Raw genomic sequence first — 57,671 nt, 5'->3', positions numbered from 1 at the left:
GTATGGCAGGGCACGGCCGCTTAGAACAAGCTTACGAAATCAGGCTCGTTTAGCCTGCCTTAATGCCAGCCACGCACACAGAATGCTGATCAGGGTAAGTCCGAAAGTGAAATTGCGTACACCATCCAGATGCTCGTAGAGAGCACTAGGCAGCCAAGGGAAAATATCATATGTATAATCCATCGTATCATTTAATAACGTCCACAGGCTGGCGATTAGCAGCGCCACCCATTTAAACCCAAAAAATCTCACATAGATCAATGCTTCAATGGCCATGGCACTGTGTGAGGCGATCAGCATCCAGTCCTGCCAATGCGGCGACCCTCCCTGCATCCAGCCCGCAAAAATAATCGATACGGCCCACACCCCATATTTCACCGATGTAACCACAGCGAGAGCTTGAATAACATGTCCGATTCGGTTGAGTACAGCCGACTTCGGTTTATATAACACCCATAAAAGTCCAAGGGTAAAAAATAAACTCGCTGTTGGACTGTCCGGAACAAATACAACCTGCCAAAGCGGCTGTTCGGCCAGTGTTAATTCCAGCTGATCTCCGTACCATATGTACCCATACACCGTACCCACTGCATTACACCAAAACAGAAGCCACAGGAAATACCGATTGGTCAGAAACTCCCGGCTCCAGAAAAACGATAAAGACACGTTCACTGCCCCTTCCTTCTTACAGTTTCTATGAACTCATTATGCATTGATTGGTAAAACACCTCAAAAAAAAACCTGACCGCAACAACAGTCAGGTTTTTGGCTTAATTCGATTTTACTGTTCTGCCTTCTGTTTCGCAAGCCATTCCGCCAGGTGATTGATATCGTCATCTGTCAAACCTTGGGCGATGGCTTGATCATACTGAGGTGGCATGCTATTGTATCCTTCTTTGATAATCGTCAAGATCTCTTCCTGGCTGTGTTTATCACCAACACCGCGAAGGGAAGGGCCACCAGCACCCTTCATATCTGCAGCATGACATGCCACACATCCCGCCTTCTTAAACGTTTCCATTGCAGGATCATCCTTCTCGACGATGGCCACTTCTTGTTGTTGACCCGGCGCATTGGAAGTCGGCAGACCTTGTTCATGCTTCTCAAGCGCCTCTTCCTCACGCTGAATGTGCTCAGGCTTCTGACCTGTCGCTTCAAGCTCGTGCTTGTAGTGCGTCCAAGCTACATTCGTGAGATAAAATACGGATAGGATCGACAGAACCATCAGGGATGATGCAATCGGACGTCTGTAAAACCGTCGCTCCTTGCCTGTATCCAGGAACGGGGCCAGCAGCAACGCTCCAAAAGCAACCCCACTGACACCCAGAACACCGAGCAGGACATAATCGCCTGAAGCGTATGGATATTTTAGATATTGGTACAGAAAAAGGAAATACCAGTCCGGCATCGGAATAACGGATGCACTTGGATTGGCCGGATAACCAAGTGGTGCAGGTTCAGAGATCGTCAGCACCAGGATGCCCACCAGCACCACAACACCAACCATCCATTCCTTTAGCAGAAAGTTAGGTATAAATGCTTCGGATTTGCCTGGATACGCCGTATAGTCCGGCGGGGTAATAAATCCTGCTCCTTTACGGACGCGTGAATCACCGACAAAGATAATCTTCTCCTGATCATCAGGCTTGTGTCCGTGAGCCATAGCGATTCCTCCCTTCTCAAATTATAGTGGTCCCGAAATGCCCTGTCTGCGGATCATGATGAAGTGTCCGACCAGAAGCACCAGAAGCACAGCGGGGAGGAAGAAGACGTGCAGGGCAAAGAATCGCGTTAGCGTCTGTGCACCTACAATGGTTCCACCTTGCAGGAATTCTTTAATGATTGGTCCCAACCAAGGGACCGTATTGGCAATTTCCAGGGTAACTTTGGTTGCAAAATAGGCTTTGTTATCCCATGGCAGCAGGTACCCTGTTAATCCCAGACCCAGCATGACGAAAAAGATCAACATGCCGACGACCCAGTTCATCTCACGGGGTGCTTTATAAGAGCCTGTAAAGAATACACGCATCGTATGTAAAAACATCATTACGATTACCAGACTGGCTCCCCAGTGGTGCATGCCGCGCACAATTTGGCCGAAGGCTACTTTGGTCTGCAGATACTCGACACTGGCATAGGCATTGATGATATCAGGCACATAATACATCGTAAGAAACATTCCTGAGAGAATCTGAATTACGGTAATAAAGAACGTCAATCCACCAAAGCAGTAGACGAATGCGGAAAAGTGGTGAGCCGGGTTTACGTGCTCTGGAACCTCATGATCCGCAACGTCCCTCCAGATTGGCGTGATATCGAGACGCTCGTCAATCCAGTCATAGACATTTTTAAACATCTGCGTTCACGCCTCCTATTTCACTCGGGTGTTCGGAACAATCTCGCCCAGATATACCCAGCCCTGATCCTCCTTGACCACATATTCATCCAGCGGTTTCGGGGCTACGGCAAGATTTTTCCCTTCCTTGTCATAGTGCGCGCCATGGCAGGGGCAATGATACTCATCAGGATAATTTTTGTCACTGTTCCAGCCTACTGTACATCCCAAATGTTTACAGATTGGTGAAAGCGCATAAATTTTACCCTGTTCATCCTTTCGAATCCATGCCACGAGCGAAGCATTACTCAGGTACCAACCATCTTGCTGCTGCAGTTCAAATGTGAATTCTTGAGGTTCGTTCGTAATTTTGCTGATTTCAGCTACTTTGACAGAAGTGCCTTCTCCCTTGTGCTGCAAAATGGGGTCCACCGCAAAACGGACCATGGGAAGAATTGCACCGGCGGCCATATAGGCTGTAGCTCCACCAAGCGTGTACGTTAAAAACTGCCTGCGTGACATTTCCCTCCGGCTTGGTGGTTTGTTCGAGGCTTCATGCTGGTCATGCTCACTGCTCATACTGTCTCCACCCCCCTTTTTCAGCCAACTCTCTCATACGTTTTCATTATCAGAAATTCCACGACTTACTAGAACATACATAATCATATAGTAGCCCTAGAACACCGTCAAGAATTTGTCACACATTTTTAAGGTTCAATTGTAAGCGTTATTAAAAAACTGTTGATAAATTGTCACAATTTCAGCAAGAAGTTAATTTTTCCACATCTCGCGTACTTTTTCCCCAATATACCCTGCTATTTTCCCTTCTTCTATTTCCTCAACCAATTGGGAACGATTAAAAACAAGATCTGCAGATGAAATTTCATCCTTCTTCAAAAAACCATCGGATGTCATGATCACCACATATTTGAACCCAGACTGCTTAAGCTGCTCGCATATGGTGTTTAATGCCATTGACTTTTCCGGAAAAGCGAAATGAAATGCCGGATACGTCATGACCCGCCCTTTAAATGGAACTTCAATCAGATCCAAAAAATCTCTAAGCCTCTCTAACGCTTCCGTGGCTTCTGCCGGCGACTGATTACCCGTAAGACCGGTGAATGGAATAAGGCATGTATCCAGATAGAGTTGCAGTTCAGCCCAGCTGTCTTGAGTCATCTCACTGAATTTCAATTCCCTATTTCCCCTCTCTATCCATTTTATTCCCATATTATATACGAGCAATCGATGTAAATCCATAGAGTTATTAGTAAAACCTTTCCTAAAAAACACAAAAAGAAATGCGTAATCACGCATTTCCTTTTTTATATGTTTGATCATCATTTATCAGTTTATGGTTTTCAGTTCATCCGTCAGACTCCGGAAAGCTACTTCGTCTCCGGTAGCCAACGCCTTGTCGATTTCCATATACAGCTTCTCGCTACGCTGTTTACGAAGCGCTTCGTCCCACACCATCTCAGCAGCCAGCCCCAACATGACTTCATACGTAACTTTCATTTTATCCAATAGGATGCACCTCCAAAACGGATTTAAGAGCTCCTATATTCCTTACCTTTGGCAACATAACCAAGTGAAGTCCTCGACATCCGCTCAAGGTCGGCATCCGTCAATTCACGGATCACTTTGGCTGGTGTTCCCAGAGCCAGGGTATAGGGCGGAATTTTAGTATTTTCAGTTACAACAGAACCGGCCCCAATCAGTGCATATTCACCAATTTCGGCTCCATTCAGAAGGATGGCTCCCATACCAATCAGTGAGCCTGTTCCAATGTGACAACCATGAATAATCGCAGCATGTCCGACTGAAACGTCATCTCCCAGAATCAAAGGTTGATTCGTATTCACATGTCCTACAGCATTGTCCTGAATGTTACAACGTTGTCCTATCCATATTGGCGCCAAATCGGCCCGTAATACGGCATTGAACCAGACCGTTGAATCTGCGCCTAACTTCAGGTCGCCTATAAGTTTGGCCCCTTCAGCTACATATACCGAAGAATGAAGCTGCGGTTGTTGACCCTTGAATGGGATTATCATCAGTATCACTCCTTAATTTGGGAGTGATTTTAACAACTTGTCCCCTAAATGTCAAACACCACAGGAGTCGTATCACCAGACAACGATCGGCAGGTTGCAGCGAGGCGTAATCCCCAGGCTGTCATTTGCACGGTACTCTTACCCTCCTGCTCTCCAATGCGAAGCATCCCCAGATGCAGCATCATTTTGAGAACTCTCGTTTCATAGATGGTCTCCGGCGTGTCGTAATAAAACGGCTGTATTAACGGACCAATTTGTCGGAACAAAGACTCTGCTGTGGACCAGCCGGGTGCACATTCCCCTGTCCAGTACACGATGGAGGACAAGTTTGGAATAGCACCTTTATAAAGTCTTAACCAAAACCGAAATAGCTGTATCATCTCGGCTGTATTCTCTGCACCTAGTTTTTCTTCGCCGAATGCAGTCACTTTCAGCAGTCCCTGTTCTTCCCGAACAAGCCGGTGGTGAAATGCATAGTCGTATAGAAATGCAAAACGGTCAGGGTAATCCTTGAAGGAACGACCGTAGCCAAACCTCCATCCCGCTTTTCCAACCAATGTTTCACTGACATGAAGATGGTCCATCACCTGCTGCTGGGAACGCCGGTACATCATGCCTTCAGCGTTCAAAGTGATTTCATGCTGCTGAACAAATCGCAGGAATAACTTAAGGTCGTCTACAAGCAGATGGTATTCATCCCTGTACATCGGTGGTTCATTTGTCGTTTGAATACCTGCCTTCAGGTGAGCGGATAACACATCCCGGAATCTCATTTTCAAATCCTGAGGTACCTGATACAAATACTTCGTATGCTGTGTCGTTCCGTTAAACAACCATCCGCTCTTGGTGAACCGAACAATAAGATCGCGCGGACTGGCGCCGGACTCGCTTTCTTTTTTGTCCATCGACTGACGGGCAATGGCGACAAGTTCTTCCATGCCAAAGTATTGCCGGGGATCAAATAGCAGGTTGTTCAGAAAACGCAGATGTGCCACATTTAGTTCGCTGACCTGTTGCTCAAAAAATCGTCTACTGCCCAACGTTGTGAGAATACTCTGGATGAGTTCATGTTTGGAATTGGGTTTGCACTCACATTGGTAATAGTCTGCTATTCGATTAAGCTGGCCGATATCGGCAAAAGTTAGCATATCCGCTAGATTCATGGGTCCATCGCCTCGCCGTTAACTACTGTTTGGCTACTAATTCGGGGCCGGAGTAGTTTGGTTTTGTAAACATGTTTGACGGAATTCCCATGATCTAAACCTCATTTACCAAATCTTTTATCTTTTTATTCATCCTATGCCCCAACTTGTCTGCTCAGAAGAAAAATGAGAGGCACGGAATGATAGCAACCGACAGTTTCGCTGTTTCAAAACAAAAAAAAACAACCTGAGTCCAATTACTCAGATTGTTTAGCCGAATCCAATGATAGATGTCGTGTGCAGTTATATAACAAGGGACTCCAGTCACCCTGTTCTTTTTCCAGGATCGTAAGCGACAAGTTTCCGATTCGTTCCGTATAGCGGTCTTTGAACAAGGCAGACAACAGGTTGGCGAGAAAAGCGCCATGAGTCACAATCAATACATTTTTGTCCTGATATGCAGCCCATAAATCTTCCAGGAACGCTAAAGCGCGAGTCTGTGTATCGATAATCTGCTCCTGTCCCAGATCCAGTGTCTCCCAGTCCATCCCCCAGCGGGTGATTCGTTCATCCGAGGTCAAACCCTCGATCTGACCGAAACCTCTTTCTTTCAAACGTGCATCCGGCTCAAGCATAGGCACATCTAGCAATCCAGAGATAATCTCTCCTGTCTCCTGGGCTCGGGATAAACCACTGGTAATGATATAATCCCATTGATAATTCTCTTTCAACAGACGGTTTCCCAGACGTTCTGCCTGCTGACGCCCTTCGGCATTCAATGGTATGTCTGTCTGCCCTTGAATACGCCCTGCAGCGTTCCAATCGGTAAGACCGTGACGAATAAGCCCAATTCGCATCTCATCCCTCATTTCTCTATACAGTGAACGCTAGGTTAACTATGCACGCGCACCTTGTTTACGTTTGTTCGTCGTTCGATGCATACGCCCCAGCGAAAACAAAGCCATGCCAATGGCAAGCAGCGACAATGCCATCCAGTATCCCGGATACGCAGGTCCCATACTTACAACAAAGGGTTCGATAATGCTTCCCCTGTCCGCACCTGGCATGTTGTACTGGTACATGCTTGAAGCAGTCAGATCGCTTCCCGCAACAGCTGTTTCGAGAATCCCCGTAGAAACCACAGTTTGCTGCTCAGCTTCTGATACATCTGGCTTAAACATTGCCATGTATAAGAAACTGCATAAAAAAATCGCCAGAAACGCAGCAATCCACAACGTCATGTGCTTGCGGATCGCAGCAGAGAATCGGTTCACTTTTGCCTCTTCAGGCAAGAGCCACGGGGACTCCGCATAAATGCGGTCCATTACGTTGCGATTGACTCTCTCCGCCTGCTGCTCTGTCACTGGTTCCGGTATGCTGTGCAGCAGAACCTGGGCTTCTTCCCAAACTTCAAACTGCTGCGAGCACTCCTCACAACCATCCAGATGAGCATGAAAAGCAAGCCGCTGCGGATGATTTGCCGGCAAGTCCCAGATCAGTGCAAACAAGTCCTGGGCTTCAATGCAATTCATCGGTTCTTCATCCCTTCATATGGCTCGTACACCGGTTCGAAGAAATAAGGTTCCAATTGAGTTTTTACGCTTGATCTTGCTCTGAACAATAACGATTTTACAGAACTGACGCTCTGCCCAAGAATATTCGCAATCTCCTGGTAGTCTAGTTGGTCATATTCACGCAGTATGATGGCAGAACGCTGCTTCTCCGGTAAGTTGTTAATGGCATCTCTAACCAGCATGACCCGCTCACTGCGCAGTACAGCATGCTCTGGCGCGTTCTCGGAAGGCGCAATGGGTACAATCCCACTCTCTTCTAGAGGAACACTGCCACTGCGCTGTTTGCGCAGCTCACTCAGTACCGTATTTCTTGCAATGGTATATAACCACGTCGAGAATGAGGCATCCACCTCGCGGAATGAGTGTAAACTGCGGAACGCCTTATAGAAAGTCTCAGAACAGAGATCTTCCGCAAGCAGCTCCATATTGGAACTTTTCAACATATGATATACGAAAGCCAGTATTTTACGCTGATAACGACGCATCAGCTCGGAATATAACTCCAGGTTACCTTCCTTGATCTCTCGAATCAACTGGGAATCCGTCATTTGAGTGCGACCCCTCCTCGCCCATCCATGTGCTTCTCCCCGTTCGACTCTATCCATGTATTACCGAACAGGCACAAAAAAGTTGCGGTTCTCACCGCATAAAACAGCGTATCGCCATATCAGGCCTTTACGCCAAATTCCCCTATGTAATGGCAATTTCCCCAACGTTTCTACATTAACAGTATTTATTGTACAACGGTCAGCAGCCTCCTGGCAAATCCTCTACGATACACAAAAGCCCGACCTGTCATTCATATGCCTCTTATTTCACGAGTATGACGGCATTAGAACCCTTTTTGGCAAAAATGCACATTGCACACTCATTAGACGTAGGGAGATTCAAAAAGGTTTCAAAATTTTAATCTTTTTTTATTCCATACCCTTCGATTGAAGGATTTTATTTCATGAATATACGTAAGTTATAATTATTTTTAACAATTTTTTATAAAGTGTTGACAAAATGAAAACGTATACATATAATAAAAGTACAGTATGGTTTCTCTCCACTCCTATCCAATAACTGTATTGCTCCACGTGAGCAATGGCCGCTTATGTAAGCGGTCTTTTTTTTGCCCTTTTTTAAGGACGTATCGTAACAACTGTTTATCAACACAGAAAAAGAGGGCTTTCGCCCTCTCTTTCTATCCTCACACCCAAACCTGATATCCCAGGGAATCCAATAAAGACTTCGCACGTTCCATATCCTCTTCCTGACGGAATGACAAACGCATGATGCCTGGTACATCGACCCGGTTCTCGATAATCTCGAGGTTGCTTAAGTTAATATCATGTGTCCCGAGCTCTGTTGCAATCTTACCAATCATGCCCGGCGCATCCTGCACATCTGTATACAAATCGAACAGCGGTGAGATCATGCCTTTGCGGCGTTCAGGCAGAACGCTGCGGAAGTCACGGGCCTGACGGAATGCTTCTTCGATGCCTGGGCCGTTCTGGTTCTCCAGCATTTCCGTAAAAGCAGACATTTGGCTATTCCAGTCCTTCAATAGACCAAGGAGGACTTCACGATTGCTGAGCAGGATATCCCGCCATACAATCGCATCACTGGATGCAATACGTGTAATATCGCGGAATCCGCCTGCGGCCAGCATTTTATACAGCGGATTGGATTCATTATATTCACGCACCTGATTGACGAGCGCTACCGCAATGACATGTGGCAAATGGCTGATTGCGCCCACAATATCATCATGTAATAGAGGCTCAACCCGGACGATCTGTGCCCGCGTATGCGCAAGAAGCTCAGATAGCCTATCATATGCCTCTTCAGGCACATGTGCAGATGGAGTCAAAACGTAGTACGCATTTTCAAAAAGTACAGCCGAAGCCGCATCAACGCCAGCACGCTCAGATCCGGCCATCGGATGACCGCCAATGAAGTAGGCATCAGTCATACGCACATGCTCTGCACAGGCAGCGATCGAAGCTTTGGTGCTGCCAACATCCGTGATGATACACCCCTTTTTCAAGGGCAGCTTCGCCAATTGTTGAAAATACGTTTCAAGCAAACCTACCGGAACGCACAAAAAAATAAAGTCGGCATCCTGCACCGCTTCTTCCAGAGAGAGTGTAGCGTCATCCACTACACCACTCGCTATGTACTTGTCTTTCAGTTCAGGCAGATGTGCATAGCCCATCACAGATACTCCCGGCTTGCCTTTGAAGCAAAGCGCGAGAGATCCACCGATGAGCCCCACACCTATCATTGCAATTTTTAATTTCATGAGACCTCACTCTTTCATCGCCGGTTTTAGTGGCTTGTTGTCGCCTTCTCAGCCAGCGTGTTCTCCAATGCCGTCACAAATGTACGGTTCTGCTCTGGCGTGCCTACGGACACACGGATGTATGTTGGATAGACTTGGAATCCAGGGCGGACAATGATCCCTTTTTTGAGCAAGGATTGGAACGCATCCTTGGACGGCATATCCAAATCGACCATGATAAAGTTTCCTTGCGACGCGAAAAACGGCAATCCAAGACGCGTAAACTCGTTTTGGAGAAAATCACGTTCAGATGCATTCTGCTTCGCACATTCCTGGACAAATGGTTGGTCCAAAAGTGCAGCCGTTGCTGCCACCTGACCGAAACGCGATGTGTTGAACGGTTCGCGTACACGGTTAATCAGGTCGATGACCTCCGGACGTGCAATGCCATATCCAATTCGTAGTGAAGCAAGGCCATAGATTTTGGAGAAAGTCCGCAAAATGACCAGGTTTGGATATCGATCAAGCATTGAAATACTTTGTGGATAAGCCGCATCCGTTACAAACTCATAATAGGCCTCGTCCAGCACAACCATAACATGAGCAGGTACCCGATCCATAAATGATACGAGCTCCTGTTCAGAGATAATTGTTCCTGTTGGGTTATTCGGGTTACATACCCATACGACTTTGGTTCTATCGCTAATTTGCGCGAGCATGGAGGACAGGTCATGCGTCCCATCCTTAAGAGGAACCTCAATTGTCACAGCGCCCTCAATGTCCGCATTGCTTTTGTAGACGGAGAACGTCTGATCCGCCATGATCGTCTCATCTCCGGGAAGGAAGAACGCACGGGTAATCAGGGCAATAATCTCGTCCGATCCACAGCCAAAAATAATGTTGCTCCGTTCCACACCCAAATGCTTCGCCAGCACTCCTGTCAGCTCAACCGCGCTGCCGTCAGGATACAGACTAACATGGGCCAACTCTTTCGTAATGGCTTCCAGTACGGCAGGAGAGCTGCCGTATGGGTTTTCGTTGGAGGCCAGCTTGATCACTTGCTCAAGCCCCAGTTCACGTTTCACTTCTTCAATCGGTTTGCCCGGTTGGTACACAGGCAGATTGACAATCTGGGATTTCGGTTTCAACCCGACCGCCTCCTGTAGTTAAGTTATAAATACATGCCGAAACATGCGGGGGAAATAACGCGTCGTGATCTCCCTATCCTTTTAATTGTGCCACAAAGTTGCGAATTTGCAACAGCCCCGCCTCACGGGTATCTGGATTTTCAAGAAGAGGAATCGCCTCTTCAACCTGACGAACAATGGCGCTCCCTACAACCACTCCGTCACAGATGCGGGAAAAACGCTCTACTTGCTCATGGCTGGATATACCAAACCCTACCGCTACCGGAATATCTGTCAGACTTTTCACAGTCTCAATAAAGCTCTCTACTCCGTCAAAGAAGGAAGCTCTCTCTCCTGTTACACCGAGTGAAGATACGCAGTAGATAAAGCCTCGAGCCCCTGTAACGATACGCTCAATCCGCGCGTTGGACGTAGGAGCTACCAGCGGAACCAGATGCACGCCCGCGGCGTCAGCCCTGCGGCGCATATCTTCTGATTCCTCAATAGGAAGATCGGGAATAATCATGCCGCTAATATCGTGTTTGACAAGTTCATCAAAGAACAAATCAAGTCCCGTTTGTAGTACAGGGTTGTAATACGTAAAGAGTACAAACGGCAGCTGTACTCCAGCCTCGCGTGCTTTGGCGGCCGTTTCCATGCAGGTGCGAATGGAGATCTGGCTTTTCAGTGCACGCTCGGATGCACGCTGGATAACAGGACCATCCGCAAGCGGATCGGAATAGGGAACCCCAAGCTCCAGGATGTCTGCTCCTGCCTGTTCAAGCTCCTTGATAATATCAATTGTCGTCTCCACGTCGGGATCCCCAACGGTCAGAAACGGAATAAGTGCTGTACGATTTTGTTCCTTTAAACGCTGGAAGGTCTGGTCCATTAGATTCATGACAAGTTCCCTCCCGTATATTTCATAATGGATTCGACATCTTTGTCTCCCCGACCCGACAGGCAGATGACAACGATATCGTCTGCTGTAAGTTCAGGAGCAAGCTTAACGACCTGAGCGACGGCATGTGCAGACTCCAGTGCAGGAATGATGCCTTCCGTACGGCTGAGCAGCTGCAAAGCATCCAGCGCCTCCTGATCCGTAATCGGTACATACTTCGCACGTTCAATATCCTTCAGATAGGAATGCTCCGGACCAACGCCAGGATAATCAAGACCCGCCGAGATGGAATGTGCAGGTTGGACCTGTCCATACTCATCCTGAAGCAAATAACTCATGGAACCCTGAAAAACGCCATGTGTTCCTTTACTCATCGTGGCTGCATGGAATTCAGTGTCCACACCTTTGCCGGCAGCTTCAACACCAACAAGCTTCACATCCTGATCCCCGATAAACGGGTAAAACATGCCGATTGCATTGCTTCCGCCACCGACAGCCGCAACGATCACATCAGGAAGACGTCCTTCGATATCCTGAATCTGTCTGCGCGTCTCATCTCCAATAATTCGTTGAAAGTTACGCACCATCATGGGATATGGATGAGGACCAACGACTGATCCAAGCACATAGAATGTATCCTCCACGTTGCTGACCCAGTAACGAAGAGCCTCATTCCCTGCGTCCTTCAGTGTCCGCGTACCCGATGTCACGGGAATCACTTCCGCCCCTAGCAGTTTCATACGGAATACGTTCAGTTGTTGACGCTCTGTATCTTCCTCGCCCATGAATACTTTGCATTCAAGACCAAGCAAAGCAGCAACGGTTGCAGTTGCAACGCCATGCTGTCCTGCCCCCGTTTCGGCGATGACTTTATTTTTACCCATACGTTTGGCAAGTAAGCCTTGTCCGATCGCATTGTTAATTTTATGTGCACCCGTGTGATTCAAATCTTCACGTTTCAGATAGATCTTCGGTCCTCCCAGATGGCGAGACAACTGTTCCGCATGATACAGCGGCGTCTCCCGTCCGGAATACTCACTCAGCAAATAATTTAACTCCTTATTGAATTCCTCGTCTTGAGAATAACGATCATATGCCTCTTCCAATTCGATTAGAGCGTTCATTAGTGTCTCAGGTACAAAGCGGCCTCCGAAGGGACCGAAACGCCCATGTTGATCCGGCAATTGATGTGTCATGCCTGCTTCACCCTTTCTACAAATGCTGTGATTTTTGCAATATCTTTCACGCCATCAGACTCCACGCCACTGGATACATCGACGCCGTCTGGTGCATAGTTCTGTATTAGTTGCTCTACATTATCGGGCTGTAGTCCCCCTGCTACGAACAAAGCAATTCCATGTTGAATTGCCCATTCGGCATAAGCGGGAATACGATCCCACGCAAACGTTTTACCGGAACCTCCCCCGTATAGAGGATCATAGGTATCCAGTAATATGGCATCCACAACGTTTTGATAAGGATCAAGTATCTTAGCAGCATCATTCACTTCTGTAGCTGTTTCATCTTTTGGAAAAGAAAGAGCCTTGAACACCTCGGTGCCGAAACGCTGCTTCACCAGTCCGCAAAATTCCGGAGACTCCTGTCCATGCAGCTGAATAACATCCAGATGAGCTACTTCCATGACACTTTCGAGCTCTGTCATTGAGGGATTCACAAATACTCCCGCCAGTTTCGGACGATTAGGTGCGGTCCAGTCCATTAGAACCGCTCTTAACTCGGCAGCCTTATCAGCTTCAATTTGTCGTCGGGAATCGGCAAAGACAACACCAATGTAATCAATCGGCAAGTTTATCATCGATTTTAGCACTTCAACGTCCTGAAGTCCACATATTTTTACTGCCACTGCCGATTCCCTAAGCAGCTTGTTATCTCTTCCGCCTGTACCGTCATTCATGAGTTTATTCATCCTCTTGGCCCCATCAGTTCGTAAACGGCAGCTTCCACATCTTCCTTACGCATCAGATGTTCACCGACGAGGATACCCTGTACTCCAGCCTCTATTAAGGATTCCAAACGCTCTGGACCGTCAATGCCGCTCTCACTGATTAAAGTTACCCCATCCGGAATCAACTTCATCAGATCAAGGGTTGTGCTTAAGCTGGTCTCGAACGTCTTCAGATTACGGTTGTTGATTCCAACAAGGGTTGCCTGTGGAATCTCCAGTACTTGCTCCAGTTCCGTTCGGTCATGGACTTCAATTAAGACATCCAGTCCTATACTTTTGGCAAATGACAGATACTGACGGATCTGCTCCGGTGACAGGATGCTTGCAATCAGCAAAATGGCATCTGCACCAAGCAATCTTGCTTCAGCGATCTGGCGCTCATCGATAATAAAATCCTTACGCAAAAGCGGGATATTCACAGCCTGATGAATGGCCTGCAGATATTCTCCGCTGCCTTGAAAGTAGGAGACGTCCGTCAATACAGAAATACAATCTGCTCCTGCCCGTTCGTAGGCTAATGCAATTTCTACCGGATGAAAGTCGGGACGTATGAGCCCTTTGGACGGGGATGCTTTTTTCACTTCTGCAATAAGACCGAGGCTCCGGTTACGATCCTTCGATAATGCCCGTTCAAACCCGCGGGTAGCTGGCAATGTTTCAATCTGTTTCAACGCCTCTTCCATCTGAAAGGTTTGGGCCAATGCTTCAACCTCTTGCTGTTTCGTTGCTACGATTCGATCAAGATACATGACTGTACGCCTCCGTTGTGTGTATTAGCTGTTCCAATTTCATCGCTGCTTTTCCGGAATCCACAGCCTCCGCGGCCATGGTCACCCCTTCCGCAATGGTCTCAGCAAGACCCGAAAGGTAGATGCACGCTCCTGCATTTAACAGGACGACATCACGGTACGCGCTCCGTTCTCCGCGGAAGATTCGTTTTATAATTTCGGCATTCTGAAGAGCATCTCCTCCAAGAACCGCTTCAAGCGGATGCATTGATAAGCCCACATCACGCGGATCAATATCATACGTCTGAACTTCACCATTACGCAGTTCAGATACCTGAGTAGGTGCGGATATGCTGATTTCATCCAGTCCATCATGACTTGCGACGACGAGCGCTCTCTTTAGACCGAGACGATTGAGGACCTCGGCAATCATCGGCGTGCGACTGCGGTCATACAGACCGAGGAGCTGGCGATCCGCCCCTGCAGGATTGGTGAGAGGACCAAGCATATTGAAAATCGTACGTACACCCAGCTCTTTGCGTGGTGCAGCCGCATGTTTCATGGAAGGGTGGTACACCTGAGCAAAGCAGAAGCAGATTCCGATCTCATCCAGACATTGTCTCGCCTGTTCTCCATCGAGATGAATGTTAACCCCCAGAGCTTCAAGCACATCCGCACTGCCTGCTTTACCAGAAGCAGATCGATTGCCATGTTTCGCCACACGAACAGAGACTGCTGCCGCAATGATTGCTGAGGCTGTTGAGATATTAAACTTGTGAATTCCCGATCCGCCGGTCCCGCAAGTATCCAGCAGTCCGCTGCCATCCGTAAGAATCCGGCCGCCCTGTCCGCGCATAGCCTCGGCAAAACCGGTGATTTCGTCCACCGTTTCCCCCTTCATTCGGAGAGCCATAAGCAGCCCGCCGATCTGAGCCGGAGTCGCTTCACCTCTCATGATGGAGTACATCAAGTTACGTGCTTCCGCCTGCTCGAGGTGGTTGCCCTCCAAAATTTTGGCTAGGCCGCCCTTCATCCCTTCGTTCTGGCTAACGACAGATGTGGATTTCTTGGAATCTTCATTCATCACAGGGTTCATATTCATATTCGGTCTCTCCTCTCTCAGTTCTGTACAGCCGTGGCTGGTGTCACAAAATAATCTGCATTAGCAAGTGTCAGGTGGTTATCTTTTCCCTTAGGAGGGAACATGGCTTCCGCTGTACGGATCGCTGTAAGCAATGCTTTCGCCTTGTTGACCGTCTCCTCGTATTCACTTTCAGGTACCGAATCCCATACGATGCCTGCCCCCGCCTGCACGTACGCTTTTCCTTTTTTGAAAATGATGGTTCGAATCGTAATGCAGGCATCCATGTTACCGGAAAACCCGAGATATCCGATAGCGCCTGCGTAAGCACCGCGCGCTTCTTTTTCCAGCTCCGCAATAATCTCCATCGCGCGCAGCTTCGGTGCGCCGGATACTGTTCCAGCTGGGAGACAAGAGAGGAATGCATCGAAGAAATCCTTGTCTTCTCTGAGCTCGCCTGTCACATTCGAAACCATGTGCATGACGTGGGAATAACGCTCAATCTCCATGAACATGTCACATTTCACACTGCCAAATTTCGATACCCGGCCGAGATCATTGCGGCCCAGATCAACCAGCATGAGATGTTCCGCCCGTTCCTTCTCATCCTGCAGCAGATCGGCAGCAAGTGCACGATCTTCCGCTTCCGTCGCACCTCTTGGGCGTGTACCAGCAATTGGCCGTGTCTCCACACGATTCCCGTCCACCTTCACCAGCGCCTCTGGTGAGGTCCCGACAATAATTTCATCATCCATTTTCAGATAATACATATAGGGTGACGGATTCAGCGTCCGAAGTACACGATATACATGTAAAGGGGAAACTTCGGTATCGATGTGGAAGCGTTGTGACAGCACGACCTGAAAAATATCACCTGCACGTATATATTCTTTGGCTTGCTCCACATTGCCGATAAACTGTTCCTTTGTTAGGTTGGAACGAATATCCCCCAGATCAACGTCTCCAGGAATGGATCGCGGATTCAGGTTTTCCCCAGGTCCTTGCTGCTGCAAGCGCTCAGCGGCCTGCTCAAGCTTCTCTGACGTCACTGCATAAGCCTTCCTGATATCCTCATCCGTTGCTCCCTCTTTGACATGAACGTTTCCGACAAGCAGCATTTGCTGCTTCACATGGTCAAACACAATAATTTGGTCACAGAACATGAAGCGAATATCATCCATATTCAGATCATCCAGCGCATGAGCCGGAAGCTTCTCATAATATTGCAGCAGATCATATCCAAAAAAACCAATCGCCCCGCCTGTAAATGGCGGCAGTTCGTCATCTTTGGGACTACGATACTTGCGCAGCAGCGCTTTTAGTTCTTCAATCGGTTTGCCTGGCAGTTCACGCTTCTGTCCAGCTTCTTCCACTTCAATCCGGCCCTTTTTGGCCGAAATCATCAAAAACGGATCCGTACCAATGAAGGAATATCTTGCCCATTGAATACCGCCCTCCACACTTTCCAGCAGGAATGCCCGGTCATTGTCAGCATAACGGCGGAAAATCCGGATGGGGGTTTCCATATCAGCCAAAATCCGTTTGACTACCGGAATCAGATTATATTCATTCGACATTTTCAGTACTTGATTAACGTTTGGCGTTATCATCAGATCACGTCCTTTCAGATTAGGTAGAAGAAAGTCATGGGTTATATACAACAAAAAAAACCTCTACCATCAGGTAGAGGTTCTGGTTTATAAGCTGTAATCAACAGGTTGGTGCTTCATAAATAACAAGTCCCTATACATTCACGCCGGATCATCAGACCAGTCTCACGAATAAACGTCATACATCCACCAACCTGCACGTCTTGAATATGGGTTTACTAACTCTTCGTGCTTGCACGCTACCATCACAAATTCGTAATGGCTTTCAGCAAACAACGACGAGCATATACCAAAAACAAAACGGTGTCACTGGACACGTTTCACGATGAGGTTCTGTTCCTTCCAATCCTGTAGCACGACGTACCGCGAATCAGTTGGCCGACCTTGTTACTCCGGCTACCACCCGCTGGACTCTGCTATATACTCCACTATCTCAGCTGCTCTCAGCTCAACTCATACTCTACTCAACTGGTTCTCACTATACAGCATTCAGAATGGTTTGACAACCACTCTATTTCTTATGAATTCGAAGGTGCAGCCAAATCAGGCCGTAAGGATTGCGCCCCATTCAGGTACACATGATTAATTTCATGCTGGTCTTTGGTCGTGTTCACATGGACCATGAAACGAATGCATTGCGGCAAGGCCCCCTTAACGGGTACTTCCAGCGCACACATCAGAGGCACCAGTTCCCAGCCATCCAGTTGACGAATGGCCTTCGCTGGAAAGGCTGCATCCAAATCACCAGTCATCGTAATCCAGACGCTGCAGATATCTTCCGGCTTAATATCGTTGCGGTCCACAATCTCCTGCAGCAATACCGCTGTTTCCTTCAAAATCAGTTCTTCGTTATTTTGCGTGACTGTTGTAGCCCCGCGAATTCCTCGTGTTGCCATCGCTATTCAGCTCCCTTCTTAAGCAATTCAATGACATCCCGAACTGCCGATACGGGCACGTCTTTCACAATTCTCGCTGCTCCAATTCGATCCGGAATAATGAAGACCATATGTCCTTCACGGAATTTCTTGTCATGCATCATTGCATCCATCAAAGCATCCGTATCCAAATGTTTCGGCATTGTGACCGGTAACCGCAGGGAACGAAGCATACGCACTGTATCGTCATACAGACCTGCAGGTGCACCAAGCTTCTCACCTAGCAAAGCCGATCCGGCCATCCCGATCGAGATGGCTTCTCCATGCAAAAACTCACCGTATCCAGCAATCGCTTCAATCGCATGACCAATGGTGTGACCCAAATTCAAAAGTGCACGCTCTCCGTTTTCCCGCTCATCACGAGACACAATGTCAGCCTTGATGCCACATCCGCGTTCGAGTCCGTATCCGAGCGCTTCCGGATCAAGTGCAAGCAACTCTTCCGCATGCTCTTCACACCAATGTGCAAAAGCTTCGTCGCGAATCAGTCCGTGCTTCAGCATTTCCGATAATCCGGCTGAAACATCCCGCGGCGGCAAGGATTGAAGTGTATCCACATCATAGAGCACAAGCTCAGGCTGATGGAATGCACCAATCATATTTTTGGCCAATGGATGGTTAACGGCCACTTTGCCACCTACACTGCTGTCATGTGCAAGAATGGTTGTAGGGACTTGTACAAACTTGATTCCACGCATATATGTAGCAGCCACGAATCCAGCGAGATCTCCCACAACGCCTCCGCCTAATGCAATAATGGCGGAACTACGGTCCAGTTTACCCTCGATGGCAACTGTCATCATGTCCTGGTAAACCGAAAGGGATTTGGATGTCTCTCCCGAAGGAACCACTGCCGAGACGACTGTATAGTCGGCCGCCCGGAGTGTCTGTTCAAGACTAGCCAAATACTTGGGAGCCACGTTCTCATCCGTAATAATGAGCAGCGGACTTTTTTTTGTTAAACCATACTGTTCAAAGAACCGCGGCGCCTCAGCGAGCAGACCACTGCCGATCAAAATGGGGTACGAGCGTTCCTCCAACTGAACTGTCAGCTGACGCATATTAGTAGTTCTCCAGTTGAGCATTGTAATTGTTATAGTTCGCGCGAATTTCCTCCATGGAATCTCCGCCGAACTTCTCAAGGAATGCCTTGGCAATCTCCCATGCCACCACATGTTCCATGACTACGCTTGCTGCTGGAACAGCACATGCATCAGAACGTTCGACTTGAGCAGTAAAGGCTTCTTTGGTATCAATATCAACACTTTGAAGCGGTTTGTACAGTGTCGGAATAGGTTTCATAACCCCACGAACCACAACCGGCATGCCATTAGTCATTCCGCCTTCAAATCCACCCAAACGATTCGTTGCGCGGTGGTAACCACGTTCTTCCGTGTGAAGAATCTCATCATGCACCTGAGAACCGCGAATCGTTCCTGCTTCAAATCCGATACCGATTTCCACACCTTTAAATGCATTGATGGACATAACACCCTGAGCAATCCGTGCATCCAATTTGCGATCATACTGCACATGGCTTCCGAGACCGATAGGCACACCTTCAACAATGCATTCCACGATTCCTCCGATGGAGTCGCCTTCCTGCTTGATCTGATCAATGTAGGCTTCCATCTTCTTCTCCGTCTCTGCATCGGTTACTCGAACCGAGGAAGCTTCTGTTACTTCAATCAGCTCATCGATTGGCAGGTCTTGGTAAGGGGCCTCAATCTCTCCGATACGCAGTACACGCCCCGCCACCTTAATCCCAAACTCTGCTAGGAATTGACGAGCGATCGCTCCACAAGCTACACGTACCGTTGTTTCACGCGCACTGGAACGCTCCAAGACGTTGCGCAGATCTTTCAGGTTATATTTAAGTCCGCCATTCAGATCGGCATGTCCAGGACGAGGACGATGAACGCGGCGTTTCTCTTCATCACTGCCTTCAATAGGCTCGATATTCATAATATTCTGCCAGTGTTTCCAGTCATTATTTTGAACGACCAGAGCTACCGGAGCCCCAGTTGTATATCCATGACGGATGCCGCCCACGAAATTGGCCTGATCTTTCTCAATCTGCATCCGGCGTCCACGGCCATATCCTTTTTGTCTACGGTGGAGCTGGAAGTTCAGTTCTTCAAAATCAATATTCAGATTGCTTGGCAATCCTTCAATTATTGCGGTCAATTGGGGTCCGTGCGTTTCCCCTGCGGTTAAATAACGTAAACTCATAGTACGTTCCCCCTTTAAACTGTTAAACTGCACATTGCTAAAATCCCATAATTTCTTTGCTCATTATAGTATAGCTGACCCGCTTTGACAAGAAAGCCCGTCGTTTCCTGCCCAAAATCGAAATTTCGGTCAGCTCGTGCTGCCACAATTCAGACTTGTTAATTACGCTTTCCTGTACCCGGAAAAGCAAATAACCGTCTGGCCACATGTTCATGTGTATCCAGACGGTCATCCAATCCGTTAACCTTATTTTTTGCGATAGAAGAATGTTTCCGCTGTCTCCAGACCGTATTGTCCAGGTGAAAAGATCTGCTCTGTGCTGCCTACGAATAAAATGCCGCCTGGTCGTAAACTCGCTGCAAATTTATGATACAACACGTTTTTGGCTTCCTCGGTAAAATAGATCATTACATTCCGGCACACAATCAGATCATACCCATCATCAAATCGATCCAGCAGCAGATTCTGCTTCATAAACTTGATTGAGCTTTTGAGCTTATCATCGATTCGATAAACCAGGCCATCCTGTTTGAAATAGCGACTGGCTGTCTCTTTTGGAACATCCTTGAGCGAGCGTTCCATATAACGCCCTTCCTTGGCTTTGGCCAGTGCACCTTCGTCCAGATCACTCGCTGTAATGGAACTGTCCTTAAGAATTCCCATCGTATCCAAAATCATCGCAAGTGTATAAGGCTCTTCGCCAGTTGAACAAGCTGCACTCCATACCTTCACCCGGCGTTTAGGACCAATCAATTCAGGAAGTATCTCGTCACGGAGCACTTCCCAGCGGTTAGGATTTCGCCAAAATTCCGAAACGTTAATCGTCATCCGATCAAGAAATTCGTAAAACAGCGACTTATCCTTTTGCATGGCATCAAAAAAATTAGAAAATGTATGAAACCCGTTTTTGTTTCGAAGTGTGGTCAGCCGTCTTTTCATCTGGCCTTCCTTGTATTGAGCAAGATCAATGCCTGTGCTCTCTTTGATTTTCCGAATAAAACCGGCATAATCCGGGTCTAGTTGTTCCTGCTCCAGCATCGTATCACCCTTCTGGCTAATAAATTACAACCAGGCTGCGATGCTCTTGTCGTACGTTACCAATTCATCTGAAGTAAAGAAGTTCGCTGCTTCACGAGAAGCAGACTCCGGTGAATCGGCTCCATGAATCAGGTTATGCGGTGTGTGGCTCGCAAAGTCTCCGCGGATTGTACCCGGAGCAGCTTCCTTCACATTGGTTTTGCCGATAACGATTCGAGCAAGTGCCACAATGTCATCACCTTCCCAAACCATGGCAAATACAGGCCCGGATGTGATAAACTGCACCAGATCATCGAAGAACGGCTTCCCTTCATGTTCCGCATAATGGCGCTTGGCCTGATCCTCCGTCATCTGAACCAGTTTCCCAGCCACCATTTTAAACCCCTTGTCTTCCAGACGGCTAACGATACGCCCAATCAAACCACGCTGCACACCATCCGGCTTCACCATCAAAAATGTACGATCCATACGCTCACTCCTCACTCACGGTTCAAAGTTAGTTCATTATGTAGACGCAATCACTTTGATTGTAACATACATGTCCATTTCCTCCCAATGAGGAATCTCACATCTATGTCATTGGAGTAACCCGAGCAACATGCAGCATGATCATCTCAATGCATTTTAATGAGTGCGCTTGACAACAAAATGTGCAATATCGCGTAAATTTTTGCTGGTTTTGATATTGGGCAGCTGATCCAGAGCATCGAGCGCTTTCTTCATATATCGGTCAGCCAGTGCTTCAGCTTTAGCGATTCCTTGACTTTGGCGAATCATTCCAATTGCATCCGAAGCACTTGCCTGTCCTTCTTCACGCTGAACACGTGATATCTCGTTAAGCAATGGCTCACGCAGATCACGCTCCTGCAGAGCGTACAGGACTGGCAGCGTAATATTCCCCTGTTTCATATCGCTACCTGGGGGCTTGCCCAATTGCTTCTCCGTTCCAACCAGATCAAGGACGTCGTCCTGAATCTGAAAGGCCATACCCACGTTATATCCGTAAGTATAGAGCAGCGAAGAAACTTGTTTTGGTGCGCGTGTGGCTAGAGCTCCAAGCTGGCAGCTGACCGCAATCAGAAGCGCCGTTTTACGACGAATCCGCAGCAAGTAATTACGAACACTCTGCCCTGTATTGAAAAAGTCGCGAATCTGCTCCATCTCACCGATAGACATCTGCACCATCGCCTTAGCCAGGATACGATGGATGTCTGGCTCGGACAGGCCTGCCGTCATCTGAAGTGCCTTTCCATAGATATAATCCCCGGTGTACATGGCAATCCGGTTGTCCCATTTGGACTTCACCGTAGGTTTGCCTCTACGTGTCTCCGCATTGTCAATAACATCGTCATGTACCAGGGAAGCGGAATGAATCAATTCCAGCGGTACCGCAATCAACTTCAGGCGTTCAATGTCATATGTACCATATTTCCCGCCGAGCAATACAAATACTGGACGTAAACGTTTCCCACCAGCTTTGAGCAGATGAAGTGAAGTTTCACTTAGCAGCTTCTGATCTCCCTGCACACTGCGATACAATTCTTTTTCAATGTAATCCATGTCTTTTTTTAACAACCCGAAAATATCCAATAGTTTCATTCGTTCACCCGTGTCAGCGTATTATCAGTCCAAAAATCCATGCTTACCTTCCCCTCCAGCAAGTCGGGCCTGCAGGCATAACGAAAAACCAGGGCTTGCCGTTCCTGCTTGTGTTCTTCTATGTCGTACCACACTTCTTCGAATGTCATGGCTGACATCCGGGAATTAAACTCTTCGACTTGTTCTGAAACAAATCCAGAAGTTGCCGGAGCATGGGTCAAGGCTGTGGTTACATTAAAACTCTACCATCAGCGCTCACCAATACCCCGGGATGCCGGGGGCTAGCCGGTTATATAACCTACACATTTGAGTTTTAAAAAGTTATAGAAAACACCCCTGCTAGCCCCGTTGATCCGGTTCTCCCCATCTTGCAAACAGTTGATGTTGAATGCGCAGACTATCCAGTACTTTACCTACCAAAAACAAAATCAATTCTTCCATCGTCTGAGGTTTGTGATAAAACGCCGGCATGGCCGGAATCATCCGAACTCCCAAACGAGAGAGCTTGAGCATATTCTCCAGATGGATCGCATGCAGCGGTGTCTCCCTGGGTACCAGAATTAGCGGTCTTGCCTCCTTCATCATGACATCCGCAGCACGGGACATCAGATTATCTGAAGACCCCTGTGCAATGGAGGAGAGCGTTCCCATAGAGCATGGCATGATAATCATGCCATCAGCCAGGTAAGATCCGCTTGCAATTGAAGCGCCTATATCACTAACGGGATGATAGATCAGTGAACCGCCGAGGCCGCCGAATTTCTCTTCCAGCACGCCTTCACGATTCGTGACATCCCAATCCATTTCTTCTTTTAAAACCCGCCAGCCAGCATTAGATATCACCAGATGAACCGTGAAATCCAGGCCCAGCAGCGTTTCAATAAGTCTTATGCCATAAATACTTCCGCTGGCTCCGGTAATTCCGACCACAAGTCGTTTATTGTCCGGCTGCTGCATGTTTATTTCACCGCCAGATCAATCAGAGTAAACGTAAATACGACCAGACTCAGAACACTATTCATAGTAAAGAAAGCCGTCTGTACACGACTCATATCATTAGGCGATACAATATAGTGCTCATAGAAAAGAATACCATATGTGATCAGCATACCTGCACCATACCACCAGCTCAGATCCGTCATCAACAGAAGCGCCAAAAATCCGATGGCCGTAATAATGTGAAAGAACTTGGCTATGTTCAGCGACTTAATAAGTCCGAATCGGGAAGGAATGGAATGAAGCCCCTCTTCCTGATCAAACTCCAGATCCTGACATGCATAAATAATATCAAAGCCCGCAGTCCAGAACACAATCGTAACGTACAGCACAATGGCTGTCCAATCCATGGACCCCGTTACAGCAACCCAGCCTCCAAGTGGAGCAAGGCCAATCGTCATTCCTAGAACAACATGGCAGAGCCATGTGAATCGTTTGGTGTATGAATACAATACCAGCATAAACACTGCGATTGGCAGCAATTGCATGGATAACACATTAAGATTGGATGAAGCCCAGAATAACAATACAAACGAGACGATAATAAAGATAACGACCTCGCCGTTTTTGAGCAGGCCCGCTGGGATGGCACGCATAGCCGTCCGCGGATTTTTACCGTCGATCGCTTGGTCAATCATCCGATTAAGTCCAAATGCTGCACTGCGTGCACCAACCATGGCCAGCAGTACCCACATGATCTGCATCCAGGTTGGGAACGTATCGTTCACGACCATGGAGCCGAGAATGGCACCCATAAATGCAAAAGGTAAAGCAAAAAGCGTGTGTTCAATCTTAATCATTTCTAAAAAGATGCGAATTTTCCTAAACATGCTGATTCTCCTTGGTTCCAATATGCAGTGCCGCGATGCCTCCGGTCAGAGGATAGGCCTGCACTTGCTTCAATCCGGTTTCTTCGAAAATGGTAGCCAGTTCCTTCCTTCCCGGAAATAATGCCAGTGAATCCGGCAGCCACTTGTACTGTTCATAACGTTTGGCAAACAATTTGGCAAGCCTTGGCAGTACTTGTTCAAAATAAAAATAATAAATGCCTTTAAACGGTTGCCAGGTCGGCTTGGACAGTTCCAGACACACAACCATGCCACCTGGTTTTACTACGCGCTTCATTTCCGACAACACCTGTCTCAGATCAGGCACGTTACGAAGGCCAAACCCAATGGTTACATAATCAAATGAGTTATCTTCAAAAGGAAGTGACATGGCATTCCCCTGAACAAGCGTAATCTGCTTTTGTCTGTTTACGGCATTAACCTTGTTCTGCCCGACTTCAAGCATGTTGCTGCTAAAGTCCAGTCCATGCATGTGACCCGTTTCACTTGCTTCTGCCATCGCAAGCGTCCAGTCACAGGTGCCACAACACAAATCAAGTCCTGTATCCCCTTTGGACATGTTCATTTTCTTCATTGTGAATTTGCGCCAGGCTTTATGCCTGCGGAAACTCAGGATGTCATTCATGACATCATATTTCCCGGCTATACTCTGAAACACCGAATGTACGAACTCTTCTTTCGGTTTCGTCTCTGCGCTCCCCATTTGTCTCCCCCTCAATCTTCCCTTACTGCTGCGTGTGAAGGCTCCAGATACCCCAAATAGGTTTCCAAGATGGCATGCACCTCAACTAATCCCCGCTGGTCTTTTTCATCCTGCAGCAACAGCTTAATGCGGTTTGTACTTTCACGAAGCCTGTCCAGCAAAAGCCCATCCATTTGATACTTGATTACCATAGCGCCACATGCCCGCATATCCAGATCTGGCTGGCAAATCAAGTTCCGCTCGTCTCCGGTACCTTGTTCGTATATGTGCCAGAAAGCATAACTATGGCTGAATCTCTTCTCGTCATTCATTCGCAGCAGCTCTTCCACAACGGTCTCGCACAAGCTGAATTCAGCAAGAAGACTCTCCCATAGCTTTTGTTCCTGTAATCCAATCATGTCCGCAAAAGAAAGAAACAGCTGCATCTTCAGCTGTACCGTTTCACGCAAGTATTCTTCAGCCGAAACGAGAAGCTTTTTCATCCGATCATACAGAGTCATCTTGCGCACGTTGACTTCAGCTACGGCACCGCTGAGCTTGCCGATCATCTCAATACGACCAGCATGGGCAAGAAGCTGATAAAAGCGACTGCTCAAGTAATCACCAGCAAGAACGTTCAACTGACGTGAGCGCATCTCCTGCTCTTTCCGATCCCCGGAGATCGTATCGATTCGATCATGCGTATCCATGGCCAGCTGGACGAGCGAGGTAGCAAGAGTATAGAGCTCATCATGCTCCTTTTCATCTGTACGGCCCACAAACGCCTGCAGCAGACGAGCCCGGCTATCCGGAAACGGTGGTATTTCCGTATGTTGTCGAATCATGTCGTAATCCGTATATTTTTTTGCTAGTTGGGGTACGCGATATGAATTCATTCTCAGCCTCCGAGCCTTTGCATTGTTAAACCATTTCTGCACTACAATCTTATATATTATAGCATATGTTGAACGGTCACGCACTGAATCCTGCTATTCTATTAACCTTCGTTCAACAATTCGAATTGCTTCTTCCACAGATCAGTCTCCATAATGTGAAACCACTCTTTTATTTCACCGGATATGACAGGGCTTTTCCAATTTCGCAGCGTATCGATTGCATCTGTTGGCCACTCATTCCTTCGAATATCAGCAGCAAGCAGCAGATGCCTTTTGTGCAGCCACTCATCTTCTGCCATTATACGAAGCAGTATTTGTTCCACATTATCAAGACTGTGAAATCCTAGCTCGGCGACTGTTGCCATATTGTCATAAATTTCAGTGTAACTCGTTTTGGTACCCGTCACTTTCAGATCCAGTTTCAAAATGGACTGTTTCCACTCCACTTTTGCAATCGGTGTAGTTAGATGCATGGAGCTCAGCACGTCTACCAGATTCTCGTCCGAAAGTTCCTGTTTTTGCTCAGCTGCAGAAACCGGCTGTGCCCGCTCTCCGCCCAATGTTCGCATATGTAAGGTTTGCACAGCTACCAACAGGAAAACTGCTGCAACCGTTGCCAGCAGCGTAGCCGTCACGATCATCCGCGGTTTCATAAATGCCTCCCTGCCTTTACTTGTTAGTGTAGTCTGTCCGGTAAAGGCTCATACCTCATTGTACAATGAAAAAAAGCAGGCTATGCCTGCATTTTTCATTAATACCAAAAGTATTGGCCCTACTCGAATCCACTTCCTAAACAGGCAGGAGATTTCCGCAAGACGATGTAGTGCTCCCATGCAAGGAGTCAAAACCCGTCTTTCATTTTTTATTCCGATTCAATCTGGCCATGCTTCGTGATCATTGTAGCCTTACCGCGGATTTTGATCGCGGAGGTATGATTGGTAAACTGGGCAATCATGACTTCACCCTTGTCCAACTTCTCGGTATGATGAAAACGCGTGTCCTGACCTCGCGTCAAACCGATGACTTGAACTCCATTTTCCTCTGCTTTAATGACAATGTAATCACTGCCGGTTGGATGGTCCATTTACGTAACGTCCCCTCTCCTAATTGTTCAATAGCGTTAATGATGATTAAGATTGATTCATTTGTCAACTGAGTTTTGCTTGGCAAAGCTGCAATAATCTATGGGAACCGGGTCATACTACAGGAGACATGGCATAGAAAGGAGCCTCTACATGAAGTACACCCCTGCAACCTTGACAGACGAGCACATTCATCAGCTACAGGAAATTGAACAGCACCTTTCGGAAGCAGCAGGAGAAGATTTGATATTGATTGCTTATACCAAGCAATCGGATGCCCCTGGGGACACAAAAAATAGCGGGGCACATCGTTAGAAGACAAAAGAAAAGGCCGTGAACGAGTCACGGTCTTCTCTTTGACATATGGAATATGTAGAAATCTTATTTAATTCCGTCTTTGAGCGCTTTACCTGGTTTGAATGCAGGAATTTTGCTCGCAGGAATTTCGATTTCTTCACCTGTTTGCGGGTTACGTCCTTTGCGTGCAGAACGCTCGCGAACTTCGAAGTTCCCAAAACCAACCAATTGTACTTTGTCTCCGCTTTGAAGAGCCTCAGAGATTGCTTCGAATACGGCATCAACCGCTTTCGTTACATCCTTTTTGGACAATTCAGTCGCTTCAGACACGTGTGTAATCAAGTCTGATTTGTTCATTTGTTTTCACCTCCTGAATCAATGTCCTGAATGTTATACTGTGTTTCCGTTTTATAGCGAAATATACGTTCATACGCAAAAAATCTACGTACATCTTGAGCGTGATGAACACAATTCTCCGCCTGCGGTCAACAGTCATTTCCGGCAGAATGCCGCCTGAAACCAAGCGCGTTCCAGACGCGGAACAAATTTTATACTAATACAGACAGCACACAATTTCAAGTGCGGTTGCGGTTTAGCACGTAAAATGTCACCGCCAGAGCAAGAACGAGGACGCCACCTTTTACAATGTCATGAGTAAAATACTGGACATTCATCATGGTTAAACCGTTCACCAGTACACCAATCAGGACCGACCCAATGAAGGTTCCGATAACATTTGGTTTCCCCGCACCAAAGACAGAGAACCCTACAAACACAGCTGCTACCGATTCCATTAACAACGGAGATCCTGCATCAATCTGTCCCGATCCGACCTTGGAGGCATAGATAATCCCGCCTATTGCAGCAAACACACCAGCTGCCACATAGGCAAGCGTCCGCACTTTTTTCACCTTGATTCCGGACAAGCGCGCAGCCTCTTCATTGCCGCCTGTAACGTACATCTGGCGTCCGTATTTCGTATACGTCAAAAAGATATGAACACCGATGACTGCAATGAGAAGAAGGATAACCGATATGGGCATGCCGAGCCATTTCCCCTGACCAATCAGCAAGAACGTAGGGTCCATCTCTCCGGCTGCCTTGCTGCCATCTGGAAATTGCATATGATTATAAATGGTATAGCCTTGTGCGTACGTTTTGTGAATACCTCCGATAATGTACATGGTCGCCAGCGTGGCCAGCAGATCGGGAATCCGCAGTTTTACAATCAACAAGGCATTCAGCAGACCAATAACTGCCCCAATTACCAGCGGAACAATGATGACAACAGCGAGTGGTTGCTGATACCAGATCATTAATGAGGCAGTTACAACGGTCGTCAGTGAGACGGTAGCTCCTACCGAGAGATCAAATCCATCCACAATGAGAGATAACGTCACACCGATAGCAACAAAGGTCACGATGGATATCGACCCCAAAATGTCAGTCAGATTGCTGTAGGTAAAAAAGTAAGGCAATTTGATGCCAAAAAAAGCAATAACTCCGATGATAACGATAATCGCCCCGTAACGGAACGCAAAATCCATTGATTTGTCCTTCATCCCTGCACCTCTTGTCCACCGCTTGCGTAGTATAGCAGCTGTTCTTGGTTAGTCTCGCCACGCTTGAATTCTTTTACGATTTTCCCTTCACACATCACTGCAATCCGGTCTCCAATACCAAGTCCCTCGTCCAGCTCACATGTGAAATAGATGACCGCCTTGCCTGCCAAAGCCAGCTCGTTAATGATACGGAAGATGTCACTTTTGGCTCCAATATCCACCCCTTTGGTGGGTTCATCAAATATAAAGACATCAGCGTCCACATTCAGCCATTTGCCGATTGCTACCTTCTGCTGGTTACCTCCGCTTAGATACTTCACTTCCTGGCGTACCGAGGACATTTTAATGCCGAGCTGTTGAACCAGTGATTCCGCGTTTTCCCGCTCCTTTTTGCGACTCACGAATCCGAATGTACTAAGACGTCCGAGCAAGGGCAAACTCAGATTTCGTTCCACATTTTCCTGAATGAGAATCCCCTGTTTGCGACGTTCTTCGGGTACGGAAACAATGCCTGAAGCTGCAGCATCCGCGGGCTGTGAGAAGCGAAGCGGCCTTTCGTTTAAGCGGATATCCCCTTTCTCCAGTTGGTCTGCTCCAATCAGAAGACGAGAGCATTCCGTTTTGCCAGCACCGACCAGACCGACAACAGCCAGGACCTCACCGCGGCGTACAGACAAATCAACTCCCTTGACCTTGATTCCCCGGTGCAGTCCACGTGCTTCAAATATCACTTCGCCAATAGGTGCTTCTGTCTTCGGAAATTCCTCTTCGAATGGCTTGCCCAGCATTTGTGTGACCAGATCATTAACGGTAAGTCCACGCGCCTCACCCGTAAATACATGCTGTCCATCCCTCATGACGGTCACTCGATCACAATGCCCAGTTACCTCAGCTAGCCGGTGGGTAATAAATATGCACGCTACTCCTCGCTCTTTTAACAGATGAACGATTCGGAAAAAAGCATCGGTTTCTTCCTGGCTCAGCGGAGCAGTCGGTTCATCAAATATAATCACCTTGGCCTCCTGAATCAGGATGCGCGCCAGCAGAATCATCTGTTTCTCTGCAAGTGTAAGGTCCGCTACCTTTTGTTGAACGGCAATGTCTGCTCCCAATTCCTTAAGGGCTTCAAACGCACGCTGCTGGAGCTTACGCGGGCTCTTCCACCATCCACCGACTGGTGAAGCCAGCTGGTCCAGCATAATGTTCTCAGCTGCCGTCAGCTGCGGTACCAGTGCAGCATCGACCTCCTGATAGACACAGTGAATCCCGTTTGCCTTAGCGTCCCCCGGTGAATTTAGACGTAAATGCTGATCATTTAAACGAATCAGGCCCTGATCCAGTTGGTAGGCACCCGACAGAATTTTCATCAAGGTACTTTTTCCTGCTCCATTGGCGCCTAGCAGTGCATGAATCTCTCCACCTTTTACAGAGAAATCAACGTCTTTAAGTGCAGGAATGCCTGCAAACTGCTTATGAATATGTTCCATTTGAAGCAAAATTGGTGCGGTTGTCATGATGTAGACCTCCAATTCCTCCTCCAGGGAGTCATGCTATCCTTACAATCTGATGTTTTACTTTTCTGCCTGCAAAAAAGCGCACCTCGCGGCGCGCCTCTCTAACGCTGCTTTATTTAGCAGTGATTCCGTATTCCGCCATCCAATCCTTGATGCCCTGTGTACTTCCTCCCCAACCGTCAACATATTGGGACAATTCGGAAGTAGAGATTTGAGTCTCTGGCAGTGCTTCGCGTTGAACATAGACCGGATTGAGGACCACCTGATCTTCAGTCTCATCGCCATTCAGTTTCTGGTAGGCATAACGTACCTGAACACGTCCAATGTCTGTCGGGTCTACCGCTGCGGAAGCAACCCAAGGATTTTTCGGATCCTGAATCATTTGTAAATCCTCATCACTCATATCGATACCGTAAACTTTAATTTCGTCGCGACCCGCTTGCTGAATTGCGCGTGCAGCCCCTTTGGCAAACTCATCCCAAGCAGCCCAAACGGCTGTGATTTCGCCTTTCGGATATTGCTTCAGAATAGCCTCCATTTTGGCTTGTGTATCCAAAGCCGGGTTTTGTGCTGAGCCAAATGTGGCAATTTCCTTGATGTCTGTATTCTCTTTCATGAATTCGCCGTAAGCAATCTGGCGACGTTCCATAGGCGCGAATCCGGCCACCCATACTTTAACAATATTCCCTTGGCCATTAATATCCTTTTTCATTTGTTCCAGTGTAAGCTCCGCCATCTTCTGGTCGTCCTGAGACAATACGGTTGCTCCCGGTACTTGGATGGCTGCATCGAACACAACTACTGGAATGTTTTGTTCCACTGCTTTTTTCACACCCGGTTCCAAAAGCGAGTCCCCGTGATCCGTTAAGATCGCATCAAACTTCTGGTTAATTGCGCTGTCCAGCAGAGATACCATCTTGGCTTTATCATTATCGGCAACAAACGTCGTTAGCTCACCGCCGAATTTTTCAATTTCTTCTTTTACCCCTTGTACATATTGCTGCGAGAATGTGCCCGTGTTAAATTCCATAATTAGAGCAATACGTTTGCCACTCAGCGGGCCCGTCACCGCTTCTGTCTTGGGCTTGTCCTCTGATGCTCCGGAAGCTGGAGCTGCCGCCGGTTCTTTTTTGATCCCGCACGCGGACAGTGCCAATGTAAATACAAGCAGAACACTCAACCATACCCATTTCGTATCTTTCTTTTTCATCTCTGTCTCCCCCTATTCGTGCACTCTCTGTGACCTTGATCACAATAGTTGAGTATTAATATAACGGCTAATCCCTAGTATGTAAATGGGTTTTAACAATTTAAAGCTAAAACTCGCTAAGTTTTTTTCGAATATCATGTGGTATATATCCAGTTGTCCCATATTCAAGTAAATAATGGATAGCAAAAAGACCACAAGGAGAGCCTTGTGGTCTTTTGTTTTACAGAATGATGGCAATTAAGCCGCCTGAACCTTCGTTTATGATCCGTCCCAAAGTCTCCTGCAATTTGTACCTTGCATTGTCCGGCATCATAGCAATTTTGCCCTGAATACCTTCGCGCACGATGGAATGCAGCGAACGACCAAACATATCTGAATCCCATACTTTGATCGGATCGTTCTCGAAGTCCTGCATCAGGTACCTCACCAATTCTTCACTTTGCTTCTCCGTGCCGATAATCGGTGCAAACTCGGACTCCACATCGACCCGAATCATGTGAATAGAAGGTGCTGTTGCTTTCAGACGGACGCCGAATTTGGTACCTTGGCGAATGAGTTCCGGTTCATCCAGCGCCATCTCGGCGAGCGAAGGTGCCGCAATGCCGTAGCCGGTCGTTTTGACCATCTCCAAGGCTTCAGCGAAGCGATCATATTCCCGCTTGGCATGAGAGAATTCCTGCATCAACTGCAGCAGATGATCTTTGCCTCTGATTTCAATGCCGACCACTTCCACGAGGATCTGATCGTATAATTCATCAGGAGCGTACAGATCAATCTCAGCCACACCTTGACCCATGTTCATGCCGCTGAGTCCCGCGCGGTCGATGAACTCATACTCCATGAACTGGGAAACCACCCGGTCCACGTCACGCAGTCTACGAATGTCTTTCACCGTGTCACGCACGGAATTTTCATAGTTGTTGCGCAGCCAGTGGGTTTCATTCAAGACCATAACCCAGCTCGGCAGATTCACATTAACCTCATGTACAGGGAACTCATACAGGACTTCACGCAGCACGCCTGTCACATCATCTTCCGTCATCGTGGCCGCGCTTAATGTCATGACCGGAATATCATATTTAGCTGCCAATTCACTTCGCAATTGAAGAGCTTCTTCACTGCGAGGACGGGTAGAGTTGATGATCAGCACGAACGGTTTGCCAACCTCTTTCAGTTCGGCAATGACACGTTCTTCCGATTCCACGTAGGAACTGCGGGCAATCTCGGCAATGGTGCCATCTGTAGTAACCACAACACCCAGTGTGGAATGCTCCTGAATGACTTTGCGCGTGCCAATCTCCGCTGCTTCCTGGAACGGGATTGGCTCTTCGAACCACGGCGTGGAGATCATGCGTGGACCATTTTCATCCTCATAGCCCTTCGCACCCTCCACAGCGTACCCTACACAATCCACCAAACGTACATTTACATCGAGCCCTTCAGCCACTTTGATCTGGACTGCGTTATTCGGTACGAATTTCGGCTCGGTGGTCATAATCGTTTTGCCTGCTGCACTCTGTGGAAGTTCATCCACTGCACGGGCACGATCAGCCTCGCTTGCGATGTTTGGCAGTACGATCGTTTCCATGAATCGTTTAATAAATGTTGATTTCCCCGTCCGGACTGCGCCGACAACCCCGAGATAGATATCCCCTCCGGTCCGCTCAGCTATGTCCTTAAAAATGTCCACTTTCTCCAATGAAATCCCCTCCCTAAATTACTCCGAAGGAAAAATGCTAAAGAGCATCCGCTTCGTTTTTTCAATCAGAAGACTGAAATCCCTGCAACGGTAGAGCCGCCTTTGTGAGTGCCCGGAAGTCGTCCGCCGCCGAACGTTGCATTCTGATGAAACCGGCGAAAGCGGCGTTAACTCGTACATGCAATTGGACTAGTATCATCTTATGTATCCGTATGCAGCAATATGACGCGTTTTTTTGTTTTTTTCTCAGGTCTTCAACTCCGGGAAGTTGCCCCGCTCTCGGACTGCGCGTCATTATTTCAATCTACTTTATGAACACCGGGTCGCATTTATGCTGGTTTCATTCATTTCTATTTGGGGTATCGGTGCGTTGGAGTTATAGGTATACTATGAAGGAACCATGATTACAGAGCCGAGCTGAGATGGATTGAAAACGAGATGAGAAAGGTGAGAAGAGCATGGCACAGATTAAAATTTTCGGCATACGTGAGCAGTTAAATCCAATGAAAGAACAGCTTTCTAACGTGATTCATTCCGTTCTGATGGATGTGCTGGGACTGCCAGAGACCAAACGGTTCCATCGTTACTTCCCCATGGATGCGGAGGATTTCCAGTACCCACAAGATCGATCAGCAGCATACACCATTGTTGAAATCAGTATGTTCGAAGGAAGATCTGTTGAGACAAAGAAAGATTTAATCCAGCAATTATGTAAACAAATCAATGAGAAACTCATGTTGTCTGTCCATGATTTGGAGATTACCATTTTCGAAACACCACGCGCTCACTGGGGCATCCGCGGAATGACCGGCGATGAACTTAAGTTGAACTACAACGTTGAGGTCTGACGTGGTACTCCAAACGGTTTACTCAAGTTCCTGAGAGCTTATATGCACCCAAAAAAAGAGATACGCCTCGGTGAGGTGTATCTCTTTCTTAGGTTCATTTCATCTAAGGTTTGTCTTGTGCCACTGGAGCATTATTCTTCCAGGTATAACTGACAGATTTTACAGGAACAAAATGGGAGTGCTCCAGCAAAAACTCGCGCACATCATCAACCTCTGCTGGAGAACGATCCGATTTCTCCACCGCTTGCATGATATCGAAGGCATAATCAACATACACCTTGCCTTCACCATCCATGATAAATGGTAACTCCTGACCGGAATATACACTGTTCAGTGTAACCTCAGGAGCACCTGCCTGAGCGGCTTGTTTCATGTCTACAGCGTAGAGACCGGTGTACAATTCCTCCGCGGCAGGCAGTTTACCGTTATGTACTGATTTATACTGATTAACCATGCGCTGTACATCATTGACCTTCTGTACTGTCTGCAAGTCCATCACCTTTACAGTGGGTGCTGTCTCTTCATTTTGAATAAGGAAGTAAGCGCTCCCACCACTTTCAAAAGCAGTACCTGGAATTTCGTCCAGATAACCTTGCTGTTTCAACTTCGGTAGATCCACTCTGAATTTTTCATATTTCGGCGTCTCCATATCCGCATTAATCATGGGCAGAATGCCCTGATCCTTCTGAAATGCCTCTACAGCACTCTGTATCCGATTCACACTCTCCCTGTATGCGATTTTGGGATCATCATTACTCTGGGAGGGATACATGCAACCACTCACTGTAGCAACCATTAAAATTAACAGAAGACAGCGGACTCCCTGGATCCCGTACCTCCACCCCGAACTCATGAAGAGCCAATCTTTGTCTTCGTTCATCCGCATCCTCCTTGAATCTGAAGAGTCCAAAGGGAAACCTATCCAATGGAGCTCCATTCAGGTTAGTTTCAGAACCAATCGTCATTCTCCTGCTGCTGGCGTTCCAACTGCTTACGTATTGCAGCTTTGAGCGGATCTTCCGGAACATGAACAGACACTGATCCCCTCACCTTGGCCTGACAAGCAAGACGAGTTCCTGCTTCCAGCAGGGAACCCAGTTTCCTTTGTTCAGCATCTGTAGGAGGGTGCAGAGCCTGCAGCTGATCATCATCTACGTTGACCTTGCACATTAGACAAGCGGCTTTTCCGTCGCAACGGGTTGGAATTTTCACTCCAGCACGACGTGCGGCACTGAGCAGGTTCACTCCCGCTTTTATGCGGATGCTTTTATTTTGCGGTAAAAATGTAATCGTGTGCTCCATCCTTTTGCCTCCTCCCACCTATGAAGTCCATGCAAAACCGACCAACGCTTTTACCTCAGCTGAGAATTGGCTTGTCCACACATTATGCTTACCCAATGAAGCCAGTAAGGGTTGATGCAACTGTGGATCTTTCCGAATTGCTTCGGCAATAGGCTCATAACGGTCAGCTCGACCTCTCAGAAGATTAAAAAGCAACTCATGCGCAAGGGGCATCAATCGTAAAGTGTAAGTATCCAGTTGAGCTTGAGGGGCATGGTGAACCAGGAGCTGTTCAATCTCAATCCGGTACCAGCTCTGCCGAGACCAGACTTCAAACCCGCCCACGAGTTCAAGTGCACACTCTCCGACTTGATAATGACTCAGCAAAGAAGCATAAGGCCCCGTTCGATCTACCACCGGTTTGTCCAGTGCGATTCCTGGGGCGGACTGATGCAGCCCATGCGCAGCAGCCAGATCAGCGTACACGTCAATATCTCTGGGAGCCTGCTGCAACTCGACCTGCTGCAACAGTAATCCGCAGCTTCCCCCAAGCAGCCAAGTATAAGGTACTGTATTCCAGGTTTTTGCCGTTTCCAGCAACGCAGCGTGCAATTCCGGATAGCGCCCTGTAAGGCCCTCTGTTTCCTGCGGTCCCACCCGGCTCACCTTCCCTTCATCCGTTTTCATTGTGTCAGTTCTTATGGTGTACTTATGCGGATGTTATGCTACAGGCAAGAAAAAGATCAAGTGAGCGATGCAATTCCGCCGAAAAAACCAATCAGCATAATCAAAAACGCGATTAATGACAGAATCCCTCGTACAATGCCTTTGGTTTTGGCTCTTGCGAAGGTTATCAGGAATACAGACAATCCCATAATCAGAATCGCAACCAATGACAGCCACATCTTGTCCATTGCGCTCATAATCCAGCAGTCTCCCCTTCAATCCGTTATTCATCACTGACACGGTGACAATTGAAATTATTATAACATGAAATTCAGAGGACTTTTCCAAAAAAAAGACAAAAAGAAAGCCAGCAACAGCTGACTCATCTTTTTATCTTACATACCCACTTGCAGATGCAAAACGATCTATTATTTTTTCATCATCATTTTCATTAATGACTCCATACTGTTTGGATTCAGTCCGCTCTTTTTGACCGCACTTACAATATCCTGAACCGTATCTTCAGATACCGGAACTTTCGCCATGGCCGATACTTGTTTGATCAATTGGCGCAACTGAGCTTCATTCTGCATGGTGGACGGTTTTACTGTGCTCGCCAATTTCTTGACAGCACCTTCTGTAATTGTTTTGCCCGTTTTTTTGTTGATCGCTTTCAGTGCATCCTTAGAAATGTTGTTACCCATTCGTCTCCCCTCCTCCGGCAATACTCATGTGTATAGTATGAGTGTACCAGTGAAAAGGTGAATAAGCTTCTTGATCTCAAGTGAGTGAAGCAATCGTGAATCAGGAATGCCACTGCTCCCATGTTTCCAGTTTCATAACTTCCATTTCGGTCTTGGGATCTCGGCCCATAAGTGCCTCAACAGCATCACGCGGCTCACGATTCTGAAAGAGAACATGGTACAGTTGATCCGCAATCGGCATCTGCACCCCGTATTTTTGAGAGATAAAATAGGCTGCTTTTGTCGTACGAATTCCTTCTACCACCATTCCCATGGAATTCAGCACATCCTCAAGCTTTTGTCCCTGCCCCAGCATGGAACCCGCCCGCCAGTTACGGCTATGTTGGCTCGTCGCGGTAACGACCAAGTCACCGATTCCTGCGAGGCCCGAAAACGTAAGCGGGTTTGCTCCCATCTCCACGCCAATCCGTGTGATTTCTGCCAAACCGCGAGTCAATAGAGCTGCTTTTGCATTATCTCCGAAGTCCAGGCCATCCGACATCCCTGCCCCAAGTGCGATAATATTTTTAAAAGCACCTGCCAACTCCACGCCAAGCATATCCCGATTCGTATACACACGGAAATAGGCATTCATGAATAATGCCTGAGCGGCATCTGCTGCAGCTTTGTCCAGTGAAGCCACAACCACCGTTGTAGGACAGCGTTTGACCACTTCTTCAGCATGACTCGGACCCGAAAGTACAACGATATGCCCTTCTTCGCACTCAAGTTCCTCGGAGATCACCGTCGACATCCGTTTGAGACTTTCCGTTTCAAATCCTTTGGTTGCATGAATTATTAACATGTCGGGCGTATAATACGCCTTGAGTTGGTTGACTACCGACCGCATGGCTGAGGAAGGCGCAACAATTAAAACAGCCGAAGCACCCTGAACCGCATCCCCCATATTTGTCGTGGCCTGAATGCGGGTTGATAACTCTGCACCAGGAAGAAAACGACTGTTCCGATGCTGGTTGTTAATTTCGGCGGCCTGCTCTTCACCACGTGTCCACATCGTCACTTCCAGCCCATTGGCGGCCAGCACACTTGCGAGAGCGGTCCCCCAACTGCCTGCGACCAGGACGGCAACTTTTTTAGACAACGCGTTTTCCACCCCCAGGTTTGTTCGATCCTAATTTATTTTCCTGTCCACTGGCAAGCTTCGCAATGTTGGTGCGATGTCTCCAAAAAGCAAACAGACAAATAATCAGACTTCCCCAGAATAAATTCATGGAATATCCCGGGAACACTAGGATGAAGATCGGTGTTAAAGCCACGAAAATAAGAGAACCCAGTGAAACGTAACGTGTCAAAACGATGGACAGGATTGCAATAATTCCGGCAGATACTGCAGGAACGATGGCAAGAGTAGCGAGTACGCCAATTGCTGTTGCAATTCCTTTTCCCCCACGGAATCGGAAGTAGAGCGGCCAGTTATGTCCTGCAATCGCTGCTATACCACAAATTGCAGGGATCCACTCGGAACCGTCACTGAGCCACACTCCAATCCATACAGCTGCAATCCCTTTAAGGACATCCAGGAGCAGGACAAGAATAGCCGGGCCTTTACCCAATATTCGCAATGTATTGGTAGCACCTGCGTTTCCGCTGCCATGCTGACGAATGTCGATCCCCCGTATTGCCTTTGCAAGGAGGACACTAAAGCTGATTGAACCGAGTAAATAGCTCAGTACAATCGCTGCGATTGGTAAAATCACAAACTTCTCCCCTAACCTTCGTCGGACTTCCTCCGAGTAAATATGCGAATTGGCGTACCTTCAAAATCAAACGCTCCGCGGATTTTATTCTCCAGGTAACGCTCATAAGAGAAGTGCATCAATTCCGGATCGTTTACAAAAATAACCATGGTGGGCGGTTTAACAGCAACCTGTGTCACGTAGTTAATCCGCATTCTGCGTCCTTTGTCTGTAGGCGGCGGATTAATAGCCACTGCATCCGATACAACATCATTAAGCAAGTGCGTCTGAACACGCATTGAATGCTGCTGAGCTACACGTGTTACCACAGGAAGCAATTTTTGTAAGCGTTGTTTCGTTTTGGCTGACAAAAAGACTACGGGAGCATAAGTCATAAACAGGAAGTGATCCCGAATTTTTTTCTCAAACTCATTCATCGTTTTATCCGTTTTATCAACCACGTCCCACTTATTCACAACGAACAAGGAAGCTTTACCAGCTTCAAATGCATAACCTGCAATATGCTTGTCCTGTTCAATGATGCCTTCCTCACCGTTAATTACGATCAAAACGACATCAGCACGTTCAATGGCACGCATAGCACGCATAACACTGTATTTCTCGGTAGTTTCATACACTTTACCACGTTTACGCATACCTGCTGTATCAATCAGCACGTAACGCTGCCCATCTTTTTCGAACGGTGTATCGATGGCATCGCGCGTCGTTCCAGCCACATCACTAACGATAACACGTTCCTCACCCAAAATGGCATTCACCAATGAAGATTTACCTACGTTTGGACGTCCGATTAGAGCAACACGGATGACATCTTCATCGTATGTCTCTTCCACAAGTTCCGGCAGTTTTTCAACGATGGCATCCAGCAAATCACCTATACCTGTACCATGACTTCCGGATACACCGATGGGATCACCGAATCCAAATCCATAAAACTCATAAATGAGCTCACTGCGCCCAATATTATCCACTTTGTTAACGGCTACAACAATGGGCTTGCCTGAGCGGTACAACATCTCTGCGACTTCTTCGTCAGATTGCGTAATTCCTGCTTTTGCATCACACATGAATACAATAACATCCGCTTCTTCAATGGCGAGCTCTGCCTGCATCCGAATTGATTTAAGAATGACATCCTCGCCGTCGATTTCGATACCACCTGTATCGATAATACTGAATGGTTTACCGTTCCATTCACCGATTCCGTAGATCCGGTCACGGGTAATACCCGGCTTGTCTTCCACAATGGCCAGTCTGTCGCCGATAATCCGATTAAAAATAGTGGATTTACCCACGTTCGGTCGCCCGACAATTGCCACAACGGGTCTTGCCATACATTCCACTCCTCCTGTCCATACTTACGTTACTCATCATAGCAAAAAACACATGTCTTGGCTAACCTTTCATGCCAAGAATGCTCACAATAACAACAATCGGCGAACCCGCTGGGGCTCGCCGATCTTGCTTTTATTGTTCAGCAAAATATGCAGTATAACTAAGAACCATGCATGAATAACTTATTTGAATTTGCTGAGTTTATCACCGAAACGTTCGCCAAGTGTGATACTCATACCTTGATTGCTCAAGGAAACGTTCGGGTTGTTGATTTCTTCACGCGGAGCGTTGTTTCTAGCAGGTCTTTCAGCTTTTGGCGCTTGGGCAGGAGCTTCTTCTGTTTCTTTGATGCTCAGGCTTACACGTTGCTCAGCAGGGTTCATGTCGAGAATCTTAACTTGAACTTCCTGACCTTCTTTCAACACTTCGTGTGGAGTGCCGATGTGTTTGTGGGAGATTTGTGAGATGTGCACAAGTCCCTCAACACCAGGAGCGATTTCAACAAATGCACCGAAATCAACCAGACGTTTTACAACACCTGTTACGATATCGCTAGTGTTGAATTTCTCGCCAGCTGTTTCCCATGGTCCTGGTTGAACAGCTTTCATGCTCAGGCTGATTTTACCTTTTTCAGGGTCAACCTTCAGCACTTTAACGCTGACTTTGTCACCTTCGGAAAGGACGTCGGATGGTTTGTCCACATGAGTCCAAGCGAGCTCGGAAACGTGAACCAGACCGTCAACTCCGCCTACATCAACGAATGCACCAAATTGAGTCAAACGTTGTACTGTACCTTCGATAACTTGGCCTTCTTGCAGACCAGCCATAACCTCAGCTTTGTTAGCTTCGAATTCTTGCTCCAGAACGTCTTTTTGGGAAAGGATCACTTTGTTGTTCTCACGATCGATCTCTTTCACTTTAACGCGCAGTGTGCGTCCTTTGTAGTCACTGAAGTCTTCTACGAAATGGCGCTCAACCATGGAAGCCGGGATAAATCCGCGTACGCCCACGTCTGCTACCAGACCGCCTTTTACCACATCAGCTACAACAACTTCGAATACATCTTGGTCTTCAAAATGCTTTTGCAATTGATCCCAAGCGTTTTCGCTGTCGATTGCACGTTTGGACAAAACGAGTTTTTCTTTCTCATCGTCGATGCTAAGTACTTTAGCTTCAACTTCTTGTCCAACTTCTACTGCATCAGACGCGCTGTCAACATGCAATGAGGACAGTTCGCGAATTGGAATTACACCGTCATATTTATATCCAATGCTCACATAGGCTTGGTTATCTTCCAATTTGACGATGGTTCCTTTTACGGTATCTCCTTTTTTCAAGGAAACGAATTGATCCAACTCATCTTGGGTTGCTTCTTGATTTTTCATTTCTTCCGACATGTCAAATACCCTCCTCAATTCAAAAACCCCATTATATTCAAACCTGCCTATAGCAGAGTTCAAAACACTTTCAACGCTGAATGGCTCGGATTAGTTTCCCTCAAAAAAATGGAAACATGCATTCAGACTTTCGGCGAAGAGCAAATTATTTGCTCGGTACGCCCGTTTTCACCATTTCATTAATTTTGGACATAATCTTTTCAGTTGCTCTTTCCAGTGCATCACCGGAAGGATCTTCCTTAAACTCGTCCAAATTCACCGGTGCTCCATACACAACTTTCATCTTACGAAAAAGCTTGTAGTTGCCGATAATAGCAGTAGGGATAACGGTGGCACCACTCCGAAGAGCGAAGCTCGCTGCACCTTTTTTGCCGATGCCTCCATCGTTGTGCCGGCTCCCGGATGGGAATATGCCGAGTACTTCACCGTTACGCAAAATGTTTAGTGAAGTTTTGATGGATTCCTTGCTAACGCCCCCACGCTTAACGGGAAACGCGCCCACAGCCTTAATGATCTTGCCCAATACCGGAACATCGAACAATTCACTTTTGGCCATAAAGCGTACCTGCCGGCGAATTTTAATACCTACCGTTGGAGGATCAAAGTTACTGATATGATTGGAACATAAAAGTACGCCGCCCTCTTGCGGGATATTCTCCCGTCCAACTGCTTCCAGGCGGAAAAGAATGGTGTAAATGATCCGCAGTAATGTGCTGCAAAATGTGTAAATCATAGACCAACCTCTCCTCTGACCATTGTGCAATAAGATACGATTTTGTCAACCACTTCATGAATACTCATCTTGGTTGTATCAAGAACGGTTGCGTCCTCGGCACAGCGAAGTGGGGATATCTCCCGCTCTTCATCCAATTTGTCACGTGTGGCAATGTCTCGCTCTAATTGCATTAACGTCAGTCCTTCAGAGGGGTCCAGTTCTTTGAAGCGGCGAAGTGCGCGCTCTTCCACACTGGCAGTCATGAAGATTTTCACTTCCGCATCGGGCAATACTGTCGTTCCGATATCGCGTCCATCCATGACGACGCCCTTGCGCAAAGCCATTTGCCGCTGAGTATCCACTAATTGCGAACGCAGCCCCTCGATTTGCGCATATCGGGACACGATCCCCGTAACTTCACGGGAGCGGATTTCCGAGGTAACATCTTCCCCGTTACAGAACACTTTCTGTCCGCCCGGGTCCGGCTGTAAATCAATGACCAGTTTGTGGGCTTCTTGAAGCACCTCTGTTACATTATCCGGAGAAATCCCTTTCCGAATCATGTGTAGGGTTACCGCACGGTACATTGCGCCAGTATCGACGTAAATATACCCGAGCGCCTCTGCAACCAATCGGGCCACGGTGCTTTTCCCGGCACCAGCAGGTCCGTCAATTGCAACGTTCATCTTCCCGTTCTCTGATGTGTTCTGGCTTGCCAACGGGGCATTCCTCCTCAAACGATAAGCCTCAATAAAAAAACAGGCATTGCCTGCATCGTGAAAATTATACCACACTATACACATGGATGCAAAAACAGCCAATTCAGTAATGTTCCTTTTCCGTTGAAAGCTTCATATGAATTGGTGTTCCCTCCATTCGGTCGATCTGGGTCACATTTCGTTTGAAATAGGGAACCTGAAGCAGCAATTGGTAAACCACCAACAACAAGAACAAAACAGAAATTAGTTGAAGAAGCCTTCTTTCCATCCGTTTGGAAAACACGTAGTAAAGACGCTCGTATCTTTGGGATGTACGTCGGTGATTCATACCCAAACACCTCCGCTTTTCCCATTACGGTTCCCGCCGCATTTCCTTTTTATTCAAAAAGAGTATCCTTACCTCGTTCGATAATCCAACTGCCGCTCAAAGCAAAACTTAATGATTTTCTGACGCTCCGAATCTGTAATTTGGGTAAACTTCAACATGCAGAGCTGTCTGCCAGACTCCAGGGTTTTGATGCGAACGACTTCCGCTTCGAAAGCCACATGTTCAATCGTGGAATTCCGGTAGGGAACAAGCAGCCAGCAATTCAATTTTTGTCCTTCCGCGATCGGGAAGTTTGGTTCTCCATAGATAGATAATCCCCCGCCACCTATATCCTCGGTCAATCCCACCGCACGAGTCAGGTCTTCGGCTTGAATGGCTAATTCAAGATTTGCATGAACACGCAGGAAGCTGCGTCGCTGTATTTTAGAGATATCGTCAGGCAGCGGCTTGCGTATACGCACTAGTCTTACCACATCTTCTTCAAATCCGGTCACGTACGTGTTGAAGTAATGTCTGACGCCGTCTTCAGTGATATAAGAGATGGACAATTCTTCGCCGAAGTACAATCTTTTTAAACGACTGCTACCTTGTTGCATAGGCACTTCAATCAAAAAGCTGTGATCATCCATGTCCGCTATACGGGATTTGTACTCCTTGCTCTCTTCTTTTTCATCGGGTGAGGCAATTTGGATGTGTAAAATTTCATTAATTTTTGGATACAAGCTATTCACCGCCACCTTAGCTATTAATCATCATATGTACAAGGACTATTATACCATGACCTTTCTCATAGCGGATAACAAAAAACAGACCACGATGTGGTCTGTTCCTCTAAAATTTGTTGCGTTTTGTTTATTCCTTGGGATTCTAAGAAGTCGCATTCACGGGTTTAATTTCCTCAACTGCTTCTTCAAGCCCTGTATCGGCGTTGATATAAATTCGGTATTTCGTACCGTTGATACGTCCACCGAATTCATAACACAATACTTCCTTGCTGTAATCATTCTCAATCAATGATTTACGTGCGTAATTCTCCTCAAATTCAGGATTAAGCTTTTTGCGAGCCTGTGCTTCGGTAAGAGCCGCTTTCGGAATCTTCCGTTGTTTCTGATGCTCATAGACATAATCACTTGCCTGAAAGCCTGTAACCTCTCCGGTATCCAGACCAACACGTACAGACATTTTCTCCGGATAGATCAGAGTGTCCCCTTGTTTGCGAACATACGTTAAATTTGCTAAGTTACCGTACTCATCGTAGTTTACTGCTTTCATGTCTTTGTAGCCTTTATTGACGAGAAATTGATCCGCTTTGGCCATGGCATCGGAACGCGATACCTTTTTCGCCCCGATCGGTCTAGTATCACTGTAGGAAATCAGCATGCCCCCATTGCGGGTGAAGTCCATCATCAATTTGCTTTCTTTGCCTTGATTGATCGTAGCGGTATAGGACTCCCAATCTGTACCTTTACCATTCTCCTGAACCTGGATTTTATTGCTGTCCGCATTCGAGAATTCGGCAGCTTTGCTTTGAATTTGTTCTTTCGACACCGGAATGCCATCCAGCTTCTTGACTGAACGCTTTGCATAAATGCTGGATACCGAAGGCCCCCAGTCAAGTTCAGGATACTCCTGTACTTTTTTGTTTACCGTGCGAAATCCATCGACAATGGTGTTATCCATCGTTTCTTCTTCAGTCGCCATAGCCGTTTCGGCATCCATCCAGCGCAAGCGGTCAGAAAGTACTTTTTGCTGGACTTCCTGCAGGTTTTTAGTGATCTCGGAGGAATTCTGGTACAGCCTTTTCAGGTTGCCCACTTCCTTCTCACTTAGTGGTTCATTGGTTAGATCACGCATGGATGCCTGATAAGCAAAGTTTGAGATTCGAGAAAGAAATTCCTCCGTCTCGTTAAAAGGCAGCATCGTCAGTGGCAATTGGTTAATTTCATTTTGCGCCTCGCTGGTAAGCCGCCACACATTCATCAGACCTTTGCGGTGCATCCCTTGGGAAGTGGAGTTCACCGCCAGTGTATTGCCGATTTCGGAATGCAGCTTGTCCATATGGAAGGACAAATCATGAAACGCACGCTGATATTGATTCTCCGCTTTGATCAAGATCGCATTTTTCTCCTGGTTCTCCTGGTATCCCCAAACAAGGGCACCGATCAGCAGTACTGCAAATATCGGAAACATGACTGAACTTAAACGTTTATACATCGGTAGAGTCTCCTTTCATCTAAACCACTGTCTATATTGTGGATCGAAGAAAGTCCTCTTATGCATCGGTTTTCCAGCCGGCACAATGTTTGACTCTTTACGAGCCATTTAGTTCATTTGAATCCATGACGCACCGCCGTCTTCTTCAATTTCAAATTGATCCCGATTATCACACAGACACTGCTTAAATCCGGTCTCAATCCGCCCTCTTTCTTTTTTACCGCGCAGCGTAAACCGCTCTCCGCACTGTTTGCATCTGATTTTAATTTTTATTCTCATTACGCTGTCCCCGTTTCTGTTGTTCATTCCCCGGGGATTTTATAGGATAAAAACAAAAAAACACACCGGGGCATCAGGCGCAGTAAGCGCTCCATGTCCACCAGTGTGTCCGTATTTCTATAATTTAATCTCTTCCTCCCGTTTCACAAATCGAAAAGGAGAGCGGTTGTTAGCCCGCGTAATTTTGCCCATGGCTCCATACCACAATCCCGCCATTAACGGTGCGATGAACCACAGCCAGTAGTTTGCCATCGTGTTCATAATGACATCGTACAGCGCATGCCAGAAAAATGGAAGCAGCAAGGAGAGCATCAAGAACCAACGTTTCTTCTTGCCATCCGTAAACTTGGCCCGCCCCATGTAATACCCCATAATGACCGCAAACATGGCGTGTCCTGACACAGGGAGTAATGCACGGAGAAACATGGCTGAGACGGATGCATTCCCCGCAAAGGCATACAAAACATTCTCCACCGTAGCAAAACCAAGTGAAACCGCAACAGCGTACAGAATGCCGTCATATGGCTCATCAAACTCCGTGTGGTTATAAATGATATGGTATAATACAAACCATTTGACGAATTCCTCAACCCCGCCCGAAATCAGAATGGACTCAACATAGGGGTTATCTCCGAGCCAAAGCATCATACCTCGCTGAATAATCATTACGGGCAACACCATCAAAATACCCATGACGAAAACTCTTAGTACCATATGAAGCGGCTCAGAATCATAACGGTCTTTCAGATAAAAATATGTTAACAAGGCGAGACCCGGAGCTACTGCTGCCGCTAAAACCGAAAACAAAAGCACCGAAATTCCCTCCTCTGACTAAGACGCGTTTGCAATTGAATTTAATCCTGACGTTTGAAATGAGTGCAAATCACTTCAATGGCCTGTTCAGGGATAATGACTTTACCATACTCTTCCATTACCGCTGGCGTAACCGAAGAACCCTCACCAAATTCGGCAAGCAGCGCTATTAACGCAGCATGTTTGGTGGTATCGACATCGTCCGGCTCCAGATGCAGGAACCACTTGTCTTTATAGGAATAGAGTCTTCCCGCGTTCGTTACATGTTGACGCAACATATGTGCAGCCTCAATCAAAACTTCAAAATCCTTAAAGGCATATACGATGGAATCGCTCTGCTCCAAGGTGACTTCCATTTCGTATACTTCTTCAGGCAGATCATCCTCGTTGCCCGAACCATATTGTTGCGGATCATATTTCCCACGCGTAACAATGACAACCATTCCTTGAGCGGGAAGTGCGAATACTTCGACAGCAAGCGGACCTGTAGCATCGAACCCAAGTTCGGAATATGCCTGATCCATCATTTCAGTGAACAGTTCATGAACTTTAGGTATTTCCTGCCACATATCTTCTTTTTGTATTCCGCGCTCGCTCAGATCGTCAAAGGTCAGGAAAATCCGTATCTTATCGTGACTTAATCGTTCTATTTTCATACAGGATCTCCCCTTTATAAGCAAGTCTTATAACAGATTATGAAGCACAAAACAATATGTGCTGAAAATAAATCTATGTAGTTATGTTATCATTTTATACCTGCAAATGCACGAAGTAAAATCGACAAAAAAAGAATCAATCCACATCATACAAGACTGTGGTTGATTCTATTCCAGTAGTTTTGGTTTATAAACCGGGTACTGTTGTGTTTGTTTTAGTCAAAATTTGCTCAACTTCATGTTTAACATCCGGATTGGTGCGAATAAAATCTTTGAGCATGTTCATGTTTTCTTCTTTTTCCTGCGGGGTAATGGCTCTTTCCGTTTTTTTCAATGCACTTTTGTGGGATTCACCATGCTCATTATTTTTGGAGCTGAATCCATCCATGCCTGGAAAAGTCATTTCCATCATCTTGTGTTTGGCTTGACCCATCATGTTGCCTTGCGAGAGGGAAGACAACATGGGAATTTTGCCCTTGGACAGATATGAACTGGCTGCAACGCCAACTACAATCCCCCAAAAAAAGGATGACACCTTCATTACATCAACCTCCTCTTATGTTAAGATCACAACTAGTGTTTGCGGAAGCACGACATCTCATTCCGCATAAATACAGGAAAGTGAGTTGAAATTATGTTTAGAACGACTGCCGCAATCCTTATTGCCGCGAGTCTCCTGTTGTCAGCATGCGGAACGCAAGAAGCATCAACTACCGAAAACACAGCTCCTGAAAATGAAACTGTCTCTTCTGTACCAAGTGAAGAGAGCAACACTTCAAACATGAAAGATAATCAGACATCAACACAGGACAGCTTAGAGCAAACGGAACAACAAGAACAAGAACAAACCGAAGATAAGAAGGAACAACAGATTGAAAAAACGTATCATATGAATGAAAATTATTACATCAAGCCCAATGATGAAAATGGTAAAAAAAAGGTCGTTCTTTTGACATTCGATGACGGCCCAAAAGAAGAAGAAATGATTAATGGACTAATTGACACGCTCGACAAACATCATGCCAAGGCCATATTTTTCGTTAATGGATACCGGGTCAAAAGTCATCCTGAATTGTTAAAGCTCATTTACGAGCGAGAACAAATTATTGGGAACCACGCCTGGGACCATGAGGATCTCAAGAAAATGTCCGCTTCAGAAGCTGCCAAGCAGGTAACTGATGTTCAACACATCGTTAAAGAAACGATTGGTGTGGAACCGGAATTTTTCCGTCCTCCCTTTGGCTCAGGCAATGACGCTTTGAAAGAAGCCGTCAAAAAAAATGGCATGTTATACATGACTTGGTCCAACGGTTCGTTGGACTGGGACAAGAGCACTCAGAACAAACCGGAAAAAGTGGTTCAGAATGTGCTTGATCAGTTAAATCCCGGAAGTAATATCTTGATGCATGAACTTCCTTGGACTGTAGGGGCACTTGATGATTTGTTAACGAAGCTGGAGAACAAGGGGTATTCATTTGTAGATCCACGTTCCATAGAGCTCGAAGCCAGGTGAAAATATAAATAAAACAGCCCTGATCCATATAGATCGAGGCTGTTTTATTTATTATTTACCGATTTTAAAGTAATCTTGTGCATCTCAGCGGAGCAGCATAATCTGAGCGGCAAATGATTCGTTCCATAACCTCTGCTGACCAGCATTTTGCCATTGGGATCACCGTTCATCTTTTTCAAGGTGTACCATCCGTTCGACACATTCCGGTAAGCTTTGTTCAGAAAAAGCGGGCCAAGAAACGGGAAAACAAGTTGTCCCCCGTGAGTATGTCCACTCAAGATAAGATCAGCATAATCATGTACATGCTTCGCCTGAAGCGGATCGTGAATTAACACAATCAAGCATTCATTCCTGTCCTTTTCCGTGAGGTGATTGCTTAGCTCATGGGACCGATAATCTGCTCCGGCGAGTTTTATGCTGGAATCACTCTTTTGAAGAGACACAACCTGGTCCTGCAGAAGCCGAACGCCAGTTTCCTGAAAAATCCGTGCTAACTGAGTCGTTCCCGCAAGTTTGTCATGATTTCCATAAACCGCAAAAGTAGGGGCAATCGCTGTCAGCAATTGCATATTGCGTCTGACGATAGACCATAACATTCCTTTTTCAGCCACATCTCCGCCTATGAGAACCCAATCCACCTGACCCAATAGCGGCATAAGGTCCTCCTGCTTCAATTGTCTCTTATGAAGGTCGGATACATACAAAATGACGCTTCCATCAAATGAAAGGGGTAGGCCGTTTACTTCAACTTCATCCTCCACGACCCGATGAAGCTGCGCTTCGCGCCACATATAAACCACTAATATGAAAACCAACATTAACACTGAAGCGAACCAGACCATCATTACCAAGGCCAGGGAAGAAATGTGTTTAGTGGTGGAGCCCCTTTTATGCCCCACCAAACAAGGCTGACCGTGAGCAAAACAAAAATAATGATGAGTGAATTAACAAAGCGTTTACTTAACCGCAATCGGCGTGAAGGGTGTAGCTCAGTCCGTGTAGGAAGTGAACCTGCTTCCGTGACCGTCTCATCGGTCGCTTTTTGCGGTGATTTGGAACGTGCTGGAGCCCGGCTGGGGAGCACTGGGCTTTCCAGAGCTGATGCATACGACTTGCGTTGTGATCTTGGTATGGACACCGTGGACAATGACGTCCCCGTCCCCTCCAGTGCAGCAGCCGGTTCAGCAACCAAGTTCACTTGAGGAGCCGAAGTCCGCTCGGTTTTCTCTGTTTTGTCCGAATGACGGTGGCGCTGACTGCCATATGTCTTCATTCTACTTAATTGCTGGTTCATGATCCCCTCCGAAAACGTATCGCTAATCCGGACACCAAATCAATAATAAAGTGACATAATATCGGCGCCCACAATGTGCCGGATTGCAAATAAATCCAACCCAATCCATAGCTTGAAACAAATACCCAACCTGTAGGAATCCAGTGGCGAAGATATCGAATATGAATTACTGCAAACAAAATGCTAGTCCAGTAAGGGCCAATTGCATGCTGTATGGCTCCACGAAACAACAACTCTTCACATATAGCGACAATGGCCGCTATACATACGATATGCCAAATGGGGCGAGATCTGAACAGCATATCGTTAATTCCGCCGTCATCCATGCTCTCCTGAGGAATGACATGGGAAAGTACCAAATCCATGACCAGCATAATACCAGCAAGACCAAGCCCCCACCAAATAAAATGGACACTTTCAGGCCAAGCGAGCACGTCGAACAGATTTCGCTTCTGCATTAAAATCCATATAACTCCAATGATCAGAGTTAAACCTTGTGTAAAGTATAGATTGATCAGAAGCAAGCGCTCGGTAAGCTGCTGTGGTTCAGCCTTCTGAATCTTGAACTTGGAAAACTTTGATTTTTTCATCGCCTGCGTCTGTCCTCTTACTAGATATTTGATGGATAACCTACTTGGCTGCCCAATCGGATAGTATACTAAATGATAGCCAAAAAAACAAATTGGTTCAAGACCTGCCTCAAGTCCTGGTTTCCTATCCTTTGTTATCCGAATTTTAGCCTCATCGTGACTTCTGAAAAGATTTTTTGAATCTCTGAAATATCCACTACTTTTTATTATATGATATAGTCATCTTCCATAGTGAACCGCTGATAAATGTACGAGATCCAGCCCATTTGAATTAAAACATTTATGCCTATTGACATGGTCATGTTAGCCATGATACATTATGAAAAAATTAGTCACGTTAAACACGATGATGGAAAAAAGATGTTGCTTTGTTCTTACAGAGAGCCGATGGACGGTGCAAATCGGTGGCAGGCAATTGATCTTGAGCGTTCCTGAGTTATTGCATTGAAATTAGAGTAGGTGCAATCGGTTTAGACCCGTTATCCTCTTCGGTCTTTATTGACCGCGAAGACTGTCGTTGCGAAGCGGCAGTGAATTAGGGTGGTACCACGACAACTCTCGTCCCTTATTGCGCAAGCAGTATGTGGATTGAGAGTTTTTTGATTTATTTCTAGGAATATGACGTGGGGTCCACTCTATTATTACACCCCTCTCCTCTGCTGCGACACCGCGTTGTTGGGCGGAAGGATATACCCGGTTTTAAGGAACACCTCTTTGCAGAGGTAAGGCCTTGACGATATAGATACACATACTAAGGAGGAAGAAACCATGTACAAAGTGTTAGTATCGGACCCAATCAGTGATCTGGGTATCCAGCAGCTGGTGGATGCAAATGATGTTGTAGTTGAGAAAAATACCGGTCTTAGTGAAGATGAGCTTGTAGCCATTATCGGTAATTATGACGCCCTTCTCGTTCGAAGCCAAACTCGTGTTACAGATCGTATTATGACCGCTGGAACAAATCTCAAGGTCATTGGCCGTGCAGGGGTTGGGGTGGATAACATTGACCTCGAGGCTGCCACTCAACGCGGTATCATCGTTATTAATGCCCCTGATGGTAACACCATCACGACATGTGAGCATACATTTGCCATGATGATGGCACTGGCACGTCACATCCCACAGGCATATGCCAAAACCATTCAAGGTACATGGGATCGTAAAACCTTCCTGGGTGTGGAACTCAGAAACAAAACACTGGGCGTACTCGGGATGGGACGGATCGGCAGCGAGGTAGCTAAACGTGCCAAAGCCTTTGGTATGGATATTCTCGCATATGACCCGTTTCTGACCCAAGAACGTGCAGAGAAGCTTCAGGTTAAACTGGCCAGCGTAGATGATATCATTCGTAATGCCGACTTTATGACAGTACACACTCCATTGACACCTGAAACTCGTCACATGATCTCCCGCGCACAATTTGAAGTCATGAAAAAAGGCATGCGCATCATCAACTGTGCTCGTGGCGGAGTCATTGATGAAATGGCTCTTGTGGAAGCAATTGATGAAGGTATTGTTGCCGGTGCTGCATTTGACGTATTTGAAAGCGAGCCACCAGCACAGGATCATCCTTTCCTGAACCACCCGAGCATTATCGTAACGCCTCACCTGGGTGCATCCACCGTGGAAGCACAAGAAAATGTAGCGATTGATGTATCGGAGCAGGTACTTCATATTTTGCGGAATGAACCGTTCAAAAACGCTGTGAACATGCCAGCAGTTGCGCCAACGGTTATGAATAAACTTCAGCCGTATTTCAAGCTGGGTGAAACCCTGGGCAGCTTTGCAGCTCAAATTACACAAAATGCAGTACAAGAGATTCGAATTGACTATGCAGGTGACCTTTCAGAAGTAGATACGTCGCCACTCACTCGTTACATTGTTAAGGGCATTCTCGCCAGACATCTGGGCGGGGAGGCAAATATCGTCAACTCCATGCATCTGGCCAAAACCCGTGATCTGAATGTGGTTGTAAGCCAAACATCCGCAACCAAAGGGTTTACCAATCTCATCACAGTCACATTGGTAACGACACAGGACGGAGAGGAGCGTCGTGTAGCTGGTACGCTGCTTGCAGGTTATGGAGAACGGATCGTACGCCTGGACAAATTCCCAGTAGATATCGCTCCAGAAAGTCACCAAATTCTGATCTCCCATAACGATAAGCCAGGTATCATCGGACGGGTGGGTACTCTGCTTGGTCAAAATGATGTCAACATTGCCTCCATGCAGGTGGGACGTAAAATTATCGGTGGTGCTGCAATCATGATTCTGACTGTGGATAAAGCCGTTCCGAAAGATGTCCTTGTCCAGCTTACAGGTCTGCCTGAGCTTAATACAGCTGTTGAAATTGTTCTTGAATAGTTGCTATATCGTTCATAGTTAGTCAAAAGAGACGATCCCCAAAGGGTTCGTCTCTTTTTCTGTAATTAGCTTAACCGAATGATATTAAGTGTTGCACCCGGAGGTGACAGTACTGCTGTTGCAATCAAGCCAAACAATTGCAGTTGAATGGTTGATCCAGCTGTGACGGTTATAATAAAGTCGGTTGCTAACTGGCTAAGCGAAAGTACTGGTGAGATTACACTTGGTGGAACTACAGCACCATTAAGCAATATCCGAGATTGGACAGCGAGAGCTGCGGTAAGATTGATTTTGTAACTAATATAATAACGTCCTGCGGTAGCGAGAGTAAACGTATCACTGGTTCCATTCACTGTGATGCCTGTTCCTATATTTTGGTTATCAGGGAGTGGAACTAATGTACCTCCCAAAATAACCAGAATGGTTCCATTTGTATTCTCTGCGTATGAGGAAGCTGCTGTAACCGAAGTTCCTGTTACACCTGTGGCGCCAGTAGCCCCAGTGGATCCGACACCAGTCGCCCCCGTAATGCCAGTTGCACCGGTGGCACCTGTTATACCTGTCTCCCCAGTTGCACCTGTTGCCCCGGTTACTCCCGTACTTCCCGTTATGCCTACACCCGTTGCTCCGGTTATACCAGTCTCTCCAGTTATGCCAGTTGTACCCGTTACTCCCGTAGCACCTGTGGTTCCAGTAACCCCTGTACTTCCTGTTACTCCTACGCCAGTCGCTCCCGTTATACCCGTTTCTCCGGTGACACCAGTAGATCCTGTATTTCCGGTCACTCCCGTGATTCCAGTTGCTCCCGTATCACCAGTTACCCCTGTAACCCCAGTCACTCCAGTTATTCCTGTTGCTCCAGTATCCCCGGTGGCACCTGTTACGCCAGAGACTCCTGTTAATCCGGTTACACCAGTTGCCCCTGCACCCGCCAGTAATGTGTAATCTGGCGATGTCCCTGGTGTTCCGGTTGGCCCTGCAACATTGGCAATATACGTACTTCCATTGAACGTAACTACTTGACCTGCTGGGTACGTTGGAGCCACAGCTGGATCGAATGGTACAACTCCACTCAAACCAATACCGGTCGCACCTGTGATGCCAGTTGCTCCAGTTATACCCGTTGCTCCAGTAACACCAGTAACTCCTGTATCTCCGGTCACTCCCGTAATCCCGGTAATGCCAGTTGCTCCCGTATCACCAGTTAACCCTGTAACTCCAGTTATACCTGTTGCTCCGGTTACACCAGTTGCCCCTGCGCCCGCCAGTAATGTGTAATCTGGCGATGTCCCTGGTGTTCCGGTTGGCCCTGCAACATTGGCAATATACGTACTTCCATTGAACGTAACTACTTGACCTGCTGGGTACGTCGGAGCCACAGCTGGGTCGAATGGAACAACTCCACTCAAACCAATACCGGTCGCACCTGTAATGCCTGTTGCTCCTGTTATACCCGTTGCTCCGGTCACTCCCGTATCACCGGTTACCCCTGTAACTCCAGTCGCTCCAGTTATACCCGTGATCCCTATTGCTCCAGTATCCCCGGTGGCACCTGTTACGCCAGAGCCTCCAGTTAATCCGGTTACACCAGTTGCCCCTGCACCCGCCAGTAACGTGTAATCTGGCGATGTCCCTGGTGTTCCGGTCGGCGATGCAATATTGGCAATATACGTACTTCCATTGAACGTAACTACTTGACCTGCTGGGTACGTTGGAGCCACAGCTGGGTCGAATGGTACAACTCCGCTCAAACCAATACCGGTCGCACCTGTAATGCCTGTTGCTCCTGTTATACCCGTTGCTCCGGTCACTCCCGTATCACCAGTTACCCCTGTAACTCCAGTCGCTCCAGTTATACCTGTAATCCCTGTTGCTCCAGTTTCCCCGGTGGCACCTGTTATACCAGTGACACCAGTAAATCCTGTAACCCCGGTCACTCCCGTTATACCCGTGGTTCCCGTTGCTCCTGTTCCCCCAGTATCACCGGTGACTCCGGTTGCCCCAGTTGATCCGGTAACACCCGTTGCCCCTGCACCCGCCAGTAATGTGTAATCTGGCGATGTCCCTGGTGTTCCGGTTGGCCCTGCAACATTGGCAATATACGTACTTCCATTGAACGTAACTACTTGACCTGCTGGGTACGTTGGAGCCACAGCTGGATCGAATGGTACAACTCCACTCAAACCAATACCGGTCGCACCTGTGATGCCTGTTGCTCCAGTTTCCCCGGTGGCACCTGTTATACCAGTGACACCAGTAAATCCTGTAACCCCGGTCACTCCCGTTATACCCGTGGTTCCCGTTGCTCCTGTTCCCCCAGTATCACCGGTGACTCCGGTTGCCCCAGTTGATCCGGTAACGCCTGTTGCCCCTGCGCCCGCCAGTAATGTGTAATCCGGAGATGTTCCTGGTGTTCCCGTTGGTGCAGCAACATTCGCAATATACGTACCGCCGTTAAACGTAACTACCTGACCCGCTGGGTATGTTGGTGCAACGGCTGGATCAAATGCTAACACTCCACTCAAACCAACACCTGTCGCACCCGTGATACCTGTGATACCTGTAATCCCTGTTGCCCCTGTTGCCCCGGTTTCACCTGTAAAACCTGTGATGCCTGTAAACCCGGTCGCTCCGGTTATCCCCGTGATCCCTGTTGCTCCGGTTACTCCAGTGAATCCGGTAACGCCCGTTGCCCCTGCGCCAGCCAGTAATGTGTAATCCGGAGAGGTTCCGGGTGTCCCGGTCGGTGCCGCAACATTCGCGATATACGTACTGCCGTTGAACGTAACTACCTGACCCGCTAGATATGTTGGTGCTACGGCTGGATCGAAGGGCAAAATTCCGCTTAGTCCTACTCCTGTCGATCCTGTTGGACCTGTTGGACCTGTTGGACCTGTAGCTCCTGGACTTCCTGTGCTTCCTGTTACACTCACGCCTGTTGCACCAGTTACTCCTGTCGCCCCTGCTCCGGCAAGCAGCGTGTAGTCAGGAGACGTTCCTGGTGTTCCCGTTGGGGATGCAACAGTGGCGATATACGTGCTGCCGTTAAACGTAACCACCTGACCCGCTGGATATGTTGGCGCCACGGCCGGATCGTATGGCAAAATCCCAGTTAAACCTATTCCTGTCGCTCCCGTTGAACCTGCTGAACCAGTAGGTCCCGCACCCGCAAGCAGTGTATAATCCGGGGATGTATTTGGCGTTCCTATCGGAGAGGCCACATTCGTAATGTAAGTACTGCCGTTGAACGTAACCACCTGACCGGCCGGATATGTCTGAGCTACGGCCGGATCAAATGGCACCGATCCTTCCAAGCCTATGCCGGTTGCTCCTGTCGAGCCGGTTGCTCCTGCACTCGCAAGTAATGTATAATCCGCTGAACTTCCTGGCGTTCCTGTCGGAGAGACTACATTCGTAATATATGTTCCACCCGCAAAGGTTACAATTTGCCCGGAAGCATACGACGGGGCAAGCGCAGGATCAAAAGCAACAATGCCTGTTAAACCTGCGCCAGTTACGCCAGTTGCTCCCGTAGCACCCGTTGTTCCACCCGATAACAGCAATGTGAAATCTGGCGAACTTCCCGGGATACCCGTTGGGCTATTCACCGTAGCAACATAAAAATTCCCATTATAACTGACTACTTGGCCTTGAGAATAACTTGGACCCTCTGCCGGATCGTAAGGCGTTACATTATTTAACCCTACGCCTGTTGCTCCTGGTGGTCCCTGAGCACCTTGTGGTCCGGCTGGACCGATCGGACCGACTGGGCCCACGGATCCTGCTGGACCTGCTGGACCCGCCAAGCCCACCTCTCCTGGAGGCCCTGCCGGTCCCTGCACTCCAGGCACTCCGGGCACGCCTGGTACTCCAGGGACTCCCGGTGGACCAGCAGGTCCAGTTATCCCGGACGAACCAATCCCAATCGTTGCACGGCTAAGAGATATGGACATGTTTCGAATTAATCCTACCAGTTTATCTTTTTCTGGCGGGGGCACCTCGAGCAATAAAGTCACGCTCAACAGATCATCCAGCAGATTCTGCAAGTTGCCAGACAAGTTGACTAACGCAACAGGTACAACCTCGGAGGATGCAATGGTTAATTCTAATACGGCTTGAAGTTCGGCCTTAACGCCAGCACGAAAACCTGACTCGTTAACAAAAGTAAGTACATTCCGTAATCCCGATTGCAATGCAAGTATGTTAGCAGCTGTAGGCTGACTAACTGCAGTGGGGATCGTGATAGCCAAGGATTGAAGTAATGTTTCAAACTGCTCCTGCTCACCTGTTGTTATAGGAATGAAGGGTGATCCCGCCCTGAACGATCTACCTTCCAGAAATGCTTTGATATTTACCCGTTTACGCCTATCGGACATGCGTTATCCAATCCTCCTTTGACTGCCTTGTTTTTCAAGCTTATGTCACATTGGAGGGAAAATTATCTTGGACACTATAATTGTTTTGTGAAATAACTTCTTATTTTATTTGTTCCACGTTGAACAAGATTAAACGGTACACTTCAACAAAAAAACACCCTCCTGAGGAGGGTGTTTCCGCAATTTTTTGTATGATATCAGGCTATTTCGGGGAATTCACCGGAAATTGTAATATAAACTCTGTACCTTCCCCAAGTGTGCTGTTTACATGAATGATACCATGATGTGCATCAACGATATTTTTCACGATCGCCAGACCCAGTCCAGTACCCACACTTTCTCCACGAACCCGCGCCTTATCCGCTTTGTAAAATCTTTCAAAGATAAATGGCAGATCGGAGGTAGGTATACCGGCACCCTCATCCTTAATCGACACTTTAGC

Annotated in this window: 64 protein-coding genes and 1 other annotated feature (1 of these 65 running past the window's edge); of the genes, 4 read left to right on the top strand and 60 right to left on the bottom strand. The window is 47.3% G+C overall.

The window, feature by feature from the left end; translation table 11 throughout:
* Positions 1-39: 39 nt before the first annotated feature.
* From ABGV42_RS26190 to mtrB, 32 genes are all read right to left on the bottom strand, one after another.
* Positions 40-666, bottom strand: coding sequence for a DUF1405 domain-containing protein (locus ABGV42_RS26190; protein WP_347384336.1), 627 nt, complete (start codon positions 664-666; stop codon positions 40-42).
* Between the two features lie 115 nt (positions 667-781).
* Positions 782-1,663 carry a c-type cytochrome gene (locus ABGV42_RS26185; RefSeq protein WP_154895629.1) on the bottom strand — a complete coding sequence of 294 codons (882 nt, stop codon included), beginning with the start codon at positions 1,661-1,663 and terminating at the stop codon, positions 782-784.
* A gap of 21 nt (positions 1,664-1,684) precedes the next feature.
* Complete coding sequence (gene qcrB, locus ABGV42_RS26180) at positions 1,685-2,356, bottom strand: menaquinol-cytochrome c reductase cytochrome b subunit (protein WP_017687726.1); 672 nt, start codon at positions 2,354-2,356, stop codon at positions 1,685-1,687.
* A gap of 15 nt (positions 2,357-2,371) precedes the next feature.
* Positions 2,372-2,914 carry a ubiquinol-cytochrome c reductase iron-sulfur subunit gene (locus ABGV42_RS26175; protein ID WP_347384335.1) on the bottom strand — a complete coding sequence of 181 codons (543 nt, stop codon included), beginning with the start codon at positions 2,912-2,914 and terminating at the stop codon, positions 2,372-2,374.
* 192 nt (positions 2,915-3,106) lie between these two features.
* On the bottom strand, positions 3,107-3,529 hold the full coding sequence (locus ABGV42_RS26170) for a DUF2487 family protein (RefSeq protein ID WP_347384334.1): 423 nt from the start codon (positions 3,527-3,529) through the stop codon (positions 3,107-3,109).
* A gap of 153 nt (positions 3,530-3,682) precedes the next feature.
* Positions 3,683-3,862, bottom strand: a complete 180-nt coding sequence (locus ABGV42_RS26165) for an IDEAL domain-containing protein (protein WP_095292837.1) — start codon at positions 3,860-3,862, stop codon at positions 3,683-3,685.
* A gap of 23 nt (positions 3,863-3,885) precedes the next feature.
* Positions 3,886-4,392, bottom strand: a complete 507-nt coding sequence (locus ABGV42_RS26160) for a gamma carbonic anhydrase family protein (protein ID WP_347384333.1) — start codon at positions 4,390-4,392, stop codon at positions 3,886-3,888.
* 44 nt (positions 4,393-4,436) lie between these two features.
* On the bottom strand, positions 4,437-5,555 hold the full coding sequence (locus ABGV42_RS26155; protein ID WP_347384332.1) for a hypothetical protein: 1,119 nt from the start codon (positions 5,553-5,555) through the stop codon (positions 4,437-4,439).
* Positions 5,556-5,791: 236 nt separating this feature from the next.
* Positions 5,792-6,391 (bottom strand): histidine phosphatase family protein, encoded by a 600-nt coding sequence (locus tag ABGV42_RS26150; protein ID WP_347384331.1) that lies wholly within the window; start codon positions 6,389-6,391, stop codon positions 5,792-5,794.
* Positions 6,392-6,430: 39 nt separating this feature from the next.
* Entirely contained in the window at positions 6,431-7,066 is a 636-nt protein-coding gene (locus ABGV42_RS26145) for a hypothetical protein (protein ID WP_347384330.1), read from the bottom strand.
* Positions 7,063-7,656, bottom strand: a complete 594-nt coding sequence (locus ABGV42_RS26140) for an RNA polymerase sigma factor (protein ID WP_095361919.1) — start codon at positions 7,654-7,656, stop codon at positions 7,063-7,065. The genes ABGV42_RS26145 and ABGV42_RS26140 overlap by 4 nt, the downstream gene beginning before the upstream one ends.
* A gap of 647 nt (positions 7,657-8,303) precedes the next feature.
* Positions 8,304-9,398, bottom strand: coding sequence for a prephenate dehydrogenase (locus ABGV42_RS26135; protein WP_347384329.1), 1,095 nt, complete (start codon positions 9,396-9,398; stop codon positions 8,304-8,306).
* Between the two features lie 26 nt (positions 9,399-9,424).
* Positions 9,425-10,525 (bottom strand): histidinol-phosphate transaminase, encoded by a 1,101-nt coding sequence (gene hisC, locus ABGV42_RS26130; protein ID WP_347384328.1) that lies wholly within the window; start codon positions 10,523-10,525, stop codon positions 9,425-9,427.
* A 73-nt stretch (positions 10,526-10,598) separates the two neighbouring features.
* Positions 10,599-11,405, bottom strand: coding sequence for a tryptophan synthase subunit alpha (gene trpA, locus ABGV42_RS26125; RefSeq protein WP_347384327.1), 807 nt, complete (start codon positions 11,403-11,405; stop codon positions 10,599-10,601).
* On the bottom strand, positions 11,402-12,601 hold the full coding sequence (trpB, locus tag ABGV42_RS26120; RefSeq protein ID WP_347384326.1) for a tryptophan synthase subunit beta: 1,200 nt from the start codon (positions 12,599-12,601) through the stop codon (positions 11,402-11,404). Before trpB ends, trpA begins: the two co-directional genes overlap by 4 nt.
* Complete coding sequence (locus tag ABGV42_RS26115; RefSeq protein WP_431523679.1) at positions 12,598-13,332, bottom strand: phosphoribosylanthranilate isomerase; 735 nt, start codon at positions 13,330-13,332, stop codon at positions 12,598-12,600. Before ABGV42_RS26115 ends, trpB begins: the two co-directional genes overlap by 4 nt.
* The gene (gene trpC, locus ABGV42_RS26110; RefSeq protein WP_347384325.1) at positions 13,329-14,120 is read right to left on the bottom strand and encodes an indole-3-glycerol phosphate synthase TrpC; all 792 of its coding nucleotides are present in this window, start codon (positions 14,118-14,120) and stop codon (positions 13,329-13,331) included. Before trpC ends, ABGV42_RS26115 begins: the two co-directional genes overlap by 4 nt.
* Positions 14,110-15,195, bottom strand: a complete 1,086-nt coding sequence (gene trpD / locus ABGV42_RS26105) for an anthranilate phosphoribosyltransferase (protein WP_431523697.1) — start codon at positions 15,193-15,195, stop codon at positions 14,110-14,112. The genes trpC and trpD overlap by 11 nt, the downstream gene beginning before the upstream one ends.
* Before the next feature lie 23 nt (positions 15,196-15,218).
* Positions 15,219-16,790 carry an anthranilate synthase component I gene (gene trpE / locus ABGV42_RS26100; RefSeq protein ID WP_347384323.1) on the bottom strand — a complete coding sequence of 524 codons (1,572 nt, stop codon included), beginning with the start codon at positions 16,788-16,790 and terminating at the stop codon, positions 15,219-15,221.
* 518 nt (positions 16,791-17,308) lie between these two features.
* A complete protein-coding gene (gene aroH, locus ABGV42_RS26095; RefSeq protein ID WP_347384322.1) occupies positions 17,309-17,686 on the bottom strand; it encodes a chorismate mutase in 378 nt (125 codons plus the stop codon).
* 2 nt (positions 17,687-17,688) lie between these two features.
* The gene (aroB, locus tag ABGV42_RS26090) at positions 17,689-18,786 is read right to left on the bottom strand and encodes a 3-dehydroquinate synthase (protein WP_347384321.1); all 1,098 of its coding nucleotides are present in this window, start codon (positions 18,784-18,786) and stop codon (positions 17,689-17,691) included.
* 1 nt (position 18,787) lies between these two features.
* Positions 18,788-19,957, bottom strand: coding sequence for a chorismate synthase (gene aroC, locus ABGV42_RS26085; protein ID WP_347384320.1), 1,170 nt, complete (start codon positions 19,955-19,957; stop codon positions 18,788-18,790).
* 246 nt (positions 19,958-20,203) lie between these two features.
* Positions 20,204-20,995 (bottom strand): CheR family methyltransferase, encoded by a 792-nt coding sequence (locus ABGV42_RS26080; RefSeq protein ID WP_347384319.1) that lies wholly within the window; start codon positions 20,993-20,995, stop codon positions 20,204-20,206.
* Between the two features lie 24 nt (positions 20,996-21,019).
* Positions 21,020-21,463 carry a nucleoside-diphosphate kinase gene (ndk, locus tag ABGV42_RS26075; RefSeq protein WP_239305002.1) on the bottom strand — a complete coding sequence of 148 codons (444 nt, stop codon included), beginning with the start codon at positions 21,461-21,463 and terminating at the stop codon, positions 21,020-21,022.
* A 156-nt stretch (positions 21,464-21,619) separates the two neighbouring features.
* A complete protein-coding gene (locus ABGV42_RS26070; RefSeq protein WP_347384318.1) occupies positions 21,620-22,594 on the bottom strand; it encodes a polyprenyl synthetase family protein in 975 nt (324 codons plus the stop codon).
* A complete protein-coding gene (locus tag ABGV42_RS26065) occupies positions 22,591-22,752 on the bottom strand; it encodes a hypothetical protein (protein ID WP_347384317.1) in 162 nt (53 codons plus the stop codon). Before ABGV42_RS26065 ends, ABGV42_RS26070 begins: the two co-directional genes overlap by 4 nt.
* Positions 22,753-22,933: 181 nt before the next feature.
* On the bottom strand, positions 22,934-23,551 hold the full coding sequence (locus ABGV42_RS26060; RefSeq protein ID WP_347384316.1) for a UbiX family flavin prenyltransferase: 618 nt from the start codon (positions 23,549-23,551) through the stop codon (positions 22,934-22,936).
* Between the two features lie 2 nt (positions 23,552-23,553).
* Positions 23,554-24,420 carry a UbiA-like polyprenyltransferase gene (locus ABGV42_RS26055; protein ID WP_347384315.1) on the bottom strand — a complete coding sequence of 289 codons (867 nt, stop codon included), beginning with the start codon at positions 24,418-24,420 and terminating at the stop codon, positions 23,554-23,556.
* Positions 24,413-25,141, bottom strand: a complete 729-nt coding sequence (locus ABGV42_RS26050; RefSeq protein WP_239304998.1) for a demethylmenaquinone methyltransferase — start codon at positions 25,139-25,141, stop codon at positions 24,413-24,415. The genes ABGV42_RS26055 and ABGV42_RS26050 overlap by 8 nt, the downstream gene beginning before the upstream one ends.
* 11 nt (positions 25,142-25,152) lie before the next feature.
* Complete coding sequence (locus ABGV42_RS26045; RefSeq protein ID WP_347384314.1) at positions 25,153-26,016, bottom strand: heptaprenyl diphosphate synthase component 1; 864 nt, start codon at positions 26,014-26,016, stop codon at positions 25,153-25,155.
* Positions 26,017-26,117: 101 nt separating this feature from the next.
* Positions 26,118-26,669, bottom strand: coding sequence for a hypothetical protein (locus ABGV42_RS26040; protein WP_347384313.1), 552 nt, complete (start codon positions 26,667-26,669; stop codon positions 26,118-26,120).
* A 209-nt stretch (positions 26,670-26,878) separates the two neighbouring features.
* Positions 26,879-27,100 (bottom strand): trp RNA-binding attenuation protein MtrB, encoded by a 222-nt coding sequence (mtrB, locus tag ABGV42_RS26035; protein ID WP_095292880.1) that lies wholly within the window; start codon positions 27,098-27,100, stop codon positions 26,879-26,881.
* Between the two features lie 151 nt (positions 27,101-27,251).
* Between mtrB and ABGV42_RS26030 the strand changes: the two genes are divergently transcribed.
* The gene (locus ABGV42_RS26030) at positions 27,252-27,413 is read left to right on the top strand and encodes a hypothetical protein (protein ID WP_347384312.1); all 162 of its coding nucleotides are present in this window, start codon (positions 27,252-27,254) and stop codon (positions 27,411-27,413) included.
* Between the two features lie 66 nt (positions 27,414-27,479).
* Here the strand turns inward: ABGV42_RS26030 and ABGV42_RS26025 are convergent, their stop codons facing one another.
* The 5 genes from ABGV42_RS26025 to spoIVA all read right to left on the bottom strand — a co-directional run bounded on the left by ABGV42_RS26025 (position 27,480) and on the right by spoIVA (position 33,380).
* Positions 27,480-27,752 (bottom strand): HU family DNA-binding protein, encoded by a 273-nt coding sequence (locus tag ABGV42_RS26025; RefSeq protein ID WP_024630670.1) that lies wholly within the window; start codon positions 27,750-27,752, stop codon positions 27,480-27,482.
* A 218-nt stretch (positions 27,753-27,970) separates the two neighbouring features.
* Positions 27,971-28,957 (bottom strand): ABC transporter permease, encoded by a 987-nt coding sequence (locus ABGV42_RS26020; protein WP_154895605.1) that lies wholly within the window; start codon positions 28,955-28,957, stop codon positions 27,971-27,973.
* Complete coding sequence (locus tag ABGV42_RS26015; RefSeq protein WP_347384311.1) at positions 28,954-30,471, bottom strand: sugar ABC transporter ATP-binding protein; 1,518 nt, start codon at positions 30,469-30,471, stop codon at positions 28,954-28,956. Before ABGV42_RS26015 ends, ABGV42_RS26020 begins: the two co-directional genes overlap by 4 nt.
* Positions 30,472-30,583: 112 nt before the next feature.
* Positions 30,584-31,681, bottom strand: a complete 1,098-nt coding sequence (locus tag ABGV42_RS26010) for a sugar ABC transporter substrate-binding protein (RefSeq protein WP_347384310.1) — start codon at positions 31,679-31,681, stop codon at positions 30,584-30,586.
* A gap of 220 nt (positions 31,682-31,901) precedes the next feature.
* Positions 31,902-33,380, bottom strand: coding sequence for a stage IV sporulation protein A (gene spoIVA / locus ABGV42_RS26005; protein ID WP_127540262.1), 1,479 nt, complete (start codon positions 33,378-33,380; stop codon positions 31,902-31,904).
* Positions 33,381-33,838: 458 nt separating this feature from the next.
* On the opposite strand from spoIVA, the gene ABGV42_RS26000 reads away from it, so the two are divergent.
* Complete coding sequence (locus tag ABGV42_RS26000; RefSeq protein ID WP_347384309.1) at positions 33,839-34,228, top strand: tautomerase family protein; 390 nt, start codon at positions 33,839-33,841, stop codon at positions 34,226-34,228.
* Between the two features lie 103 nt (positions 34,229-34,331).
* Here ABGV42_RS26000 and ABGV42_RS25995 read toward each other — a convergent pair whose 3' ends face one another.
* From ABGV42_RS25995 to ABGV42_RS25910, 18 genes are all read right to left on the bottom strand, one after another.
* A complete protein-coding gene (locus ABGV42_RS25995) occupies positions 34,332-35,108 on the bottom strand; it encodes a hypothetical protein (protein WP_347384308.1) in 777 nt (258 codons plus the stop codon).
* Positions 35,109-35,176: 68 nt separating this feature from the next.
* A complete protein-coding gene (locus ABGV42_RS25990; RefSeq protein ID WP_347384307.1) occupies positions 35,177-35,530 on the bottom strand; it encodes a 2Fe-2S iron-sulfur cluster-binding protein in 354 nt (117 codons plus the stop codon).
* 18 nt (positions 35,531-35,548) lie between these two features.
* Positions 35,549-36,196 (bottom strand): hypothetical protein, encoded by a 648-nt coding sequence (locus ABGV42_RS25985; RefSeq protein WP_347384306.1) that lies wholly within the window; start codon positions 36,194-36,196, stop codon positions 35,549-35,551.
* Positions 36,197-36,252: 56 nt separating this feature from the next.
* Positions 36,253-36,432: a DUF2768 family protein gene (locus tag ABGV42_RS25980; RefSeq protein WP_017687688.1), complete on the bottom strand. Its 180-nt coding sequence runs from the start codon at positions 36,430-36,432 to the stop codon at positions 36,253-36,255.
* Positions 36,433-36,603: 171 nt separating this feature from the next.
* A complete protein-coding gene (locus ABGV42_RS25975; protein WP_056696692.1) occupies positions 36,604-36,879 on the bottom strand; it encodes a stage VI sporulation protein F in 276 nt (91 codons plus the stop codon).
* Positions 36,880-36,979: 100 nt separating this feature from the next.
* Entirely contained in the window at positions 36,980-38,020 is a 1,041-nt protein-coding gene (locus tag ABGV42_RS25970; protein WP_347384305.1) for an NAD(P)H-dependent glycerol-3-phosphate dehydrogenase, read from the bottom strand.
* Positions 38,013-38,636, bottom strand: coding sequence for a glycerol-3-phosphate 1-O-acyltransferase PlsY (gene plsY, locus ABGV42_RS25965; RefSeq protein ID WP_347384304.1), 624 nt, complete (start codon positions 38,634-38,636; stop codon positions 38,013-38,015). Before plsY ends, ABGV42_RS25970 begins: the two co-directional genes overlap by 8 nt.
* 11 nt (positions 38,637-38,647) lie before the next feature.
* Complete coding sequence (gene der, locus ABGV42_RS25960; RefSeq protein ID WP_347384303.1) at positions 38,648-39,970, bottom strand: ribosome biogenesis GTPase Der; 1,323 nt, start codon at positions 39,968-39,970, stop codon at positions 38,648-38,650.
* Between the two features lie 183 nt (positions 39,971-40,153).
* Entirely contained in the window at positions 40,154-41,368 is a 1,215-nt protein-coding gene (gene rpsA / locus ABGV42_RS25955; protein ID WP_095292903.1) for a 30S ribosomal protein S1, read from the bottom strand.
* A 145-nt stretch (positions 41,369-41,513) separates the two neighbouring features.
* Positions 41,514-42,101 carry a lysophospholipid acyltransferase family protein gene (locus ABGV42_RS25950; protein WP_347384302.1) on the bottom strand — a complete coding sequence of 196 codons (588 nt, stop codon included), beginning with the start codon at positions 42,099-42,101 and terminating at the stop codon, positions 41,514-41,516.
* Positions 42,098-42,802, bottom strand: a complete 705-nt coding sequence (cmk, locus tag ABGV42_RS25945; RefSeq protein ID WP_347384301.1) for a (d)CMP kinase — start codon at positions 42,800-42,802, stop codon at positions 42,098-42,100. The genes ABGV42_RS25950 and cmk overlap by 4 nt, the downstream gene beginning before the upstream one ends.
* A 103-nt stretch (positions 42,803-42,905) precedes the next feature.
* Positions 42,906-43,130 (bottom strand): hypothetical protein, encoded by a 225-nt coding sequence (locus tag ABGV42_RS25940; protein WP_347384300.1) that lies wholly within the window; start codon positions 43,128-43,130, stop codon positions 42,906-42,908.
* A gap of 68 nt (positions 43,131-43,198) precedes the next feature.
* A complete protein-coding gene (locus ABGV42_RS25935) occupies positions 43,199-43,852 on the bottom strand; it encodes a flagellar brake protein (protein ID WP_347384299.1) in 654 nt (217 codons plus the stop codon).
* Positions 43,853-43,997: 145 nt separating this feature from the next.
* On the bottom strand, positions 43,998-45,344 hold the full coding sequence (ypeB, locus tag ABGV42_RS25930; protein ID WP_347384298.1) for a germination protein YpeB: 1,347 nt from the start codon (positions 45,342-45,344) through the stop codon (positions 43,998-44,000).
* A 108-nt stretch (positions 45,345-45,452) separates the two neighbouring features.
* On the bottom strand, positions 45,453-45,623 hold the full coding sequence (locus tag ABGV42_RS25925) for a hypothetical protein (protein WP_347384297.1): 171 nt from the start codon (positions 45,621-45,623) through the stop codon (positions 45,453-45,455).
* Positions 45,624-45,740: 117 nt separating this feature from the next.
* Entirely contained in the window at positions 45,741-46,436 is a 696-nt protein-coding gene (gene prsW / locus ABGV42_RS25920; protein WP_347384296.1) for a glutamic-type intramembrane protease PrsW, read from the bottom strand.
* A 41-nt stretch (positions 46,437-46,477) separates the two neighbouring features.
* On the bottom strand, positions 46,478-47,092 hold the full coding sequence (locus ABGV42_RS25915; RefSeq protein WP_347384295.1) for a genetic competence negative regulator: 615 nt from the start codon (positions 47,090-47,092) through the stop codon (positions 46,478-46,480).
* A 187-nt stretch (positions 47,093-47,279) separates the two neighbouring features.
* Entirely contained in the window at positions 47,280-47,633 is a 354-nt protein-coding gene (locus tag ABGV42_RS25910; protein WP_347384294.1) for a hypothetical protein, read from the bottom strand.
* Between the two features lie 93 nt (positions 47,634-47,726).
* Between ABGV42_RS25910 and ABGV42_RS25905 the strand changes: the two genes are divergently transcribed.
* Positions 47,727-48,605 carry a polysaccharide deacetylase family protein gene (locus tag ABGV42_RS25905; RefSeq protein ID WP_347384293.1) on the top strand — a complete coding sequence of 293 codons (879 nt, stop codon included), beginning with the start codon at positions 47,727-47,729 and terminating at the stop codon, positions 48,603-48,605.
* 44 nt (positions 48,606-48,649) lie between these two features.
* Here ABGV42_RS25905 and ABGV42_RS25900 read toward each other — a convergent pair whose 3' ends face one another.
* From ABGV42_RS25900 to ABGV42_RS25890, 3 genes are read right to left on the bottom strand one after another with little or no spacing between them, the layout of a single operon-like run.
* Complete coding sequence (locus ABGV42_RS25900; RefSeq protein WP_347384292.1) at positions 48,650-49,396, bottom strand: metallophosphoesterase; 747 nt, start codon at positions 49,394-49,396, stop codon at positions 48,650-48,652.
* Positions 49,397-49,449: 53 nt separating this feature from the next.
* Entirely contained in the window at positions 49,450-49,899 is a 450-nt protein-coding gene (locus ABGV42_RS25895; RefSeq protein ID WP_347384291.1) for a hypothetical protein, read from the bottom strand.
* Positions 49,896-50,489, bottom strand: a complete 594-nt coding sequence (locus ABGV42_RS25890; RefSeq protein ID WP_347384290.1) for a type II CAAX endopeptidase family protein — start codon at positions 50,487-50,489, stop codon at positions 49,896-49,898. Before ABGV42_RS25890 ends, ABGV42_RS25895 begins: the two co-directional genes overlap by 4 nt.
* Positions 50,490-50,826: 337 nt before the next feature.
* Positions 50,827-51,058: a binding site (T-box leader), on the top strand.
* Between the two features lie 199 nt (positions 51,059-51,257).
* Here ABGV42_RS25890 and serA point away from each other — a divergent pair.
* Positions 51,258-52,853: a phosphoglycerate dehydrogenase gene (gene serA, locus ABGV42_RS25885; protein WP_347384289.1), complete on the top strand. Its 1,596-nt coding sequence runs from the start codon at positions 51,258-51,260 to the stop codon at positions 52,851-52,853.
* A 65-nt stretch (positions 52,854-52,918) separates the two neighbouring features.
* Here the strand turns inward: serA and ABGV42_RS25880 are convergent, their stop codons facing one another.
* Together ABGV42_RS25880 and ABGV42_RS25875 are read right to left on the bottom strand one after the other, a co-directional pair.
* Positions 52,919-57,229, bottom strand: coding sequence for a BclA C-terminal domain-containing protein (locus ABGV42_RS25880; protein ID WP_347384288.1), 4,311 nt, complete (start codon positions 57,227-57,229; stop codon positions 52,919-52,921).
* A gap of 202 nt (positions 57,230-57,431) precedes the next feature.
* On the bottom strand, positions 57,432-57,671 hold the end of the coding sequence (locus ABGV42_RS25875) for an ATP-binding protein (RefSeq protein ID WP_347384287.1). Its footprint extends 1,245 nt past the window's final position; 240 of the gene's 1,485 nt are visible here — the last part of the coding sequence; the start codon falls outside the window, past its right edge — the gene reads right to left on this strand; it ends in the stop codon at positions 57,432-57,434.

This window comes from Paenibacillus pabuli (genome assembly GCF_039831995.1).
Classification (GTDB): domain Bacteria; phylum Bacillota; class Bacilli; order Paenibacillales; family Paenibacillaceae; genus Paenibacillus; species Paenibacillus pabuli_C.
Note: the sequence above shows the minus strand (reverse complement) of the source record. Positions and strands in the feature narration are given on the sequence as shown.

Coding starts and splice junctions, on each gene's coding strand:
- ABGV42_RS25905 (WP_347384293.1), top strand. CDS start 47,727: ATGTTTAGAACGACTGCCGCAATCCTTATTGCCGCGAGTCTCCTGTTG.
- ABGV42_RS25985 (WP_347384306.1), bottom strand. CDS start 36,196: ATGAAAACGGATGAAGGGAAGGTGAGCCGGGTGGGACCGCAGGAAACA.
- ABGV42_RS25975 (WP_056696692.1), bottom strand. CDS start 36,879: ATGGGTAACAACATTTCTAAGGATGCACTGAAAGCGATCAACAAAAAA.
- rpsA (WP_095292903.1), bottom strand. CDS start 41,368: ATGTCGGAAGAAATGAAAAATCAAGAAGCAACCCAAGATGAGTTGGAT.
- ABGV42_RS26060 (WP_347384316.1), bottom strand. CDS start 23,551: ATGCAGCAGCCGGACAATAAACGACTTGTGGTCGGAATTACCGGAGCC.
- ABGV42_RS26145 (WP_347384330.1), bottom strand. CDS start 7,066: ATGAATTGCATTGAAGCCCAGGACTTGTTTGCACTGATCTGGGACTTG.
- ABGV42_RS26115 (WP_431523679.1), bottom strand. CDS start 13,332: ATGAATAAACTCATGAATGACGGTACAGGCGGAAGAGATAACAAGCTG.
- trpD (WP_431523697.1), bottom strand. CDS start 15,195: ATGAACCCTGTGATGAATGAAGATTCCAAGAAATCCACATCTGTCGTT.
- ABGV42_RS25900 (WP_347384292.1), bottom strand. CDS start 49,396: ATGTGGCGCGAAGCGCAGCTTCATCGGGTCGTGGAGGATGAAGTTGAA.
- ABGV42_RS25915 (WP_347384295.1), bottom strand. CDS start 47,092: ATGAAAATAGAACGATTAAGTCACGATAAGATACGGATTTTCCTGACC.
- mtrB (WP_095292880.1), bottom strand. CDS start 27,100: ATGGACCATCCAACCGGCAGTGATTACATTGTCATTAAAGCAGAGGAA.
- ABGV42_RS25995 (WP_347384308.1), bottom strand. CDS start 35,108: ATGAACGAAGACAAAGATTGGCTCTTCATGAGTTCGGGGTGGAGGTAC.
- trpA (WP_347384327.1), bottom strand. CDS start 11,405: ATGAATCTAATGGACCAGACCTTCCAGCGTTTAAAGGAACAAAATCGT.
- aroH (WP_347384322.1), bottom strand. CDS start 17,686: ATGGCAACACGAGGAATTCGCGGGGCTACAACAGTCACGCAAAATAAC.
- ABGV42_RS26040 (WP_347384313.1), bottom strand. CDS start 26,669: ATGAAACCGCGGATGATCGTGACGGCTACGCTGCTGGCAACGGTTGCA.
- ABGV42_RS26175 (WP_347384335.1), bottom strand. CDS start 2,914: ATGAGCAGTGAGCATGACCAGCATGAAGCCTCGAACAAACCACCAAGC.
- aroC (WP_347384320.1), bottom strand. CDS start 19,957: ATGAGTTTACGTTATTTAACCGCAGGGGAAACGCACGGACCCCAATTG.
- trpC (WP_347384325.1), bottom strand. CDS start 14,120: ATGTATCTTGATCGAATCGTAGCAACGAAACAGCAAGAGGTTGAAGCA.
- ABGV42_RS25880 (WP_347384288.1), bottom strand. CDS start 57,229: ATGTCCGATAGGCGTAAACGGGTAAATATCAAAGCATTTCTGGAAGGT.
- serA (WP_347384289.1), top strand. CDS start 51,258: ATGTACAAAGTGTTAGTATCGGACCCAATCAGTGATCTGGGTATCCAG.
- ABGV42_RS25980 (WP_017687688.1), bottom strand. CDS start 36,432: ATGAGCGCAATGGACAAGATGTGGCTGTCATTGGTTGCGATTCTGATT.
- ABGV42_RS25910 (WP_347384294.1), bottom strand. CDS start 47,633: ATGAAGGTGTCATCCTTTTTTTGGGGGATTGTAGTTGGCGTTGCAGCC.
- ABGV42_RS26015 (WP_347384311.1), bottom strand. CDS start 30,471: ATGACAACCGCACCAATTTTGCTTCAAATGGAACATATTCATAAGCAG.
- ABGV42_RS26155 (WP_347384332.1), bottom strand. CDS start 5,555: ATGAATCTAGCGGATATGCTAACTTTTGCCGATATCGGCCAGCTTAAT.
- der (WP_347384303.1), bottom strand. CDS start 39,970: ATGGCAAGACCCGTTGTGGCAATTGTCGGGCGACCGAACGTGGGTAAA.
- ABGV42_RS26150 (WP_347384331.1), bottom strand. CDS start 6,391: ATGCGAATTGGGCTTATTCGTCACGGTCTTACCGATTGGAACGCTGCA.
- ABGV42_RS25890 (WP_347384290.1), bottom strand. CDS start 50,489: ATGAAAAAATCAAAGTTTTCCAAGTTCAAGATTCAGAAGGCTGAACCA.
- ABGV42_RS26185 (WP_154895629.1), bottom strand. CDS start 1,663: ATGGCTCACGGACACAAGCCTGATGATCAGGAGAAGATTATCTTTGTC.
- ABGV42_RS25990 (WP_347384307.1), bottom strand. CDS start 35,530: ATGGAGCACACGATTACATTTTTACCGCAAAATAAAAGCATCCGCATA.
- ABGV42_RS26135 (WP_347384329.1), bottom strand. CDS start 9,398: ATGAAATTAAAAATTGCAATGATAGGTGTGGGGCTCATCGGTGGATCT.
- ABGV42_RS26080 (WP_347384319.1), bottom strand. CDS start 20,995: ATGCTGGAGCAGGAACAACTAGACCCGGATTATGCCGGTTTTATTCGG.
- qcrB (WP_017687726.1), bottom strand. CDS start 2,356: ATGTTTAAAAATGTCTATGACTGGATTGACGAGCGTCTCGATATCACG.
- ABGV42_RS26025 (WP_024630670.1), bottom strand. CDS start 27,752: ATGAACAAATCAGACTTGATTACACACGTGTCTGAAGCGACTGAATTG.
- ABGV42_RS26010 (WP_347384310.1), bottom strand. CDS start 31,681: ATGAAAAAGAAAGATACGAAATGGGTATGGTTGAGTGTTCTGCTTGTA.
- ABGV42_RS26140 (WP_095361919.1), bottom strand. CDS start 7,656: ATGACGGATTCCCAGTTGATTCGAGAGATCAAGGAAGGTAACCTGGAG.
- ABGV42_RS26065 (WP_347384317.1), bottom strand. CDS start 22,752: ATGTCAGCCATGACATTCGAAGAAGTGTGGTACGACATAGAAGAACAC.
- ABGV42_RS26020 (WP_154895605.1), bottom strand. CDS start 28,957: ATGAAGGACAAATCAATGGATTTTGCGTTCCGTTACGGGGCGATTATC.
- ABGV42_RS25950 (WP_347384302.1), bottom strand. CDS start 42,101: ATGATTTACACATTTTGCAGCACATTACTGCGGATCATTTACACCATT.
- ABGV42_RS26160 (WP_347384333.1), bottom strand. CDS start 4,392: ATGATAATCCCATTCAAGGGTCAACAACCGCAGCTTCATTCTTCGGTA.
- trpE (WP_347384323.1), bottom strand. CDS start 16,790: ATGATAACGCCAAACGTTAATCAAGTACTGAAAATGTCGAATGAATAT.
- ABGV42_RS25895 (WP_347384291.1), bottom strand. CDS start 49,899: ATGAACCAGCAATTAAGTAGAATGAAGACATATGGCAGTCAGCGCCAC.
- ABGV42_RS26070 (WP_347384318.1), bottom strand. CDS start 22,594: ATGAAACTATTGGATATTTTCGGGTTGTTAAAAAAAGACATGGATTAC.
- ABGV42_RS26050 (WP_239304998.1), bottom strand. CDS start 25,141: ATGGGGAGCGCAGAGACGAAACCGAAAGAAGAGTTCGTACATTCGGTG.
- ABGV42_RS25940 (WP_347384300.1), bottom strand. CDS start 43,130: ATGAATCACCGACGTACATCCCAAAGATACGAGCGTCTTTACTACGTG.
- aroB (WP_347384321.1), bottom strand. CDS start 18,786: ATGCGTCAGCTGACAGTTCAGTTGGAGGAACGCTCGTACCCCATTTTG.
- ABGV42_RS26030 (WP_347384312.1), top strand. CDS start 27,252: ATGAAGTACACCCCTGCAACCTTGACAGACGAGCACATTCATCAGCTA.
- ABGV42_RS26000 (WP_347384309.1), top strand. CDS start 33,839: ATGGCACAGATTAAAATTTTCGGCATACGTGAGCAGTTAAATCCAATG.
- ypeB (WP_347384298.1), bottom strand. CDS start 45,344: ATGTATAAACGTTTAAGTTCAGTCATGTTTCCGATATTTGCAGTACTG.
- trpB (WP_347384326.1), bottom strand. CDS start 12,601: ATGACACATCAATTGCCGGATCAACATGGGCGTTTCGGTCCCTTCGGA.
- ABGV42_RS25925 (WP_347384297.1), bottom strand. CDS start 45,623: ATGAGAATAAAAATTAAAATCAGATGCAAACAGTGCGGAGAGCGGTTT.
- ndk (WP_239305002.1), bottom strand. CDS start 21,463: ATGGATCGTACATTTTTGATGGTGAAGCCGGATGGTGTGCAGCGTGGT.
- ABGV42_RS26055 (WP_347384315.1), bottom strand. CDS start 24,420: ATGTTTAGGAAAATTCGCATCTTTTTAGAAATGATTAAGATTGAACAC.
- ABGV42_RS26045 (WP_347384314.1), bottom strand. CDS start 26,016: ATGAATTCATATCGCGTACCCCAACTAGCAAAAAAATATACGGATTAC.